Consider the following 57671-nt stretch of genomic DNA (forward strand, 5'->3'; position numbering starts at 1 on the left):
AGTGGCGTGGGTGAAGCCAAGTCTTCAGCCAAAACCTTAGCCAGACTCACCTATTGTCGTCGTAACTCTGCTTTGACAAGGTAATTTAGAGGTCGTGAACGCATCTAAAGCCTTGCTGATTCCAAGATACAGTGGGCAAATTTTCCTGCCAAGCCGAAAAAATACCGATACGATTTTCCCACTGCAATGTCTCCGAAAAATGGCCGCCTCGGTAAATGCCTCGTCCTGAAGTTGCTGAATCGGCCTTATTCAAGATACCCAGTCCTAAATCATCAAGGTCTGTTGCGCCGTAGGTTGCTAAATGAAGTGGTAAAAATCCATTTTCATCTAGCAGGTCCATGGTTGCATAGGTGTCAAGGGAGTTTTGTTCGTTGAGTTGATAATACTGGGCCCAAGGGGCACCACAACAATTGGAACTTATGAGGCCACCAGCACCATCAATGTCAACCCATGAATTCATGTTACCGGCAAGGTCCCAAATGATTTCACCATTCGACAGGGTATGGGTGCGCTTTTGCCAATAGTCGTTATCTAATGGGTTTAAGCAGTTTGGATTGTTTGTTCCGAAACAGGCGTCGTTATCATCTGTTGAGGCGGCTAAAAAATCTTGGCCGGCATTGGCCCAACCATCACTATGGCCAGTATTTAAGTGGCCGTTTCCAATGGCGCCGCCAGACCAGTTGCTTGGCACCGACTCAATGTTTCGAGCGACCGTCATCCATTCGGCATTGGTTACTAAATGGTATTCGCTGCCGAGGCTTGCGCACTCAGAAATTGACGTGGCTAAATTCATGGCGCCCCAGGGTAAATCTTGCGCCCGGGATTGGGGCGTGTGGGTGCTTGCTGCAGCTACGCCCAAGGCTTTGCCATCTACGGGCGAACTGTCGGCATCCAAAACGGCTTTCATTTCATACTTAGAGAGGCAAAAATCAGAAGATCGGGAGCCTAAAGCAGCGTCTCCAGGCACCAACACGTAACCCGGGTTGCAATCGCTGGCCGGGGCGCCCCCTCCACCTTCGTTACCGCCATTGTTGTCGGGCCCACCGCCGCCGGCGCTATTGTCAGAAACGGTGCCATTTAATGAACTACCAAGTTTACAACCAATACTTGTCAAAAATACTGATGCGACTATTAAAATCCTCAATAAAAACACACTCGACTCCTTTCGGTCACGGTCTGGCGTTAACTTAATTTTACCACTGGCCGAGCCAACAAAAAATAAATTGTTGAACGGTGTCTTATAATGAGATGTAAGTACGGGTTCTTTTTTGAGATCGTCAGTTAGATAGAATAGTTCACGATCAAAATTCGGCTAGCGAACTTTTATAAACTTCAAAGCCCCCAAGCGATCTTTTCAAGCGCTTCGGTCTCTTCCGCCCAGTAATTGAAATCTTTAAACTGTGGAAAAAGCTGTGGGAACGTGGGATCTTGCCAGCGGCTGGCAATCCAAGCGGCATAGCGAACAATGCGAAGCCCTCTTAGGGGCTCAAATAAACGTGTTTGACGGAAGTCGAATTCTCTAAGTTCTTCATAGCCTGACAAAATTTCTTCTTGCTCGACCTTTGAATCCTCACCGCCAGTAAACAGCATCCAAAAATCTTGTGCTGGAGGTCCCATGCAAAAATCATCGAAATCCACAAAGAAAAACACAGGCTTTTCCCCGGCGGCATCGCTGTGTAGCAGATTGCCTCTATGGCAGTCGCCGTGGATTCTTATAAACTCATTTTCATCTATTGCGCTTTCAAGATATTCAAATATTTCAGTGGCGGCCTCTTCATACCGTTGCCAGACTTCGGGGCTGACCCAGTCTTCTAAAAAATCAAGAGCCGGCCATCCCGCTGTATCTGTATTGAGATAGGGGCGGTGTTTTGCTGATTGCCGTGCGCCTACGTTGTGAAGCTGGGCTAGAGATCGACCAATAGCGTGGTAGTCTTCAATAAAAAGCTCTTCAGGCATGCGGCCAAAAAACTTCGGAAAAAGGCCAACAAACATTCCATGGTATTCAGAAAGCGTAGAGCCGTTTTTTTGCTGAAGAGGGGCCACCGTGGGCAATCCAGCCTGTTTGAGTTCTAAAAGAAATTGGTGTTCTTCAAGAATAGCCTCTTTTGACCACCGGCCGGGTCGATAAAATTTTGCTATTACGCGGTCTCGTAATTCTTCAGAACTGGTGCCAGGCTCAAGACGTAAATCAAACACCCTGTTCTCAAAGGAGTTCAGCTGCATATATTCACCCGTGGGGGAAAACCCCGCGGCATCAAGGGCCTGCATCACCTCATTGGGATCAAGCTCGTAGAATTTCTTTGGGTTTTTAACAGCCAACTCAAACATGGCCCCAATCTATCGAACAAATCAAATAGACACAAATACTCTATGGGTATTGCCTGAGAGCCCCATCTAGTGGGATTATTACCCTACATGGGTTTATTTTCTCAGGCCAACAGTAACAAGTTTGAGTTTCGAGGGTTTTCAGTGAGTGTGCTGAGGCGGCCCTATCAGCGCACCATCGGCGTTACGGTTAAACCCAGCGGACTGATAGCGGTCACAGCATCAAAGACGACTCCCCATCGACTGATTAACAATTTTCTTAAAAAATGCGAACCGTGGATAGAGAAGGTGCAGTGTGAATACTCAGATCTTCGAAAAAAATATCCCAAAAAACTGGGCCTACAAGGCGAGCCTTATTTATTTAAGGGCGAGGTGAAGCATTTGGACTTTGCGCCTTATTTAAAATCCAAAATGACCTTTCACGTGGGCGCAAATGGACTCAACTGCTATGTGGGGCAAGGCGATTGGTCAAACGCCTATTTGATTGTGCCACAGAGGCAGGTGATAAACCCCATTAGGCGGTTTTACAAAAACCAGGGTCGAAGATTTTTAACTGAATGGGTTGAGAGTTATTCCCAGCAGATGCAGCTTTATCCGAAAAAATTGTCGTTTCGTTCACAAAAAACCCGGTGGGGGAGTTGTTCAAGCTATGGATCCATCAGTTTGAACTGGCGCCTGATAGCGGCACCGGTGGAGGTGGCCCAATACGTGGTGATTCACGAGTTGGCCCACTTAAAATATCAAAATCACTCGCACCAGTTCTGGAATTTAGTGGAACAACACTGCCCACAGTGGCGTGTGCACCGTCGATGGTTGAGTGAAAACCAATATGAGTTTGACTTTCTGGCAGAGTCTTCTGAGTTGCATCCGGAGGACGGCTTTTAAAGTTGGTCCAACGTATTAAAATGATTGCCAATTTGTGAAATCCTAGCGATCCTAAAAGTCGTAGATTTTCGATGAGGTGCACACAGCTATGAATCACAACACATCAGAGATAAACTCACGCCAGATAAAACCCACAGCGCCAGCCTTGGGTGCGTACACGGACTATCGGCGTTTTTTAAAAGACTTCTACGAATTCAAACGCGCCTCAGACCCGCAATCCATCAGGCCTTATTCTTATGCCCATTTCAGTGCGGCGGCCGATATTAAATCACCCAATTATTTAAAGATGATCATCGAGGGCAAAAGAAATCTCTCAAAGTCTATGGTGGCAAAGTTTGCAAAGGCTCTGCAGCTCACTCGGGCTGAGACAGACGAGTTTGAGGTGTTGGTTCTCTACGGACAGGCCGCCGATGCCCTTGAAAAAAACCGTTACCTGAAAAGCCTTTCTGAGCTTCGGGTGAAGAGAAAGATCGAAAACGGTGAGCTTGACGGGCAGGCCTGGAGCAAGGTGCCCTCATGGGTGGCCTTTGCACTTCAAGCCTTAGCTGAGCAAAAGGGTGTGGAGTTCACTGCTCAAAACTTAAGGCAAATTCTTGGCGGTCGAGCCACGGTAGACGAAATCCAACGTACGCTTGATATGATGATCAAAAACGGAGACCTGGTTAGAGATCAAGAATCCGGCGTGATCAGTCGCGGGCTAAAGCCAGCCCAAAACACCGAGGAGCTTCCGCCAGCGGCCGTAAGAAAGCTGCAGGCCGAGCTGATCTACCTTGGTATGGAGTCGTTATTAGAGGGCCGGCCTGAGGAGCGCGAGTTTGGTTCTGTGACCTTGGCGCTCACGGAAGAAGAGTTTAAGCAGCTCAAGTTTGAGCTTCGCCACTTTAGAAAGCGCATCTACAAAGAGACACTGGTCAATAGAGAACAAAAACCAGGCGACCGAGTCTTTCAATTTAATATTCAGTTGTTTCCGATTTCAGAGGGATCTTAGGCCAAAACAAGAGACTTCAGTTCGGCCCTAGCGATGAACAGGAAGGAACTCATCATTCCAACGTTCTTTCTCGAGGGGGGGAGGGGGAAAGAGCCCACCGCTAGAGCCTTATGAAGCTTTCAGCATACGTTCCACTTCAGCCTACATTCAGCAATCTAAAGAAGGAGCAAGGTTTAGGCCAAAAGTTGGGCTGTGTCTAGAGTCATTTAATAAGTCTATACGTGAATTTTGAAAGACCTGAGTCCGCCAAAAGTGTCACTTTGGTGCGGATAATGTCATTGTTACAGGGTTAAGCGAGTGATTGATGGATTTTCTTAATACATTGATCACTGATCACCACAAGCCCAGCGTTTCGGGCTGTTTCTTCGGCGTCTGCATTTGTAACACCCTCTTGCAGCCAAAGCACCTTAGCCTTAAGGCGTATGGACTCGCTGGCCACCTTTGGTACGAACTCCGGTGCTCGAAACACATCCACAATTTCTAAGGGGCCGGGAACATCGGCTAACGTAGGATAGACGGCACAGCCTAAGATTTCGCTGCAGCCCGGGCGTACGCCCACTACCTGAAATCCCTGGTCAATCAGATAACGGGCCACCTTATGGCTATCCCGTTCCGGCTTCGGGCTGAGGCCGATAATGGCAATTTTCTTATAGGTGGCGAACAAATTTTTGTACTCTTCGGGTTTCACTGACAGCGCCTTTCAAAAATACAGTAACCAATGGCTATGTCTTACCAACCGGACAAGGGCAGGGCAATCTTCGAGGTCAAAGCTATAAAAAAAGAGGCAAAGGCTCCTAAAAAATAAACCTCACGGCGCCCCGGCTGGCCGCAGGGCCACCCGCGACATTTCAAGTTCTCGGTACACGTCAATGGGTGAGGTCAGTGTGTAGGCCAATAGTCGTTGCAAGAAAAACTCATAGAGCTCATAGGAGGCATCGTCGGCGAGCGAACGAAAGTAAGCCCGAGCCTCGTTTATCCCCACAGGTTGGGCTTTTAAAACCAAATAGGCATCATGGTAGCGTTTGGCCAAGGTGGCATAAGAAGAGGATCTTTTGTCCCGTCGTTCTACGAAAAACTTAGTGAAATATTGCAGGTCACCCTTTGAAGCCAACGCAGCAATGTAAAATCCGAGAGAATAGTGGCCATTGGGGCCAGTCAGAGACTCTTCGTGCGCCCCAAATGCCGCCAAGAGTTCTGCTATCATCACCTCAATTTCAGGAAAGCTCGTGGATCCATGCTTTTTGACTTTAGCGGCCTCCGAAAAATCCATTTCAAGCTGGCCCCAGTTTTCGAGGTCTTCCCCCAGGGTAGTTGCCGCCATTTTTATCATTTCCGGTACAATGGTGCGTCCAATCCACTGAGCAGATAGGCCAGAAGTCAGCATTTTTCTAAACTGTTCAGGAAAGCTATCTAAAAGGGCCCGAGTGTACCGGCCCTCAAGGCAAAATCGGCTGCACGAATCAAGTGAGCCAATTTCTGAGGAAGTTTTTAATAAGTTAGAAAATAGTACATTGCTGTTTTGAGCAATGAACTTTTGCACCAGATCCTCTTTAGATACCGGAAACTGAATCACAGACCGGCAAGATTGATCAGGCCCCCCCTGAGAGAAGCTGAGCGGCGAAAAAGCCAAAAATCCAAAGAAAAACGAGAAGGCCAAGGTCAATGGGTGACGAAAACTCACAAACGTACTCCTAAATCTGGGGGCAGAGCTCAAACTAACAGCAACTTCTATGCCCAAATGTAGCTGAATCTTGACAGAACTCCCTCAGAGACCCATGTTTAGTACTGAATAAAGTTCTTTGAAATTATGGGGGCGACATGGCTTCGACGTGGGTCGTGAAGCTTAAGGAGCATGCCGGGGCGCTCGTGGACCTCGATAAAAACGAGCATTATGTAGTTGGCACTACTGAAATGCCTCTTGCTGCCTAATTAGTGCAGCTTGCGCCGACTAAGTAAGGGGTGACGTTACTTAGAAGGTGTCATTATAGTCACCTCGATGAGATGTTGTTTTCTCCAGAGCATCTCGTTTAAAAAAGCTGGGGGAAGGTCAATCCGAAGTTTGTTTGTGGACGCCAGATTGATCTAAATAAAACACAAACTAAGCATGTAGCCGCCTTAATGTGAATCACTTGCGGACGCGGGTTCGATTCCCGCCGCCTCCACCAAATTTTTCAACTGGTAAGTCCCCCGAAACGGGGGAAAACCTAAACCCTTTAAACCATGAACTAAAACAGGAGGCCCGCAGACGCGAGTTCACCTGGGGATCGTTAGTCGAAATTAGCGAATGTTAATCGGCTTAGCCCCACATTTGCCCCATTCTTGCCCCACGTTTTTTGAGCGAGTTTTTGTAAAACTACATGCTTAGAAAATTCAAAGTAGGAGCAAGAAAACCAAGTCAGTTTTCAAACAGTTAGAGTTCCATGCCTATGTGAAATGTGCCTACACACATAGAAAGGAACTACTATGTCTAAGAAAAGCGGTCAAAAACACAAAACCAAAGAGAGTCGTACACTCCAATTTCTGCGCCAGCAGGCTGGGCTGAGCACCCGAGGTGCAGCCAAAGCCTCTGGCCTGAAAGATGGGATCATCAACCATCTGGAGCACGGGCGGGTTCGTGTGCATCCTCATCATTTGGAGGCATTGCTCCCAGCATATGGAGCCACACGAAAAACCTATGAGATGTTCGCCTCTGGCAAGGTGCCCTTGCCTCAAGATTTGAGGAAGGAGTGCCTGGAAATCGTCCAAGAGATGTCTCCGGAGCAATTGCAAACAGCTCATCCGGTACTTCAATCACTTTCAAAGAATAACTAGGAGGTCTGCCATGATTACACTATTACTACGATTAATGCTCATCGCTGCTCTTTTGCAGTTTGGAATTTCACTGTCTGAATCCGAGTTCTGCTGGTCGCGTCAATGCGTCCAGCAGATCGAAAAACATTCGAGGGATGTTTTGAAGATCGACTGGAAACCAATTGTTGTGTTTCCAGAGGAGGCGAAGAGGTTTAGGTAGTTGTTGAAATTCTGTATTTTTGTTCCCGATTTTTGAAGGCGGTGGCCCCGCCTTCTAAGATGTCACAGACATCTTCTCTAATGCCAACATTAGATGGATCTACTACTTTGCTGTTTTCAAGAGAGCCAGACATATAGGAGACCTTTTCACCTTCATTCGCGGCCACAATTACTTGCTCTGCATCCGCATTTACCACTAAGTTTGCGTTGTGAGTAACCACAATAACCTGCCGAAAATTCTTAATTGTACGAAACAAAGGAACCAATTCGTGCATGATAAATTTATTGTCAAGGTCATCTTCTGGTTGATCAAAGACAAAAGGCTGACCAAATGTATCGGTTGCCAGCTTCAAGCAAACAAACAAAGTTCCGCGTTGTCCTACAGAAAGCTGACTAGGCTTTTTGTTTTTGTATTTCAATTCGCAAATTACCTTTAGGTACTTATACACTTGGGAGCTTTCGAATAGTGCATTTAAAAGTGTTTTTTCACCGTCTTTTACAAAATACTCTTCATCTAGAATCTCGGAGAGGCTCATTCTCTTTTCGCCTACATCAAATATTTTTTCTCCTTCAAGAAGTCGAAAATAGTCATCCTTGTTGGAAACGCCAATAAAGTTTCGGACACGCTGCTCTAGAGAAATATCTTTAGTGGCTCTAAATTTACTTTTATTTATTGATGGGTCAACTGCCTTATAAAAAGCATCAATATCAAACCAAATTAGTCCATTCACATCTATCCCATCTGTAAGCTTAGCGCTCAAGTCTTGCTGCTTTTGACTCCATCCCTCTTTGCCATTCCGCAAACTTTCCCAACTCGCTCCCAGCTGTGAAATATAGTTGTTAAGACGTGTTTTAATATCAACTGAATAATTTTTTAAAGAATCAAAGAGACCCTTTAACTCTTCTTCTAGCTCTTTGATTCTTTTAATGGACTTTTCTGAAGTTTCAATGTGATCCTGGTATTGATTTACTTTTTCCAAAAGAGTTGTAATATCTCCTTCTATCCCAGCTTTTTGAAACTGGGCAGCAATACCCTTGTTTGTGGAAGTTAATTTCTTTTCATTATTTTCTAAAAGCTCAGTGGCTGCCTTGATTTGCTCGACAATTGAATCATGTTTCAAATCACTAATAGTGGCCGAGCCACCAAGTTTTTCATTGATCGAATTGATGCGCTTATTAAAACTACTTTGAAATTCAATCAGCTCGCAAGACAAAGTTTTTAACTCGCCAAGCAGACTCTTCATTTGTGCGAGCTCACTAACGTTCGTGCGGTATTTTTCAATAAGATCTTTGTTGCTTTCGGTTGTGATCGTTGCAATAAGTTGGCGATATTTGTTTATTTCTTGTTGTTGATAGGAAGGGTGGTTTAATAATTTTCCGTCTTCGGTAGTTTGCTGGAAGAAATTCTTGAGTTCGATTATTCTGCTAATCACCTTGTTAATACCATCAATCTCATATATCGACTTTCCGGGATCAACAATACCCAGCATTCCTTTGATCTGTTTATCCAGAATATCTGGATGTTGAACAATATGTTTTACTTCTCCTTGTGAAACATGAAGGTAATCCAGATTATTATCTTCTTGAATATGGTACTCTTGGTTGGTGTTATCAGTTTTAGTAAATGTAACATGAAAATTTGCAGTAGAAATTTCATCAGATTTATCGTCTGGATTTTGTGAGGATGCTTTAAAAAACGTTCTTCTAATCGCACTTAGTAGAACACTCTTTCCGCTTCCCCTGCCTCCAATGATGCAAACCATGTTTGGATTCAATGATAAATCGTTAGAAGTAAACTGGAGAAGTCCAGAGTCAAAAACAGCGCCAGAATCGATGCGAAGACTAGAAAAATATGGGCGGATAAAAGTGGTTTGTGGATTATGGTTTCCTATATACACTCTATCTTTAGGCTCAAAAATTATCTGACGTAAACCTTCAAAAGTAGAGTCTGCTTTTATCCAAGTAAATCTGTCGTTATCGGGCTTGCAAATTTTTGATGGGCTATGTGCGTCTGACCCGTGAATACAAGGCTTCAGTGACCCATATTTCTGTCTTACAATATCTTCGGCATCAGTCCCTTCCCCGAGGAAATACTTACAAGTAGACGGTGTTGAAGAAAAAATTGCATCTGAAAACCGATAAAGCTCTTCTCTGACCGCCATCAAGCTATTATCTCTTAAACCAGAAGCACCATCTCCTGACCTATCAGCGATAACTACAAATGAATTGTCTCGTAGTAGTTTATCTCCTTCTATCAATTTAATTAACTGATCCTTAGAAACCTTAAATTGTTCCATTCCCTTTCTAAGGGCCTCTTCTTCTGAGATCGAGTCATTATTTGAAAATGTTTTGCCAAGATTAACCAAATCTCGTTTAACGCTAGAGTAATCTTGCCCCCTATATTTAAAGATAAGTCTTGAAAAAAATCTATTTTCCAAGTCACTGATTATCTTTGGGGAAAAAATTAGGTGCAAATTGACGGGGCGATCTTGCTGAGTGCTTAGGTCCAATCTAAGTTCAACGTTGGGCAATATTAAATCAATGTTCCGCAAACGCCCACTTGATTTATCAACTACAAGCCTCTTGTAACCTTCAATCGAGAAGTAGTCGGTTATACCTAAAACAGATACCCCCTCGATTTCTTCCAAAGCATCCAAATATGAGTTCCATTTCTCCTCAAACGTAGTACCAGGATACTCATTAGAAAGAACGCTGTATGGGGAATGAACATGCAAATCCCATTTCCGCCATTCTGATCCCTTTTCAAATTTACCCATTCAATTTCCTCATTTGTCCAATTTTCGACTGTTCTTCAAAAAGTTTTTTTGTTGAAACCCGATCTAAACTTTCATTTCCATCTACAAAAAGAGGCAAACAAATAGTAATATCAGTACCAACGCCGACTTCCGAGCTTATCTTCAATTCTCCGTCCCACATCGCCAGGAACTTCCGAGCGTGTAAAAGTCCAAGTCCTCGGCCTTGCTTGCCTTTAAAGGTTATTTGTTCATTCCCAAGCCTTTTCAAATATTCAGGTGGAATTCCCGCACCTTTATCAGAGATTTTAATTTCACAAATAGATCGGACGTCTTGACAGCTAACAGTTACTGTTCCTTTTTTGCCCCCATAGGATTCATAGGCATTATTTAAAAGATTAGAAACTACTGCCTTGAGATCCAGCGAATCGATTTTAATAAATTCTTTACTGGCATCTCCATTATTGCAGAAAAGAAAAATGACATCTTTCTTTTCTGAATATTCAATATTTTTTTGTGTTACAACCTCTTCTAAAAATACAGGTAAAAATAATAAGTCACCACGATTCTTCTGAGTTTTTAAATCAAAGTTCCCAGTGTCGTTCTTTTTACTTAATTTTTCCGATAAGCCCTTTATTTCTTTAACGGAGTTTTTAAGAACTCTTTTCATTCGCTCTGGCACACCAACCAACGTCGGCAACATCATCTCAATCGCAATGATTGGTGAGCGGATATTATGTGCAACGTCTCTTGCCATTTGCACTTTAGCTTGTACTCGTTCAGCTTCAATGACTTTCTCTCGTGATTTTTCCATTGCACCCAGCAAGTTATCGAACTCACGAGTCAAAAACGCCACTTCATCTTTTCCCTTTAGATCTATGCGGTCACCAAGTTGGCCGTGGTCTTTGATTTGACGAACTTTAGACACCGCCTTTTCAATATTGCGAACAAGACGGCGAGACAGAAAGCGACTGATTACCAAGGCCAAGAGGAGGTTAAAGAATAATAGCGTGATACTTGCCTTTGTAGTGGAGGCAAGCATTGCGTTTAGCTCACTCTTAGACACTTCGGACTCTAAGACATAGTAGTATTCACCATTGATTGAAGTTTCAGACTTATCACACTGCGAACAGCTTGGGTGACTTGATGTTACCTTTGAATAAAACTTAAAACTATCTGACGATTCTACTGTTTTAAAATTTTCAGGGAAGATTGCTGTATCCTTTTCAAACTTAACGTCTTTCGCCGCAAACCTACCAAAGGGGGTGCCTTTGGGGGAGTACAAGGCCATAGACATGACATTTTTATCAGCGCCAATTGCTTCTGCGAGAGTACGAGCAATAAAATCGACTCTAACCCCAACTTCAATAATGCGTGTTCGATCTCTGTTGGCTATAGAAAGGAACTTATATGGCTTAGGCTCTGGATTTGGCTGGATAACTGGTGTTGCATGAAACCTTTTGGTTCCCTGAATCAGTTTTTTGTATTCATCAGAAAATGAAAATAAATTTGGTATTAACGAGGGGTCCTCATTTGTTGAACGGATGAATTTTCCATTACGGTCTGTAACAAAAATATGGGTGACATTGAGCTCCGACCTCATGGCCTTAAGTTCTTCGGTCGAAAGAAGTCCTTTTTCTGCATCACGAGCAGCCACTACATTTGCGGCATTAAGCATGAGCTGTTCAGTGTTGGAATCAAGGCGTGTTAGAGTATCCCCCAATATTTTCGTCAATACGGAATATTGGGAAATGAACTTATCTTTGGTGTTGTTGCTTACGAAGTAGTGTGCTGTCCAAATGATGCCCCCGCCTACAATAAATGTAGCAGCAAAGACTGATATAAATATCTTTTTGGAAAACCTCACTCAATTACCTCTCTTGCCCTGGCTCCCTAGTAAATCTTTGGATGTCGTTTCTCAGGTGAGGGAAAAGTTCAGTCATTTGTTCTCTTGTGCCAATTTCAAAATCCTCAAACTCAAACCCAGGAGCAACTGTTGTTCCCAGTAGAGCCCAGCTTCCACCATCAACAAGGCGAAGTGCTTGCCAAATTCCTTTAGGTACGACGACTTGGGGAGTCTCTCCGGCCAGTATGTCATTGCCTAAAATAAACCTTTGTAGATTTCCTTGGTCATCAAATTGAATCATTTCTACTGGGTCGCCACCATAAAAGTGAAAGACCTCATCGCTTTTGATTCTATGAATTGCAGAAAAACTGTCAGCAGTAACCATATAGTAAATGGCTGTACTGATTGATCTACCGGTGTCTGCATCAATTCCAAAAGTCCTGGCTGGCAATTTTTCGCCTTCGCTTCTATATGTTTCTCGATAGTAGCCACCCTCTTCTGGTAATGGGGTTAAGTCGAGCTTATCTATGATCTCTTGTGCAGTTGGCATTTCATCTCCTCCTTTTGCTATGGGGCTAAAGCTAATTATTGTCAGCACAATGGCGTAGAAAATATTTAACTTCATAGTGCCCCCTGTTTCTCGCGTCCTAAAGGTTGCGATCTATAAAATGGTAAATGTGACTTTGTGGCAGCCATTTTTTTATCTGCTTTAAGTCCTAATTCTTGAATACGTCTAAAAACTGTTGTTCGGCCAACACCAATTTTATTTGCAATTTCACTTATATTTCCATTAGCGGCTTCCAGTGCTGCCCTAAAGTATTCCCGACTAGCGGTTATAAAAAATTCTTTATATTTATCGGGAGTAAGATCAGAAGGTGATTCTGGCAGAGAGCATGTGATTTGCCTTAATCTATAGGCCGAGTTCTTAGGCGCTTGAATGGAAATGTCGTCGTATTCAATTTGCTCAGATGATCTTCGCCGAGCAGAAATACATGCCCGTTCAATGATGTTCCTAAGTTCTCGAATGTTGCCAGGCCAATCATAGTCACCCAGTGCCCTGAGAGCTTTGTCATCTATTTTGTAGTTTGCACCACCTATTTGTAATGTGAAGAGCTTGGCCAGATCGGGTATATCTTCCATTCGTAATCTTAAAGGTGCCGTTTCAATTCGGACTACATTCAGGCGATGATAGAGATCTTCACGAAACTTTCCTTCAGCAATCATTTGCTCTAAATCTTTGTTGGTGGCAGCGATCACTCGGCACTTAACTTTGATAGTTCGGTCATCGCCTACACGGGTAAATTCACCCTCTTGAATCACTCGAAGTAATCGGACCTGAGCAGACAAAGGCATTTCACCAATTTCATCAAGAAAGAGGTCACCATTATGGGCTAATTCAAAGCGGCCAGGTCGGTCTTGCGTAGCTCCCGTGAACGAACCCTTTTTGTGACCGAAAAGTTCACTCTCTAAAAGATTTTCTGGAATGGCCCCACAATTGATTGCAACAAACGGGCGTTTTCCATCGTCTTCAATAGCATTAAGTCTTCGGGCAATAAGTTCTTTGCCAGTTCCGCTTTCACCAGTGATTAAAACGTGTGCCGAAGTTCCTCGTAAATCCAAAATGCTTTCTCTGAGTTGCATTGTTGCGGGGCTTTTCCCGACAATTTCATATCGGAAGGCATCTTTAACCTGTTGTTCAAGAGTTATTAATCTTCGGTTTGAAGCGGCCTTTGAGACAGCAACAGGAATTCGCACCAACAAATCAGGAATAATGTTGTCTGACTTAATCACATAATCATCAGCACCCAGGGCTATACAGCGCTTTACCGTGCTGAAATCTGAATCAGAGGTGAGCATGATAACTACAGCATTGGGGTTGATGTCTTTAATCTCAGAAATGAGGCTGATTCCATCGCCATCAGGAAGCCCCTTATCAAGAATGACAACATCGAAGGCTGCCTTTTGGAGTGCTTGTTTTGCAGACTGGATATCAGAGACACCGTGGACATCATTGTAGACACCGAGAAGCTGTGTGACGGCATCTCGGAAAGACTCCATATCTTCAACCAGCAATATTTTGAAATTTGCTTTCACCCCAAATCCCCTCCAGTAAAGGTTTTGCAGGTGTAGCACAATTTTTAAACAAGTCCCAAATAAAATTATTAGTGTTTCAAATTAGGGATTTTTAGTGTTTCAGAGATGAAATTTTTAAATTTAGGGCCAATTAAATGCATAAACAATATGACTTTATGCAAAAAATGATTTCACGCATTAACCTCTTTAAGAATGGATTTTGACTCTTTAAGTATGAAAAATGCTGACCTTAAAAACAAAAAAGCAATGGCTCCTCCCACTACTAAATCGGGCCACTTTGTTCCAGTGATCGCAACTAAACCTGCTGCTGCAAGCACGGAGACATTGGCGATAATGTCATTGCGAGAACACAACCATACAGAAGTAAAGTTGATATCATCCGATTTATGGCGAGTAAGTAGAGCCAGGCAAACAAGATTGAGCCCCAGAGCTATTACTCCAATGATTCCCATTGCTGTCGGATTAGGGTTAGCTTCAAAAAAGACTCGATAGGCCGCATTGACCCCAAATGCGATGCCTAAAATTACCATCAATATGGCTTTAAACTGTGAGGCTCTTACTTTAGCAGACATTCCTTTTGAAACTACATAAAGACTACTGCCATAAGCCAGGGCATCGCCAAACATATCTAGCGAATCCCCAGTCAAAGCTAGCGACTGGTAATAAATACCAGATGCAAACTCTACAAAAAACATTATCAAATTAATTCCAAGAACAATCCAAAGAACATTTGCTTGCCTTTTTGCAAGTAGCTTTAAATCGTCTCCTTTTTTTTGGCAGCAGGAATCAGCCATAAAAACCTCCAATTTACACCTTAATTACCACTATTCATACACTCAAGGGAAGTTTCAAATTCTAATGTTGAGTGATTAATAGCAAATTTATTTCGCAGCGACTGTCGAATTTCCATTTTAATTTTTTCTAGCGCAGGCAAGTCTTGTTCCTCAACCACAATATGCCCTTCTAGTAACACCTTTTTATCATCAAGCTGCCACACATGAATATGGTGTGCTTCTTTTACTAAATGAACACCTTCAATAGATTTTTTTATCTCGTCTACGTCTAAGTGAGTGGGAGTGCTTTGCATGAGCACCAAAATGCACTGTCGAATCAATGTGAATGCTTGATAGAGTACATAAAGTGAGATCAATACAGTTGCAACTAAGTCGATCACATAAATCTGAAAATTAATGATTAAGATTCCTGAAATGATAACTACAACTGAGGCTGCGGCGTCCGATACATTGTGAATAAATGCAGCCTTAATATTCACACTATCCTTAGACCCGGAATAGGTGAGTAAGGCTGTGAAAATATCTATAACCAAAGCAATCGCGGCAACCCAAACAACAGTCCAACCATCAATAGGATTTTGGTCAAAATATCTATTTACTGCCTCATAAAGTAAGTAAAGTCCTACAATTATTAAAGTAGTACTATTTATGAGTGCTCCAAGAATCTCTGCTCTTTTATATCCATAAGTCATCCGCTGATTGGGCGGGATTTTTGCAATCCTTGCGGCGACAGCGGCTATCGCTAGTGCGCCAGCATCACTGAAATTGTGAAGAGCATCTGCAAGCAGGGAAAGACTCCCAGAAAGGAGCCCTCCCACAATTTGAAACACAGTTAAAATAATATTGATAACTACCGCTAAGTAGAGTTTTTTGGTTGAACCAAACTCATGATGACTGTGATCGTGCCCCAAAATCTACTCCTTAGTGACTCATTCCAGAATCTACGACTTTCATTTTACTTTCGAGTAATCGGTAAACAATAGGAAGAACAATGAGTGTCAAGATTGTTGCCGAGATGATTCCCCCCACAACCACAGAAGCCAAGGGTCTTTGCACTTCGGCGCCACTTCCAGTAGACAACATCATAGGGAGAAACCCAAATGCAGCTGCCGAAGCTGTCATTAGAACTGGTCTCAGCCTCATCTTGGTTCCTTGCCGAATCAACTCATCTCCCGTCAAGCCATCCAGTTTGAGTTTGTTAAAGTAACTGACCAAGACAACGCCATTGAGTACAGCAATTCCCGAAAGAGCAATAAAGCCAATGGCGGCGGAAATGCTAAAATTTAGACCATTGAGCATTAAACCGATAACCCCTCCAACGAGAGCCATAGGAATACATCCAAAAATAATAAACGTCTGAGTTAAGCTCTTAAAAGCCATAAAAATCATTACGAAAACGAGAAGTAAGGCTAAAGGGACAACAATCATCAGTCGATTTCTTGCCTTCTCTAAGTTCTTAAAACTTCCACCCCATTCAATATAAGTTCCTGGGGGGAGCTTAAGTTCTCTATCGACTGCTGCTTTTGCCTCTTCGACAAAACTTGCTGTGTCCCTGCCTCTTACATTGACGAGAACAGCTGCTCGTTTTTTTGAAGATTCTCTTCGGATATCGCTAAAAGTTTCTTCAATTTTGACCTCAGCTAAATCTTTAATGGGAATCGTAAAGTTTTCACCGACACCAACGGGGACCTCTTTAATTGATGCTAAGCTTGAACGGTCTTGCTCGTTTAGGCGCACAACGATTGGAAATCTCATCACCCCCTCATACAAGCTACCTGCCTCTGTTCCTCCAATTGCTGTTTCCACCGTAGAAAGAACATTTTCCTTGGCCAATCCCAAGCGTTGAAGTTCAGAGTTAATAGGGTTTATTCTTAGCACAGGGGATTTTCCTTTAGTTTCCTCTTCAGCCTCACCAACACCCTGAATTCGACCCACAATTTGTGCGGCTTGAGTAGCGACCTCAGTTATTTGATCCATGTCCTCACCAAAAACTTTTAAGGCCACGTCTGCCCTTACTCCTTCTAAAAGCTCGTTAAATCGCAACTGGATTGGCTGAGAAAATATAAGAGTCTGTCCAGGAATAAGTGACTCTAGCTTTTCCTTAATATCGGCAATGAGTCTATTTTTTGTTCTCTTATGACCATCATGCAATAGCCATTTGGCTTTTTCCTTCAATAAAATATAAGTATCAGAGAGATTTGGCCCCATAGGGTCCGTAGCCACCTCTGCTGTTCCTATTCGAGAAAGAACTCGATTCACTTCAGGAAACTCCAGAATCACTTTTTCTGAGAGTTTTTGCATTTCAACCGATTGATCAATGCTAATATTGGTTGGTCTTACAAACTGAACAGCAATGGACCCTTCATCTAGCTGAGGCAAAAAATCTGATCCTAAAAAAGAAAACAAAATGATTCCTGCTGCAATTGCTCCGACACCAACCCCAACGATTGCTAGTTTCATCTTTAAAGCAGCCTGAATAATTGGATTATAAATCTTCTCTACTTGAGTCATGATCCAAGGTTGCTTAGTAGAAACATTTCCTGACAAAAAGTTCGCTGCAAGTGCTGGTATCGTGGTGAAAGAAAAAATGAAAGCCGATCCTAGGGCAAAGCAAAATGCTGCTGCCATTGGGACAAACATTTTTGCCTCAACACCTGTTAGAGCAAAAATTGGAAGAAACACTACGATAATAATCATTTGCCCAAAACCAGCGGCAGAGCGAATTTCTATTGTTGCTTCAAGCACCGCTTTCTTGATTTCTTCACGAGATAAGGGGCGTCCATGCTCTTTGGCTTTCTTCGAAACAAAGCGAACACAGTTATCCATAACGATCACTGCCCCATCAATAATAATTCCGAAATCTAGTGCCCCAAGGCTCATTAAGTTGCCCGACACATTGAAGTAACGCATAAGTATAAACGTGGTTAAAAGTGATAAGGGAATTGTGATCGCCGTAATAATAGCAACTCGAAAATTTCCGATAATAATTAAAAGTATCAGTGCAACTAAGAACGCCCCGAAAAGTAGGTTTTTTTCTACGGTCCCTAAAGTGCTGTTGACTAACTCTGATCGGTTGTAGATTGTTTCGAGCTTCACCCAGTCAGGAATACTTTTTTTGATTTCCTTGATCTTATCTTCGATATCAAGAGCTACGGTTCGACTATTTTCTCCTAAAAGCATTAGAGCCGTACCTATTATACTCTCTTGTCCATTAACAAGTGCAGCGCCTGTTCTCAACTCTCGATCGAGAGACACCGTTGCAATATCACCGACAGTTACGGTCTTAAAATTCGGCAATTTTTTGATAACGATGCCTTCAATGTCTTTAGGGGACCGGACTAACCCTGTAGCTTGAATCAGTAGCTGTTCGGCGGTTTGTTGGATGTAACCACCACCAGTGTTGCGATTATTTCTTTCAATAGCTTCTACGACTTCATGAAGATGGATACCGTATTTTGACAAATCTTTTAGACGAGGTTTAACGAAATACTGCTTTTCATAACCACCAATGGCGTTGACTTCGGCAACTCCTTTTACAGTAAGTAGCCTCGGCTTTATTAGCCACTCGTTGATGGCTCTTAGTTCCATAAGCTGTTCGAGTCGCTCTTGCCCTTGGGCCTCCTTTTTTGCCTCTAAAGCGTAAAAGTAAATTTCTCCTAAACCAGTGGTGATTGGTCCTAGTTTGGGTTGTACCCCTCCGGGCAAGTCATCTTTAATAGACTGAAGTTTTTCAGATACGAGCTGTCGGGCTCTATATATATCAGTTCCTTCTTCAAAGATGATTGTGACTTGAGAGAGTCCAAAGCGGGTGATCGAACGAATTTCATCTACATCAGGAATTCCTCCCATTTCACTCTCAACAGGATAGGTAATGAATTTTTCAATTTCTTCAGGAATCAAGCCCTCTACAGCCGTATTCACCTGAACTTGCACATTTGTAATGTCTGGGACGGCATCAATGGGTAGAGTCTGAAACGACATCCATCCCGCAAAGATTGCCACTAGAGTGAGTGTGAAGGTGAGACCTTTATTATAAATAGCAGTTTTAATTAGTTTATTTAACATAGTTCAACTCCTTAGTGGGCATGGCCTTTGCCGCCTTGACCAGATGCCTGAAGATGAGCCACTCTCAAAAGAGGAACTCCTGAGTTAACAATTTGCACACCTTTACTCAGTTCAGTTGATTCAATAATAAAATAGTTTTCTTTAGGTTGAGCCTTTTCCAGTTTGATAAGAACAAACCAATCATCCTTTTTAATGAACACACCTAAGTGGTTTTGATATCGAACCAGAGATTCATTTGAAATTTTGAACTTGCCACCACCAGCTAGATCAAGCGGTGAGGTCTCAATGCCAAGCAATTTTTCTGATTCACTCGACAGCTTAAATTTTTCCCCTTCATTAAAGACGGCGGTAATAGCTTTTCCCTCGCCAAAGGCCTCTTCGCCATGTCCGTGTCCATGTGCATGAGAGTTCTCTGATTCATGTTCATCGTGATCATTATGTCCCTCATGGCTGTCATGACCTTTCTCATGCCCGTGCTCTCCATCTTCCTCTTCTTCATGCTCGTGTTCGTCATGTTTTTCATTTTTGCCATTTTTTTTCTTCTCATGGTCGTGATCTTTGTCATGGCCTGATTCGTGTCTCTCTGATTTATGGTCATGATCGTGTCCATCTTCAGCTATGGAGTAGCAAGAAAATGTACTCATTGTTAGAATTGCAACTATTGTAATAAAATTTTTCACAGGTTAAATCTCCTCTTTTAGTAATGTGCCCTTGAGAGCGTATAGTCTCCAAAGCGCATCAATGGCCTTGAGTTCGTGCTCGTGCAAGCCTTCATAAAACTCAAACACCTCTCGGTGCATCTCAATAACAAGAGCTGAGTTCACAACTCCTCTATTTAAAAGAGTATGGAGATTTTTATGACGTTTTTGAATATTTGCTCGTTTAACTGACTTTTGGACTATCTTTGAAGACGAAAGATATGAATTTAAAAGAAAGTTTTTGTATTGTTCCTGTCGATTTGAGATTAATTTTCTTTGTAACTCAGCTTTTTGAAGCTCACTGGACGCCTTTGCCCTACCTCCACCATTGAGATTAAGAATAGGAAGAGGCATGCTTAGTGCTACGCCAAATGTAGTCTCGTTTACGTCTCCCGTGGTTTGCTCAATCTTCGGTCCAATTGAAAGGTCAGGCCAGGATTCAGATTTTGCTAATCCATATTTTGCTGACGCCAAATCAACCTCATTTTTGAGATTCAAATGAGTTGAGTTTTTAATTTCATCAACACTGATATTGGGCCAGTCGGATCGTAGGTTCGGCAGCAGTTTTTCGTTTAATGCAAATCCATTTCCAAGTATTGACTGAAACTCACTCAAAATTTGGTTTTTTTCTTGAGATAATGCCTCTTTCTTTAACTCTGTTTCCTGCTCTGCGATTTCAAATACAGAGACCGAAACGGATTGCTCTGGGTTAAGCCTGCCTAACTTCTTATATTGCCGTTGTATGCCTCTAAAGGTTTCGAGATTTTCAGTGGCAAGTTCAAGTTCAGTATTAATTTGCCTAAGTCTGTAAATTTTAACAGCGAATTCTCTAGAAGCTTCTTCCAATTCCGCTAAATGTCTCGTTTCAGAAATTCCTTTTTCAGCCATAGCGACCTGTTCTCTTGAGCCACGTTTTCCTCCCAACTCAAAAGTGTGCTTCAACGTAACTTCGCTGGTCAGCCCACCTGCTTTATTGTCAATAGATTCCAATTCCAGTTCGGGGTTCAACATTTGAGCTGCTTCAGATATGGCGTTGTCATGAACTTTAACGTCAATTTCTTGGAGTCTTACTTCAGGTTTATTTTTTACTAAGCACCAAAATAGTTTGTTTTTATCCCCTGGCTTTTGACAGGAGGAGCTAATTGCTCCCTCCTGTGCAAAAGAAAGGTGTGACAAAAGCAGGGTAATTATCCCTATGAATAGCTTAAGTCTCATGTTTTTCTCCTTATGGACGCTCTTTCACATGATTCGAGTGATCGTGAGAAGATTTGGTTGTTGAGCTTTCACATTGCTTGTCGCTAATTCTAACGCAATTTGGATCACGCTTTGTTTGCGAAGTTGAACATGCGCTCAAGGTGAGTGCTAAAATACAGAACGATAAAATAGACTTCATAAAGTCCTCCCTCAGTTTTAAATATTTAATTGTGTAAATTATTTTTATGCGGATTTACGCAATAAATTTAGGAGGTCTTTTGATTCCAAAAATAGGGCTATTAGGGACACTTTGATGGTATTCACTAAACTGTTCATTGGAAGCCGGTGGAATAGTTAGCATTCGGTCACCAACTAAAAACCCACAATGTCCGAGATGACATGTGTGTTCGGGGCAACTTTCTGGACAATCATTGTGATGATGGGATTCTTGATTTTGTTGAATATCTAAAGCTTGTCTTCCTTCTGCGCTCGCTGTTTGGCTCTGGGTTGCCGTTACTTGGATTTCATTATGAGTTTCTATATCATTAGGCTTACTATCGACCCAAGGGTCCACTAGAATTGAAAACGTGAAATAAACCAATAAAAAGATTCTCATTGGCAAGTAACCTATCAAAAATTGAGCCAATTTCAATATTAATATAAAGCAATCTTGTTATACAAATTCCACCGACTCAGTATTTGCGCAAAGAGTCAGTTGGTATTAATAATTCTAAAATGCCCTTCTTTTTAGTCTCAACGAATTGGCAATCACCGAAATTGAGCTAAAACTCATGGCAGCAGCAGCGATCATAGGGCTTAAAAGTATACCAAAAAATGGATACAAAATGCCAGCAGCTATGGGTACACCTGCTGCATTATAGAAAAAAGCAAAAAACAGGTTTTGTTTGATGTTGTTCATCGTTGCATTGCTTAGTTTTCTGGCCCTAACAATTCCCCTGAGGTCGCCCTTTACTAAAGTGACACCGGCACTTTCCATCGCAACATCAGTTCCTGTGCCCATCGCAATTCCAACATGTGCCTTTGCTAAAGCAGGAGCATCGTTAATCCCATCTCCAGCCATTGCAACGGTTTCTCCAAGAGATTGAAGTTTCGTGATCTCTTCAACTTTTTGTTCTGGAAGGACTTCAGCAATTACTTTGTCAATATTGAGTTTCTTAGCCACAGCTTCCCCCGTGGTTCGGCTATCTCCAGTCAACATTACAACTTTAATTCCTTGGGCATGAAGATCCTTAATTGCTTCAGGCGTACTTTCCTTAATTGGATCGGCCACGCCAATGAGTCCTGCAGGATTATTGTCAATTGCCAAAAACATTACTGTTTGGCCGTCAGCTCTAAATTCTTCGGCTTTTTGATAAGCATCAGCGAAATTAACTTTAAAATCATCCATCATTGCCTTGTTACCGAGAGCTACTGATCTTCCTTCGATATTTCCTTGAACACCCTTTCCTGTAACTGAGTTAAAGTCGGCACTATCTACAAGCTTGACACCTTTTTCCTCAGCTCCTTTAACAATTGCCGCTGCAAGTGGATGTTCACTTCCTTTCTCTAACGTCGCAGCGAATTTGAGCAGTTCATCTTCTGAGTATTCGCGAACTGGCGTGACCATAACAAGCCGTGGCTTTCCCTCCGTGAGTGTTCCTGTTTTATCTACAACTATAGTTGTGACCTTTCTCATTACTTCTATAGATTCAGCATTTTTGAAAAGCACTCCCATTGTTGCCGCTCTTCCTGTCGCAACCATAATTGACATTGGCGTAGCTAACCCTAGAGCACAAGGACAAGCGATAATAAGTACAGCAACTGCGTTTATCATTGCATAGGCCATCGCCGGATCAGGTCCAAATACTGCCCAAACTACAAAAGTAATAATGGCAACCAGAACTACTATTGGTACGAAGTATCCTGAAACAATATCGGCCAACTTTTGAATGGGAGCTTTACTCCTCTGAGCTTCGGCGACCATATGCACGATTCTAGAGAGGAGAGTGTCTGCACCTACCTTTTCAGCTTTCATTACCAGAGAGCCAGTACCATTTATAGTCGCACCAACAACTTTATCATTTTTGTGTTTTTCAACTGGGATAGGCTCACCAGTAATCATTGATTCATCAATAGAACTTGATCCCTCCAAAACTACTCCGTCTACAGGAATTTTTTCTCCTGGCCTAACTCTAATTTTGTCACCGATTTGAACATCTTCTAGAGGAATGTCCTCCTCTTTTCCGTCATCGCTTATTCGTCTCGCTGTTTTAGCTGCAAGACCCAATAGCTTCTTAATAGCAGAGCTTGTCTGATCTCTTGCTTTCAACTCTAAGACTTGACCCAAAAGAATAAGAGTCACTATAACTCCAGCAGCTTCAAAATAGACTGCTACATGACCATCTGCCGTCCGGAAAGATTCAGGAAATATATTGGGGAATAAAGTTGCTATCAAACTATAAATATAAGAAACGCTTACTCCAAGACCTATGAGAGTAAACATATTTAAACTTTTTCTTTTTATTGAATCGATAGCTCTTATGTAAAACGGCCATGCTGACCATAGACACACGGGTGTTGCCAGTGCCAGTTCCAACCACACTCGAATACTGGGAGGAATCAATTTTGATATAGGCTGCCCCGGAATCATATCTCCCATTGCTAACAGAAAGATTGGCAAAGTGAGGGAAGTAGCAAACCAGAACCTCCTAGACATGTCCTTTAACTCTTCATTTTCTGAATCATCAGCAATGAGTGGTTCAAGTGCCATTCCACACTTTGGACAACTTCCGGGCCCTATTTGCCTGATTTCCGGATGCATTGGGCAAGTGTAAACGGCGTTTGGATTTCCATTTTTGACTAATTTTTTTGACGATTCTTTGTGCTCATGATGATGGCAACAAGAATGACTATCATGGGACATTTCTGACATATATTACCTCATAACAATTCAATACAATTTAACTACATTTGTTTTATTAATTTACAACAATCACACCACCCAGCATCTGTTTCATTGCGCATCCAAACTTAATTTCGCCCTTCTTTGAAGGCGTGAATGTCACTGGAACAGCTTTGTTCAGGGGCAGGTCTTTTTCGATTTTCTCAGAAGGTACAGTTACCTTTTTTGCACAGGTTACCTTCACTTTTCTGGTAATATTCAGTGTCACCTCTTCTCCAGCTTTTACCTCAATCCTAGATGGCTCAAATCCTTTTTGCGTCACCTCAACATTGTGAGTTTGGCCCCCATGAGCGATTGATGATAGTCCGATCATTGATAAAAATAATGCTAATATTTTCATCTGTTACCTCCATTATTTAGTTTATTTAAACTTTCGTTAATCCATTGATTTACAATTTTCATTTCTTCACTTGTAAGGCCGGAATCCCAGTGCATTAATTTATACTGCCAAGGGGGCATGGAATCCTCTTTAAGGGTTTCCCTTAGTGCCTCTAGGTCTTCTTTGGGTGTTCCGTGTCCTGCAAACGGAAATCCCTTTGTCATATCCATATGCTCTTTGGCCTCTTCAATGTCATGGTTCATTATTTGTTTCACTCCGGGCAATGAGTGATACCAAGGCATATGGTTGTTGCTTCCGTGGCAATCTAGACATTTAGTTTTTAAAATAGGCTTAATTTTAGAAATGTAACCTTCATTTATTTCTTCCAACAGCTTTTCAGAAGCTACTGAACTATTTTGAGCCTCCTTTGGCTTTGAGTGGTCCTCACCTTTATGAGCATAGGCGCTCAAATGAACGAAGCAGCTCATCGCAAATGCTATGTAAAGATTTTGCTTTGAAATTCTCATGCCGCACTCCTTTCATTATTTTTGAGAGAGCGTTCTTTCCAAAGAGCAAAAATGGCCGGATAAACCAAAAGCTCAAGTAAGAAGGAGGTAAATATTCCTCCGACCATAGGGGCAGCCATCCTCTTCATGACATCAGCACCACTACTGGCGGTACTGGCCATCATGATTGGAAGTAGAGCCATAAAGGTTGTAAGAACCGTCATCATCTTAGGGCGAATACGTTTAACAGCACCATAGTGGATGGCTTCTTTCAGATCTGAAAACGAATTTAATTTTCCATCCTTCTTTCTCTTTTCGTAAGCCAAGTCGAGGTAGAGCAACATATAGATGGCTGTCTCGGCATCAACACCTAGAAGTGCGATAAGTCCTACCCATACTGCAATACTCATGTTGTAGCCTAAAAGATAAAGAAGCCATATGGCTCCAATAGCGGAAAAAGGAATCGCAAGTAAAACGATGGACGTTTTCATTGCCGAGCCTGTATTAAGAAAAATCAGTACAATCACAATGAGAAGGGTAATGGGGAGAACAACTTTGAGCTTTTCTTTAACCCTCTCCATACTTTTATATTGTCCACTCCAGCTCAGTGAGTAGCCGGAAGGTAACTCAAGTTTTTGATTAACGGCCTCTTTAGCCTTTTTTACATATCCGCCAACATCTGAACTTTCTAAATCAACATAGACATATCCTGTCAGCAATCCGTTGTCGTTTCTAATCATCCCTGGGCCATTGAGCATTTGAATGTTTGCTACTTCACTGAGTGGAACTTGATAGCCCTTCGGAGAATCTATCAAAATTCTGCGAATGTGTTCTTTATTTTGCCTAAATGCCCTAGCATAGCGGATATTCACAGAGTAGCGCTCACGCCCTTCAACTGTGGTCGTAACATTACGGCCCCCCAATGCAGTAGCTAAAGAGTTTTGAGCTTGCTGGATGGAAATTCCATGTCTAGCTAAAGCTTCACGGTTAAAATTAAAGTCAAAAAAGAATCCACCTGTAACTCGTTCTGCAAAGACACTGCGTGTACCATCAACTTCACTAATGATCTTTTCAATCTGTAAGCCAATCTGTTCAATTTTCTTAAGATCTCCTCCCGAAATCTTGATACCGATTGGCGTTCTGATTCCCGTTGTTAACATGTCTATTCTTCCCTTGATGGGAAGAGTCCAAGCATTTGTAACACCGGGAAAGTTCATCTTTTTATTCATCCCTCGTATGAGTTCATCCCAACTCATATAGCTTGGAGATATCCACTCAAAGGGCCAATGTAAAAATTCTGGCAAACTAGAATACCAGCGACCCATTTTACGCCACTCTCGTTGATCCTTTAGCACGACGACAGTCTCCATCATTGATAGAGGAGCGGGGTCAGTGGCTGTATTTGCTTTTCCTGCCTTCCCGTGAACACTTAAAACTTCGGGAAAACTCTTTAAGATTTCATCCTGTTTTTGCAGAAGGTTTTGGGCTTCTGTCACCGAGATACCAGGCATTGTGGTGGGCATATATAAAATGGTTCCTTCATTCAGCGGAGGCATAAACTCAGAACCCAGCTTAAAGTAAATGGGAATCGTTGCGAGCATAAGTACCACAGCACCAGCAATGACTTTTCTCCTGCGGTCAACAACCCAGTCCACTGCTGGACCATATATCTTGAACAAAAAACGACTGATTGGGTGTTCGTCTTCGTGTTTCATTTTTGAAGCAAACACAAAATTCATGAACTTTGTCCACCAAGTTGGTCCTCTTTTAAACTCTCTCTTTTTCGTAAAGATAATGAGAAGAGCAGGAACGAGAGTAATTGATAAGAGCGAGGCCACAAGCATAGCCAAAGTTTTGGTGTAAGCCAGCGGCTTAAAAAGTCGGCCTTCTTGAGCCTCCAGCGCAAAAATAGGTAGGAAGGAAACTGCAATGACAAGTAATGAGTAAAAGCTAGCTGGTCCAACTTCTTTGATTGCGGAAATGATAACTTCATCCATAGAGGCTTTTCCGCCGGATTGTTTCCATTCCTCCATTTTCTTGTGGCAATTTTCAACTACCACGATGGCAGCATCTACCATAGCTCCAATGGCAATGGCAATTCCTCCCAATGACATGATGTTGGCTGATACATCCATCAAGTACATCAAAATAAATGAGATCACCACTGCTGTAGGTAAGGTAATAATCGGTACAAGTGCGCTGGGAATATGTAATAGGAAAATAATAATGACCAAAGCGACGACAATCATTTCAAGTGTGAGTTCGTGAGTGAGAGTTTGAATGGACCGCTCAATGAGATCACTGCGGTTGTAAGTCTCAACAATTTCAACTCCAGCAGGAAGTGAAGCTTTGAGGTCTTCCAACTTTTTTTCCACTCTCTCGATGACACGATTTGCATTCTCCCCAAATCGCATGACAACGATTCCACCAACGGTGTCACCCATCCCATTAAGATCGGCAACTCCTCGTCTCATCTCTGGTCCCTTGGTGACTCGGGCTACATTCTTTACATAAATAGGGACCCCACTTTTACTTACGCCAATAACGATATTTTCTATATCCTGTCGGTTTTTTGCATATCCTTTTAAACGAACCATGTACTCGGTACCTGAGTATTCTATAACTCTGGCTCCAGTTTCGGAGTTGCCTTGCCTTATGGCTTCACTGACTTTCGTTAAAGGGATGTTGTAGGCTCGAAGAGATTCTGGATTCACTTGCACTTGATACTGATTTTCAAAACCACCGAAGGAGGCTACTTCAGATACTCCAGGTACGGCCTGTATTTGATAGCGCAAAAACCAATCTTGGAATGATCTTAGATCAGCAAGGGTGTGTTTTCCTGATGTATCTTTAAGAGCATATTGGTAGACCCAGCCTACACCTGTCGCATCAGGCCCAAGTTCCGTTTTTGATCCTTCAGGAAGTTGAGGAACAATTTTAGATAGATATTCCAATACTCTCGACCTAGCCCAATAGATATCAGTTCCATCTTCAAAAATGACATATACATAAGAGGCACCGAATGTTGAGAGCCCTCGAATATCTTTAACCTTCGGAACTCCCAGCAAACTTGTAACTATTGGGTAAGTAACTTGATCTTCTATTATATCGGGACTGACGTTCCAAGTGGAATAGACAATAACCTGGGTGTCTGAGAGGTCAGGTATAGCATCGATTGGAATCTTCTTCATGCTGAACCAGCCAGCAACAAGTGCAACTGCAACAGCTAACAAAGTGATAAATCTATTTTTCGCACAAAACTCAATTGTCTTTAAAATCATGTCAAACCTCTCTTAGTGGTTGTGCCCACCTGAGGGTTCATTCCCCCCTTGGATTACTGCTTTTAATCGAGACTCCGAGTCAATTAAGAAGTTGGCACCAACAACAACTGTATCTCCTGGTTTTACTCCACCTAAAATAGCAGCTTCAGACTCTGTTTCGAGAACGACTTGAATTTTCTTTGGCTCAAATATGCCTTTGTCTTTTTTCAAGAACACATAAGTATCTACGCCTGTGTCCATAATCGACTCTAGAGGAACAGCAGCGTGTTTGCCCAGGGGCGCAAAGATTGTGGCATTGACATAGGATTCTGGCCGAATGGATGGATCGCTCTTAACCAATTTAATTCGTACTTTGGCTGTTCTAGTTTCAGGGTTAATAACCTGATCCACCGAAATCACCTTTCCGGGCAGAGTTCTTCCTTGAAGAAAATTTGCAGAAATTTGTGCAGATTGACCTTCCTTTATATATGGAAGATCAACCTCGAAAACATCGGCGTAAACGATATTATCTTGCCCACCAACAAGCAGTCCTTCCGATTGAAAGCCCTTTTTAGTTAGATTTTGGATTTGGTCATCTGACAGACCCATAACCTTTAGTCGAATTTTTGAGGACTTAATCATTTGCCGAGTGTTTTCTTTAACATCAGCGATGGGGGAGTCTTTAACCCTGTTCCACTGCCTCAAAGCTTCTAGGTATTCGCTTTGCGCCGTATAGAGTTCGGGGTCAAAAGCAATTCGTCCCGGTGCTTTAATGGATTTAAACAAATTTTTCTCTTGAACCTCCTGGACTTTCACTCCAATCATTTGCTGTTTGCTTAGAGATAACTTTACATTCGCTCGTCCTTTGGGGCTCATGTCCATCTGTTTGTGTTCCCCATTAGCAGAATCTTTGTTTACCGCTTCTTGGTGTTCTTCATGGTCATGACCTTCGTGTTCTTCCATATCACTTGCTAAAACCAAATCCATTCCACAAATAGGACAGGTTCCAGGTTTGTCAGAAGTGATTTGCGGGTGCATAGGGCAAATGTACTTTTCAGCCATCGCTTCTTTGCCGTGTTGATGTGCAGAGTGGTCGCTCATGGAATGGTTAAACCACCAAGCTGCTCCTGCTCCTAAAATTAGAACGATTATTGAAATACCTATGATTTTATTTTTCATTTTTAACCTCGCTAACTGCGCTCAAATTTGAGACTTCAAATCCAAGTTGACTTTCTAAATTACTCAAGGTGGCAACGTACTGTTTTAATGACTGGTAGTATCCAGTTTTCACTCGATAGAGAGAGCGTTCACTGTCCAATAAATCTAAAAAAGAAGTCCGGTTGGCTTGGTAAGCAGATCGACTGGAGTTATAAGCTCCTTGTGCCTGAGGGATGAGACTTGTTTGATAAATTTTCAGTGTTTTCGCACCCGTGCTCACTTTTCCCTTTAAATCCTTAATGTGGGCCACAAGCTTCAATCCAGTGTCTTGCAATCTATATTCTTGTGCTAATTTTTTGGCAGAAGCTGCGGAAGCTTCAGAACTTTTCTTCCAAAACCATAGGGGCACAGTGATTCCGACTGAGAAAATACTTGAATCTTGGGGGTCGCCTGAGATTCGTTGTTGGTATTGCAGTTGAAAATCAGGGGCAAATTCCCATTTTGCTAAAGAACTTTTGTATTCAACTTCTTTAAGTTTGTGGACTTCCGTTTTAAGTGTTGGGGAGCTGGCTTGCAACTGGCTTAGCAGTTCGTTTTCTAAGGGTCTAATTTTTTCTCCATAAAACTGTGGAGGAGGCAGGTTTAGGTTACTAATTTCAATATCTTCAAGTGTAGATGAGCTTACAGTTGCCTTGAGTTTATCTTGGAGAGCTTGTTCTTCTTGCTTTAGCCGAATTAAATCTAGTTCTAGTTGTGTTAGTTCAAAGTGAGCCTTCATAGAGTCACCTTGTGACGACTTTCCGGCGGCGTACTTTTTCTCAGCAACTCGGGCAAATTCTTTTACGGACTCCATATTCGCCTGAGTGAGTTGGATAATCTTCTGCGCGGAATAAATAGCAAAATATAAAGTGGTGACCTCTTGCCTGACTTCGAGCTTTTTAGCGTTTAACTGGGAGCGATAACTATCTGCCTTACTTTGCTGGGCATTGGCTTGGTAAATGTACTTTGTCGGGAAACGAATCTTTTGGGATACTGTACCGTATTGGGTTTTGAGCCCTCTGTCGAGTTCAGACACCCCAATCATTGGATCGTCCAAAGTGGCCTGGGAAGTAACTAAAGAATCCTCGGCACTCCACGATTGCTGGTACTCTTTGACTCCAGGATTGTTTTGATAGGCTAGGCGCAAAAGTTCATCTAGTGATTTAGCTTCTTCAGCATAGCCAGGGGTTGATGCAAGCACCCCAAGAATTACTAAAATTTTAGAAAACATAATTAAACTCCTTCAAAAACTCGTTCCAAGAAAAAAGCGGTATTTCCCAGCTCTATTGTTGGACTAAACTATACAACGAATTTTTGAAGGTCTTAGGGCAGTAGAAGTTTTTGATAGATAATATATAGAGGGACTTTGGGCGGATGGTGCCGCACGTCCTTAAACTCAGCGATCTCATTATCTACTGTATGACTGGCGATAAGGTAGCTTGGACTAGCCACTGCAACTGAGTGGTCTAAATCCTTTTTCGCCAAACGATTTTCAAACGTTAAGACAGAGACCTCAAAATTCTCGGACTTAAAACAGTGGCCTAACTCACAATCATGTCCCGCTTCTTCATCTTTAGAAGAACCCATGTCGTCACAACAATCGTGATCAGAACCATGATGAGAGACTTTTGCGTTTTGATGGTGAGAGCAGTCGGCAATACAGGCATGGGCTAGGCCTTGTGAACCTAGAAACATGATTAAAGAAAAGATTGATATGACTATTCTCATTACCTTTTATCCTAATATACCCCTGTGGGGTATGTCAATACCTTATCGGCTACTTGACAGTTTTCTTTAGCAAACCCTGAATTTCCTTGATCATTTTATCAGCTTCTTTGCGATTTTTGCTTTCAATGGCGTGGTGAACACAATGGCTCAAATGATCCTCGATTATACGTGATTCCAAGGATGAAAGGGCTGATTTTACGGCTCTTATTTGGGTTAGAATATCAATGCAATACCTTTGTTCTTCAATCATACTGCCAATTCCTCTAATTTGGCCACCAATTCGATTGAGCCTATTCAGCTGATCAGTATGTTCTACTCCCTTTTTCATACATCTCCTTTTCAAGTTTTAAGATAGATATCTTATCATACCCCCTTAGGGTATCTATATCAACGGGAGACATATGTTTCGGCTTGGAAGCCGCAGCGTTTGTTGAAATTCCAGAATTGAAACATCTCAATTTCCAAATATTTTTCCACTATTGAACCAAATGTTCCTTCACTAAAATTTCATTTTTGAAACACAACCCAACTTTATTCCGTAACTTTAAGGGGTTGCGGTCGGACACCGACTTGGCAAGTTTTGCCAACTTTCTTGCAACTTAAATAAGTGAAAGGCGCTGAATGGATTGGCGCCCAAGAAAGGGGTAGCAAATGTATTTCAATAAATGTCCTCGCTGTGGGGATCAAAGTTACGAACTACTTGAAACGCACGCACATTGCATTTACTGCAATTTTTCACCTGAACAAGACATCGGCTATCTGGCTTGGCGAGATATTGAGTTTAGAGGCTTAAAAAAATCTCGTCAGAACCAAATAGAAAATGAACGAATCATGCGTGGGGATACTCTGGACGACTACTCCTATGGAGTTGTGTCCAGAGGTGTCTTGTGATCCTCGATTGCTACGACTTTTACCTCTGGTCTATCGGCGAACTTATTTTACCAAACTCACTTACGCCAGATTTTATTTATCAACCACAAAGGGAAGGAATTGAAAATGAGTACAAAATTTTTCGACGTTATTGTCGCTAAAGAATATGAGACAAGAGTCAACGGACAAGTAGAAAAGAAAACAGCCTGGAATAGAGTGGGCCGAGCCTGGCCATCTCGATCTGGGGAATCATTGAGCTTTGAGCTCTATCTGCTGCCGAACCAACGTTACGTTATTCAGCTCCAAGATCGAAAACAGGAACAAACTCAAACGTCAGAAACGGCCCCGTTTTAATAAGGAGACTCGAATGAATAAGAAACAATTTATTATTGCAGTTGGACTATTCTTAGTATCACCGATGGCCTTTGGCTCTGTGGAGTCTTCTTTGATGGGGCTTAAAACAGTGCTACTTGGATCAATTTTGCCAATATTCGCTGTGCTAGGGCTAGGCTTTGCAGCCTTTAGCTTCTTCACAGGAAACCCGAATGCCAAGCAGCACCTTATCTATGCAGTAATCGGCTCGGTAATTTTGTTCGGGGCACAAAGCATTGTTGATTTGGTTCAAAGAGTTGTTCGATGAAGAACTGTCCAACAAGTAACATGAACAAATCTACACTGTGGGGATTTGATGTCAGTCAGATAGTTGCGTCCTTTTTCATATTAGCAGGATCGAATGTGTTTCTAAATATACTCGGTCTGCCCCTGATATTTTCGTGGGCATTGGGGCTCAGCTCGTTGATTGCTTTGCGGATAGTTTCACATGGTCAAAAAAATGGTCATCTAGAGCTATTGGCTCGCTTCATCATCGAGCCACACTTGTTTTTAGGACACAAATTCAGAGTGCAACCCCCAAAAGAGGAGATGCTATGAACAAATATGCTCTTGCAAAATCATTGCTTGGCTCTCATTGGCTCAAGGAAGGGGTTATATCAAATGCCGATGGCTCCATCTCAAAAGGATTTGAGGTGGAGCCACTGTCTTGTGGTTTGTTTGAGGAGTCTTTTGAGGGTGCCATATCAGATAACTTTTTTATAAAGCTATCTGACTTGCTCACGAAGCTTCCCAACCTTTCAGAAGGGCAAATTATAATTTGTCGTAGAAAATTGAGAAATAGTGAAATCTCAGGGTTCGCTACAAAACTATACGTTTTTGAAAAGGTCCAAAAGCCAGAGAGCTACTCTCATTTTGGTGCCCTTCTAGAAGAGTTGAGGCTTGACCCTTCACCGATTACTCAAGCTTCTTGGAAAATGCTCTTGTCGGGGGTTTTTGGAAATACCATTTTAGAAAACAAGCTTCCTGATGTCGCCTGGGAAAAAGAAGGAATAAAAATAAAAGAGCAAGTTGTACGGGTATTGTCTTTAACCGAACTCCCACAAGTTACTTGGAAGGGCTGCTTACAAACCATATTCGAAAACCCATGTGAATTCATGGTTTCAATCCGGTTAGCCATCCCAGATCGAGTGAAAATAAAAAAGCAACTAGAAACCAAAAGAAGAGTTAGCCACGCTCTTTCTGTGACCAGCTCTTTGGAGGTTAAAAACATTGAGTCTAACTCTGTCCTTCACTCCTCAGAAGAAACGCTAGAGAGAATATTAGTCGGCAAGGAAACCCTTTTTGAAATTTCAATGGCTGCAATCCTAATAGGTAGTGATGAAGCAACGCTCACAACGGCAAGAGACTTCGAGCGCATGGTTTCTGGAATTGGCAATGCCGGACTATTTTTAGAAAGCATTGGTACGCTTCCAGTATTAAAGAGCCATATTCCTGGGAACAAAACATTAGGGATAAGAAAACTTCCCATATTGACTGAGAACCTGGCTCACCTCCTGCCACTCTTGCACGATTATTCACGATTGAATGACCCTTCTAGCTTGGAATTGCGCTCAAGGAGTGGAGAAGAGTCATATCTAAATCTCTTCTCCAGGGAGAACCTAAATTATAACTCCTTTATCTGTGGAGCTTCGGGATCTGGCAAAAGCTTTTTAATGAATGCGATACTTTCGTCAACATTAAAAGATGATCCTAATTCTAGGTTATGTATTTTTGACGTTGGTGGATCATATAAAAGAATTGTCGAGGCCAACGGAGGTAAGAGCACTACACTTAGCTACAATGAAGCAAGGGCATTGATCTCTTCGTTTTTGCGTATTCAGCCAGTTGGCACTCAAGGTTTTTTTCAAACTTTCATTCAAACTCTTTGTGGCTCCGGTGCACACATAACCCATTCCCATATGGTTGCCATTGATGACCTACTCAAGGAAGTTGAGGGAGAAAAGCTAGAGATCGCCAAACTGATAGAGAATGCTGGAAAGCGAATTGAGAAGTTCTATAAGGATATTGCTCATTGGCTTAAACCCCACGTTGGATTTGATAAGATCAAAGAGCGTCCAGATTTAATTGAGCTGATTAAATCTCCTGTCTCCGCTTTTGATTTTAAAGAACTAGATTCAGACCCTATTTTGCAGAGAACAACAATTCTCCTGCTCACTGAGCTATTGTGGCGTGATTTGGTAGATGGTCGTTATTCAAGAACACAAATTGTGTTTGATGAAGTGTGGAGGTTCTTTGCTCAGAGCAAGGGATTTTTAGAAGAAATGTACCGAACCCTTAGAAAGTACAAGGCTGGAATTGTTTCTATCACTCAGAACCTTGCCGACTATGGGGACGAGGCATTTGCTAAAATGCTGTTTACAAACAGCTTCACAAAAATATTTTTGCAAAACGGAGCCTCTGCTGAATATTTGCGAGAAACATTTGATCTACCTGAATCAGACATTGACCGGGCACTGTCAGTAACCTCGAAGAAGCCATACTACTCTGAGTTTTTCGTTCTCACGCCAGTTTTGAGTCAAATTTTTCGACTGTATCCGACTGAAGAATTTTATGCCCTAGCAAATACAGAAAACATTTCAAATAAAAAGGAGTCGAAATGAAAAGGATCAAGAAAATGATAGTCATATCATTTCTAATGCTCACCCCCTTTTCTGCTCGTGCTGATATGTGGGGTGGAGACATCCCATTACTCATAGAGATTGTCACCAACACACTAAATACTCTCATGGAACTAAGAGATCAGTCTCGAATGATGGAAGATGAAATGGCTGGAATCAAAGATCGAATCAATCGAATTCGCACCATTTCAAATGTTGTTCAACCGTCAAACTGGCATAACTGGAAAGATCCTAAGCGGGCGTTAGAACAGTTGAGGATCATTTACTACACTATGCCTAAGGAATATCGCTCAAAAAAATCCGATGCCATTGAACACGAGATTTCAAAGGCCATGAACATGATCTCTAGAATCAGCGGAGAGGCCCAAACAACTTTTCGTTCAGGAAAAGAATTGGAACGTCGAGGAGCTGATGCCTCCCCTGGCGTTGCACAGAAATTAACTGCTTCTGGAGTGGGCACTCTTGTGGCAATGGAAGCTCAAACACAAGTTATTCAAAGCCACATTACTAGCTTGCTAACCCAAATGTTAGCTGATGGGAATGAACGGGAGTCTCGTCTTGTGGCCTCAAAGGGCAAGAGCTTTGCCTCTGTCTCGCCCAATCTTGGTGATAGCGATAGCCGATTTTCTGCTCATGTGCTGCCGCTTAGGATGTCTAAATGAGTTATTCTTTACCGGCAGTTGAAGAATACGAAAGACTATTGCCTGTAGCTAGGGCTTTGTACGACCACACCAGTCGCCTTAGCTGGGAAATGTTGTTGCCCTTGTTCTTGTTGTCTGTGGCCCTGAGTTACTCCTCTGATCTGGGCTTAACGGGTTCAATTTTGGTTCGATTAAAAAGATTGGTCCTTGTTGCACTATTATTAGTGTCATTTCCGATGATTGCAGAATTTTGCCAAACATTTGGCGTAGAGGTGGCAAAATCTATCGACAACATGACAGGAATCGATGAAGTCCTAGAAGCTGCTGCGAAGAGGGCTGAAGTGTACTCGTTCGACCTTCAAGGGTTACTCAATCTAGGGAGTGATCTGATTATGGGAGCCCTTGTCCTTATAAGTTTTCTTATTTTGGTCGTTGCTCGCTTCTTCTTGTTAGCCTTTCAGCACTTCTATTGGATGCTCTTGGTTGTTCTTGGTCCATTTATGATTTTAGGGCTCTTATTTGAATCCTCAGTCGGGATCACCAAAGGTCTTTTTAAGAATATGCTGCAAATTTCAGCATGGCCAATCATCTGGTCAATTTTGTCTGCTTTTCTAAAAGCTCTGCCATTTGCCTCAGCTTATGCGGTCGAAGGTGGCTTAGTAACCATAATCACGTTGAATCTAATCATCGCCATTGCCCTATTGTTCTCACCTTTTATTGTCTCTCAACTTTGTGAAGGTGTGGATTTAAGTGTGGGTAACACTCTTCGCCGTGGGGTCATGCGGACTGTAGCAATGACAAACCCAAAGGCATTTGCCGTTGCCGCAGCCTCTAAGGCTCGAACAGCTAGTCGAAGGGGCATGCAGTTGGCCCGAAATCATATTGCAAAACAAACCGTAGAAAGGAGAACAAGAAGATGAAATACTTTTTAATATTTTTATTTCCATGCTTCGCCTTTGCTACTGAACTACCCCCGACTCCATTTCCGATATTTTTAAAATCAGGATTTAGCTCTGTGCTCGATTTTGATGACATACCTTCGCAAGTCGTTTTAGGAGATCCTGAAAGTTTTCAGGTCGAAAAATTAAAGCGATCCATAGTGATAAAGCCACTCACGCCCTATGCGACTACAAATATGTTTGTGTACTTCAGTAAAAAGAAGACGAGGCTGTTTATACTGACCGCGTCTGAGGATGCAAACCCAACTTATTATAAGTCCTTTAAAGCTCCACCTGCTCCAAAGCCACCGATTAAAAAAATCAGTCGTAAAACACAATGGACATATAAAAGGGGAACAAAGCTAGTTAGTGCTTGGTTTGATAAAAAGAAGGATTACTTGACTGTGGATATTAAGGTCACAGCAGGCACAAGGGCAGCGATAAATCCCAAGTGGGATTGGGTGAGGTTAACCTACAAAAATGCAGCTATTACACCTGTGAAACTTTGGTCGGAGCGGAAGGCTGTGCAAAAGGATTCTAGTGTTAGGGCAAGATTCATATTTGCCAAACCAAACATACCTAGAGACCTCAAAGGTACAACTTTGATTGTTCCCATTCACGGGTCTATTAAACCTGTTGGTGTTCCACTTCGGCTGGTGAAGCCATGAAAAATCCAAATACTCCAATGAATAAATTAAAGGCAAATTTGCTCGCCAGATGGTCAGCAGAAGACTATCCAGGTGCAGAACCTCGCTTTCAACTTAACCTCTTTGGTAAAGACCTAGGAATATTTGTTCTGTTGCCCATCGTTGCAGTGATAATGTTTAAAGCCTGCGAGAATGCAGCTTCTACATCGAGCAAGCCCAAGAAAAAAAGGGAACGAGTAGAGGCTGACCGCAATGCTCCTACACGATCACAAATTATTAACTTTAGCGGAACATTAACAAAGCCTAAGTATGCTGGTGTCACTAAAAAAGCTCCAGGAACACTAGTAAAGGTTCGTTTGTTGAATGTCGTTGAAACCTACTCAAATGCACCAGTTCACGCACAGATTGTTGATGCAAGCCTTGGTCGGACCTTGATGGGAGGTACACTCATAGGCGATGCAGTTTCTGACTCCAATTATGAGCGAATCAACATTACATTTCGGTTCGTTCGTGACCCGAGGAAAAGTGGATTAGCAATACCCATTTCTGCCAGGGCTCTGGGGCTTGATGGCACTTTGGGTCTTGAAGCTACTAAAAAAGCGGGGTTCGTCACTCGCTCGACCCTTGGCTCGGCAAGTTCTGCGGCTCAAGATTTAAAGGGCGGAGAGGGATCCACTGATTTTAAAGACGTACTAATAAAGGCATTGACCGCAGGACTTATTCAAGAGTTTGGCTCTTCTACAAAGGTAGAACAGAATCGTGCCCAAGTATTAACTTTGCGTCCTCCCTCTGAGTTTTTTGTAGAACTCACGGATTTCTTTCCGGGAGGCTCTCAATGATGTCTGACGAAATGCTATTAGCAATATTGGTGGTAGGACTTGGTGGATTAGCCTTCCACGAGTTTTATAGCTCATTGAGCCCTTTTGATGCTGGCTTGTTAATCATTTGTATCATTGTATTTTTGGCAACTGCATTGATCTTTGCATGGGATAGATTTTCAAAACATGGTCGTGATAGACGGAAAAGATTGGAAACAATTCGAGAGCTACCAAAGGAGTTGCTTGCAAAGTCTGAGAACTCTGTTTACTTGGGCAAAGAGGTAGAGCTTGATATACCACTTTATTTTCCCGACACAATTCGCTCTCGGCATATGCACATTTTAGGGGCTACGGGATCAGGAAAAACAGAAAGCATTGTTTTAAATTTTCTCAAGCAAGATGTGGAGAGGGGAAAAGGTGCGATTGTTTTGGATGCAAAAGGGGACGCTTCATTTTCCTGGGCCTTGAAGTCGTGGGTTCCAGACGAAAAACTGCGGGTTTTTGATTTAGGCTCAGAGGAAAGTTTAACCTATGATCCATTGGCGATTGGTACTCCACATGAAGCAGCACAGAGATTGTTCTCTTCGTTTACCTGGAGCGAAGAATACTACAAGTCTAAAGCGTTTTCAGCATTGCAGAAATTGTTTGAAAGTCATTTTGAAAAGAACGAAAGAAACCCAAAACTCACTGACCTATTGGAGTATCTAGAAGATTCGGAGTTATATATTTCATGCACCACGGGGAAGAGTTACCCCAAAAAGTTAGCTGAGCGAGACTTTGGCGAACTCTCAGGTTTAAGGGATCAACTTCGCTCGCTCTGCACTGGGTACCTATCAAAAATTCTTTCACCTGAAAGCAATTCAGAGATGAACTTGGAGGAAGCTCAGAATGGCAATGTGCTTTACTTTAGATTACAAAGCTTAATGTCACCACAGATTGTCGCTACACTCGGAAAACTCTTAATCAATCACCTAAATTTTTTGGCTGGAACAGCCCACCGGAACGAGCAAAATGCAAAAGAAGTTAAACTCATCCCAACCTATTTAGATGAGTTTGCGTCTTTTGCATGTCCCGAATTTGCCGACCTAATTTCAAAAGCTCGCTCAGCTGGCCTTGCCCTACATTTTTCACATCAAAGCATTGGGGATTTAACGGAAGTGTCTCAGGGATTCCTAAATCGAATCACAGACAATTCTGCGACTAAGATTATAATGCGGATTAATGACCCGGATTCAGCCGATTTCTTTGCAAGATCATTCGGCACAAAACTTTATCAAAAGGTCACCCAACGGGTCACAAATAGCGAGGACATAGAATCTGCTGAAGCTATTGGCGAAGGCTCCCAGCGTGAGGCCCATCAGTTTAGGGCTTCTCCTGATCTGTTTAAGACTCTGCCTACCGGAATGGGATCGGTACTGATTGCGCATGGCCAGGACACACCACACGGGGCATCAAGTGTATTTAAGGTCAGATTCCCTAGGATTAGTGGTTCAGAAGGAGAGGACCAGTGATTCAATATTGACATAGATTGAATAGATTAATAGCTTGATTGTGGTTTTAAGAAATTTCCTGCCGCTCGCGGCCATTTTGGCTAAGGTGAAAATTTCTAAGTATCTTTAAAAGTCATAACAACTTTTTTAGGACTTCTTAATGCGAGCAAAGAAAATAAGTCCATGAAAGGTTGCAAAGATGTCTAATAGTTTACCTACACCCGAAAATTTTAAAGAGAAGGCAAAATTAATCCGCACATTTATGAAAAATAAATGTGATGCGAGTATTTCTCATAGCCACAGTCTTGAGCTGATTTCACAGTTGTTCGGATTTAAGGACTGGAACACGGCTACAGCAGTTTCAAAATCCAGAGGAAGATTGCCGACTAATATAAAAACCGTGGGTCAAATGAAGAGGGTTCTAGAAAAATTTGATGATTCTGCCGAGTTGGTAATGTGGAACCTTCATGCCGTGGCAGGACTCATTGACGTAATCAAGGAACTCAATCTCACAGATGAAACATTTCAAGATGAGTATTCCTTAGTATTCGACGGAGTTGCTGCTGATAAAGCGAGCTTTCAATTGAAACTCGAAGATGAAAAACTAATTTCTGCGGATGGGAAGGAAATAGATCCGTTCCGAAATCCGGCTATTTGCGATCTGTAAAAGGGAGAAGTGTTCGCATGCCTCGTAAAGATATAGGAATTTAGATCATGAATATTTTTACATCAAAGTCCCCGATATGGTCTCTTGGATTCCGACCTTTTTTTGTGTTGGTCCCACTGGTTGCTGTAGTCACATCCTCTATTTGGGTGGTTTACATCACTGGATTGGGGTCATTTGATTTTTCACCCCTTTCACCTAATCAGTGGCATGCGAATGAAATGATCTTTGGATTTATTGGGGCAGCAATTCTTGGTTTTTTATTGACCGCTTCTGCAAATTGGACTGGGACCCGTGGGATTCATGGAATTTATCTAGCAGCTCTAATCATCGTTTTTTTAGCAGCTCGCATTGTTTTTTGGGTGACACCAGCTAGCCAGATTTGGGTTTATCAATTGGTTGGTGTTGCGTCGCCGCTGTGGCTTGCCGTTCATTTAGCGATACTTTTCTTTAAAACAAAAAACAATAGAAACCTAATACTGATTGCACCCCTTTCTGTTTTTATTGCCGGTCAGATTTATATTCTTAGTTCAGATTATATGTTGGGTTACGAACTTGCTCTTTATGCTGTTCGTTTTTTAGTTGTCGTCATTGCTGGCCGAGTGATCCCATTTTTTACAAAGAGTGTACTGAAACTAGAGCCTAGGTGGAACAATTCAGTATTAGAGAAATTAAATATATTTTCAGTTTTCGTGTTAATTTTTGAGCCCTTCTATAGAAGTACCTCTTGGATAGGTACTCAAATTTGGATCGGGTTGACCCTAATTGCTCTTTTTCTAAATATTTATCGACTATTGAATTGGAGATTTATTCCATCCTATAGAGTTAAGATTCTCTTCGTTTTGTACTTTGCTTATCTTTGGCTCCCATTGCACTTTGCCCTTGGCCTAGCAAACCATTTTGAATGGCTTGCTGGTATTGGTCGACCTTCTCTTCATTCACTCGCCTATGGTTTTATGGGCATAATGATTTTAGGGATTATTAATCGGGTGACCCTGGGGCATACGGGACGAAAAATACATGCTAATTCATTGGCGATTTCTTCCTATGTTGTGCTCAGCGTGGGTGCTCTGGCTAGAGTATTTGGTCCTTTGGCGGCCCCTGAGCATTATATCCTCTGGATTCGAGCATCAGGAGTCCTATGGGTACTTGCTTTTTTGGCTATCGGTATTGAATTGATTCCTAAGTTACTTTCTCCTAGGGTCGATGGGAAAGAGTATTAAGAGTATTAAGAGTTTGAGAGGATGTAGTGACTAAGAATGTTGTAATTATTGGCGGTGGGTTTGGTGGTTTACAAGCTGCCAAAGCTTTAGGCAATACCCACGAGTTTCACATCACTTTGCTTGATCGTCGAAACTATCATTTGTTTCAACCCCTTCTTTATCAAGTTGCTATGGCTGGCCTTAGTGCAACTGACATTGCAATGCCAATACGCGGCCTTTTATCAAAATATCGAAATATTAATGTACTCTTAGAAAATGTTGAACGTATCGATTTAGATAATCAAATAGTGATAAGTGATGCTGCTGAACATTCATACGATTATCTAATCTGTGCTTGCGGTGCCAAACACAGTTATTTTGGACATGAACACTGGGAGGAACGAGCTCCTGGCCTTAAAACATTGGAACAAGCTATTGAGATTCGAAGAAGAATTCTTACTGCCTTTGAATTAGCTGAACGTGAAAAAGATAGGGTCAAATTTAAACAGCATCTGACATTTGTTGTGATCGGTGGAGGCCCTACGGGTGTAGAGTTGGCTGGAGCTATTGGAGAAATAAGTCGATTCACCCTTTCAAAGGATTTTCGAAATATTAATCCAAGTAATGCTCGAATCATTTTAATTGAAGCTGGTGATCGTATTCTTTCCGGATTTGATCCTGACCTATCTAAAAAAGCGGTAAGGTGCCTTGAGAAGTTAGGAGTACAGGTGTGGGTAAATTCTCGGGTTACGGGAGTCACTGAAGTGGGAGTTCAGGTTGGTGAAGAGTTCCTTGAATCTGAAACGGTTTTGTGGGCAGCTGGAGTTCAGCCGTCTTCAATAAATAAAGAAATTAATACAACTAAGGACGTACAAGGGCGCATTAAGGTAGAGAAGGATTTGTCTCTTGCTGGTCATCCAAATGTCTTTTTTATTGGAGACCAAACCAGTGTTTTAGACAATAATGGAAATCCCTTGCCGGGCATTGCTCCAGTAGCAATACAACAAGGTCATTTTGTTGGTAATTTGTTAAAGCGGGAGCTTAAGGGAAAGCCTCGAATGGATTTTGAGTATACGGACAAAGGACAAATGGCAACTATTGGTCGAAAAATGGCCGTCTTGCAAATTGGAAGGATAAAACTTTGGGGATTTCTTGCGTGGCTGGCGTGGCTTTTTGTACATATCTATTATTTGATAGGTTTTAAGAATCGGGTATTTGTTTTTATCCAGTGGACTTGGCATTACTTGAACTATGGGCGAGGTGCCAGGTTAATAATGGATCGAGAGTGGCGAAGCTACCGTAGAAATTAAAATTTTAGCTAATCTTTTTTACTTCAGAATATCTACTCATACATATCAAAAATTTAAAAGGAGGTACGATATGCGTATTGCATATACATTGTTACTCTCCACTTCACTACTCTTTACATCTGCATGTTCAACTATGAACAAATCATTACAGCTTGGCGCAACTATGGGTGCTGCTACAGGTGCGGCAGCAACCTATCCTGGTCAACATTCTGCTGGCAAACACAAAGGACAAGATGTGGCTTTAGGAGCAGCAATTGGACTTGGCGTCGGCCTAATCACATCCTTTTTCACTCATAAGGAGGTTGAGGAAGACAGGGAGCTTTACCGCAGTAGTCAAATAGAAATGCACTTTGGTGATCTCCCACCCAGCCCCTTTTTGGTTCCCAAGTACAAAAAGAAAGGCGGCAGATAATGAAACTAAGGAAGCAAGTTGTCCTTACCAATGAAGCCTGGAGTGTTGTTGAGGGATTAACAAAAAATGCCAATTCTGATTTTAAGCTGGGGCATATTACTTATTCTGACACAATCAATGCAATGATAATGAACTCTAAAGTTAGTGTTGAAGGACTTCGCTCCAGGCACACAGATGTTCGACGGACATTGAAGACTTGGGCCTCAAAAAAAGAGGTAGACATCGACTCTCTAATTAAAGACCTCAACGAAATCAAAAGCAAGGCGACAAAGAGACGAAGCATCTCATCAAAAAAAGAAGGTATGTAATGGCTGAAGTGATTAAAAAGTACATGCGTGGAAAGCAGATCATACAGCTCTTAAAATTACATGGTCCGCTTTCTTACAGGGCTTTAAAACGCATGATTGAACCGGCAATGACAAAAGGTAAACTGCTTAGGGCATTACAACGACTTCAGAAAAAGAACTATGTTGAGCGGCGATTTGAGCGAGTCTTTGCTGGCAAAGGTGTATTCTATAACTTGTGCCAGCAAGAGGACGTTCTGAAAGAAATAGCAGAGTTTACGGGCCTGGGTGTTGATGAATTAAAACAACCACACTTTCGCCACAGAGAATTGTTACATTCCGAGTGCTGCGCTCTCTGGGTGCATGTTTTAATGAAGATGTTTCCGGAAGCTGAAATTGTACGCGACTTTGATTTTCAAAACAGTAAAGGCGCAGAAAAAATAATGCTAGCCTCTGCTCAAGAATTATATTTGTACCCTGACCTTTTACTCATCTTCCCAGAATCAAAAACACAAAAGGAAGTGGCAATAGCTGTGGAAATTGAGCGCACACCGAAAACTGTTAGGCGACTTAGACAGAAGCTAAAAAAATATGCCAACGGCACTCACGTCGATGGAGTCATCTATCTTTGTGATACTCAACACATAACCAATTCCATTTTTAAAGTCTACAGCGAAAAACCATTACAAGACTCAAAGAGAGTCGGTCACTATTCGGAAAACTTTCTATTGTTTGGAGATTCTTTGTCCATACACACAGATCGTTTTTATGAGCTGTTCAACTCTCGATTTAAAACTGTATTTTTGCCCGACTGGATTACATACCTGCGCGACACAAGACTCAACTCACGTCGTGACTCTAATTTTAAAATGGGGGTACTCCGGTCCCCCCATGAAAAACAGTTGAAGAGAATTTAGTATTTTAAAAACCGTAGTGATTTTGGATCACTACTAAATCCGCCCGCCTAAACTCACTCCTCTAAAGCTTCCTGACCACTCCCCACCTACATCTAAAGATGTTGTATTACATACATCGGTTGGAAGTGGTCAGGGAGACGGGGTAAGGCGGCGGGCGGAGGGGGAGTATGAGATAGTGAATAGGAATAGAAGGATTAAGAGAAGAGAGAGAATATATAGGGATTTAGGAGAAGAAAGAGAAGAAGAAAACAAAGAAAAATACAGTGGAAAATGTGAGGAAAAAGCAGGCAAATTTGATGGTCAAGTCTACGCATATAGTGTAAATTCAGAGGATAGAACTGAAACGCATGTCGAACATAGGCAGCGGAATTCAGGACAGCTCTTTGAAAACTTGACTTGGTTAACCTCCAATGAAGCAGCCGAATATTTGCGGTTGCCATCAGTTGGAGCGTTGAGGGTGCTGGTCTTTAAGCGGCAGGTTCCGTTTCATAAATTGGGACGCAATCTACGTTTTAAGAAGTGTGAGCTTGACCGTTTGTTGGATGCCTCCAGAACTGGAGGAATCTAATATGGCGATACAAAAGTATTCAAAAAACGGTAAGACTCTTTATAGGGTTCGAGTTCAAACAAGAAGCAGCCAATATCCAGATATCAGACTCTCTGAGCAACTGTCTGGAGTTCGATCTGAATCTGAAGCCATCAAATATGAGGCGAAGATTCAAAGAGAGCTAGACAGAAAAGTCTTAGAGATGGAAACCCAAAGGTCCATTAAAGGACAAACTTGGGGAGCCGTTCTTAGACACTGGTATCAATCCCAAGGAGAAGTCCGAGTGAAGTTCGGCAGTATGAGCCGAAGCACTTTGGATGACTACTACAGTGGGATGAAAAGATGGATGGTTGTGTTTGAACATAAACCCTGTGCCGACATCACCCCACTTGATCTGATGCAACTCTTTAATGAGATGTCAGACAAAGGCGTAAGCCTTGGACATCGAAGAAAGCTGCGCACCAGAATCAAGGCGGTCTTTGAGCATGGAATCCAAGCGGGACTCATTAATATAATGAAAAACCCTGCTCACGATTTGGTGCTCAAAAAATCTGAGGAAAAAAAGCCTGAGATACTCACCGCAGGGGAATGTAAAAAGTTGATTGAACTTGCTTATGTTCATCAGCATGAATGGCGGCACGTTTGGGCACTAGCACTACTAACGGGAATGAGGAATGGTGAGCTTTACGCTCTTCAATGGTCAGACATTGATTGGGAACAAAAGCTTATCACTGTGGCCCGAGCCTACAACGGTAGAACGAAGCAGATTTCTACGACAAAAGCTGGCTATTGGAGAGATGTTCCAATGAGCCAAGATTGCATCAGGCTTTTAAAAGAGCTTAGATGTGAACGAGGAAATCAAGAATACGTTTTACCAAGGCTACCCAGGTGGGGAAACGGAATCCAAGCAGCAGTTCTTAGAACTTTCTGCATGGAGCACGGGTTACCATCTGTACGGTTCCACACTCTTCGTGCTTGCTTTGGAACTCAACTTTTACGCCAGGGAGTCTCTTCAGCCATCGTAATGAAAATTGCAGGTTGGAAAGACCTAAAGACGATGCAAAGATATATTCGTCTTGCTGGAGTAGAAGTCACAGGAGCCACTGACAAGCTATCGGTTTTGCCACCGGAGGAGATCGCAGCGAATGTCGTGTCTCTCAATTCACGGAAGCAAAAGTGATGAAGAATTACTCAGCGTTAGTGGATATTAGTTGGCTTTGCCCCACTTTTGCCCCACGATCAGTTAACCAGTTGAGATTTTTGAGGGAATTCGGACACGGGTTCGATTCCACCATTTCGTCCGAAGATGACTCTATGACTTTACCACTCACAGTCGTTCCGAGATGTAAGCCCCTTCGGGAGTCGAACATCGGCGCAGCCGATTTGTCGAAGATCGTTCGCTGTGGCAAGTGGTGTCGGAAGGGCCCAGACCCGCCGACTAAAACCTCCTGCAGCTTTCGGTTGGGGTGACCCACGGGAGTTAAGTAGCAGGCGAAAAGCGGCACGAGGTACTGTGCGCAAGTAACATTCATCAGCCTCAACACAAGTGAACAGCTAAAAAGGCGGCTTCGATGAGCCTCGCTCCTTCGAAGCTCTCATCTCGCTGGGAAGACGATGCTAGGCCCAAGCGGTTGGCGACGTAGAAGGCAAGACTGTGCGGGAGAACTCTGGGTTTGCCCTCACGGCAGCATCCTTGTCACTGGCTGGGGGCGGGTGAATGAGAGTCATAGAAGTTAACCGGAGAGATCTTTTAAGACAGTGGAGGAGGTTGAAGCCTTCACAACCAAAGGAGTGAAGTCAATAAGCTCCAATCAGGTGTCGTAAAAGAAGTCAGAGACACCCATAGTACTCACGAAGACAAGGAAACCTGTCGAGACTCAACGGACGAAGTCAGAGGAAGGGGTTGTCAGGTCCAGAAGGAACTTGGATTTGCAATTGTGTATGTAATGAGGATCTTGAGATGAACCAACATCCAACCGGGGCTAGGAAGTACATGTCCCTTAGCCCACAAACAAGACACATTCGGATCCGGGTGGCCGAGCATGCAAAGAAAGGTCGTAAGCAGTGGGATCTATATCGCTATCTTACAGACCCATACCTCCTGGCTGATGCGCTAGAGTTGGTGATTAAGAACCGCGGTAGCGCGGGTCTTGACCAAGTTACCGTAGTGTCGGTTAAGGGCAAGGAATGGGATTTCGTGAAAGATCTGAGTGAGCGACTCAGAGTGAGGACTTATCAACCGGGTCCGGTCAAACGCACTTACATCCCCAAAAGCAATGGGGAGCAAAGGCCTTTGGGTATTCCTAACCTGGAGGACCGCGTGGTCCAACGGGTGCTCGTACTGCTATTGGAGGTGGTTTACGAGCAAAGGTTTCATGATTGTTCCTATGGGTTTCGGCCGCATAGGAAAGCGGTAGATTGTGTAGCCAAAGTGGCTCAACAAGTCTACCGCCATCGACACATCTTGGAGGCTGACATCGAGAAGTTCTTCGATCAAGTCAGTCACAATAAACTCTTAAAAATGCTGACAAGAGAGATCTGTGATCCCCGAATTCTCCGGTTGATCAGCCAGATGCTTAAGTCAGGTTTTCAGGAGCCCGGTAAGCCTTGGCAGCCCAGTGGTAAAGGGACCCCGCAAGGGGGGCCGCTGTCGCCATTGCTAGCCAACGTTTACCTCCACCATGTGCTTGATGAAAGATTTATGGAAGTCTATGGGCAAAGCTCTAGGGTGAAGCTATTCCGTTATGCTGATGATTTTGTGATTACAGCAAAAACGCAGGCTGAACTCAAGACGGCTCGAAGATTTTTATACATATGGATGCGCGAGGGAGAACTTAGTCTCAAAGAGAGTAAGACTCGAGAGGTGGATATGACCAATGAACGGCGTAGCCATCAATCGAAGTTTGATTTTCTGGGGTTTAAGATTCACCTTCGGGCCTTCACTGATAACCCTGAGCGATTTTGGATTGCTAGGCAACCATCAGAAAAGGCCCGTCGCAGTTTGAAGGCCAGTCTCAAGGAGAAGCTCCACGTTCATCTTACAATGAATGAGGCGCGGGATGTGGTGCAATCGGTATGGCGAGGCTGGTGCAATTACTTTCGGTATTCGAACGGCAACAGCATCATTTACCGAGAACTCCATTCCGTACGCCGCCAAATCTACCAGTACCTCAAGCGGAAGTACCGGAGAGGCGGTCGCCCGGTGCCGTGGCGCAAACTGACGAAGGTAGCCAAGACCATATGGAGACCTATAAAGCCTATAGGTGTGATACCCAATCATCTCGACCACAAGCAAGGTAGCTTGCTTTAATCTGGGAGAGCCGTATACGTGAACGCGTACGTACGGTTCGGTGAGGGCTGAGGGGCTGGTGGTAATGCCAGCTGCCTCGGCTACTCGGTAATTACCCGGGCTTTTATCCGGGTGTTTTGGCAACTAACTAAAATCACTAATAACTACTTTCAATGGGTTATCAGGGGCGGGACTTAATTTAGAAGTGGCACCGCTTCGGGGCTCAGGTCAGTAGCCTTCAAGGAGTTTTTTTCTCCAGGTCGTGAATCAAGCCCATTACTGTTTTGAAGGCTTCTTTAAAACTTATGGCATTGGGAATAGAGTCCACAGCACTGGCCCAACCCCGTTCAAGCCAACCCGTATTGATATTTTTGATTTCTTGATAGAAAGACTTTGGTAATTCTGTTGAGCGAAATTCAAAAGATCGTTTGAGGGCTTTTTTGAGTGTAGGGCCGTCAGCCTTTGGCAAAAACACCACAAGATCATGAACATCTTTGGAGCGAGAGTTTTGATCTCCGTGAGAAATCAAAGCATGAAGTTTTTCAGCACAAATCGTTTCAATAGGATAGACAGACCAACTGATTTCTTCATTGTCAGCAAGTAGCGACGGGGTTTGCTTCTTTTGAGGCCCTGGAGTTATAGGGTCGCCAATCCCCAAATCAAAATGGACAATTTGAGCTTTTTTAAGATTTTTAAAAACTTCACCAATGCCTGCTCGATATGTGTGGCGAATTCCTCCGTACTCTCCTTGGGTGGCCAGATCAATCTGACTTTCAAAACGGAACCATACACCATCATTCAAATCAGTTTCGGCCTGCTTTTTCACTTGCTCCAGAGTCTCATCAACATTGGCTTTCACAAGCAATGCATCGAGGTCAACCGTGTAGCGAGGGGAATCGTAGACCTTGAGCCCGACAAACCCACCTTTAAAAACAAGATTGCTCGCCAGCTTTTTATCAGCGATGAGACGAGCCACTAATCGTTCAATCAAAAAAGTGGTCTCAAGGTCTCTTGGGTCAATATTTAGTTTTTTTCCAAGATCGATAATCTTTTGTCTTACAGATGTGCCCTTTGCTTTTGTGGTCATTGTATTGCTCCAATGATTGCCTCGGAGTATCTATTGAAATAGGAATCAAGGCCAAGTTCCTTTGCGGTCATTCCAATTTTTTTAAGTGTTGTTTGTCGTTGTTGAATAGCTTTTCGACAAGCTTTAATAGCTGTTCTCTCTCCCATTTTTGAAGCAAGTTTAAAAGCCTCTGCAATGGCACGCTCAATAGAAACAATTTTATAACCCCTTCCTTCGACAATACCTTTATCAAGAGGGGTTTTTGTTCTTATGAGACGATATGAGCGATTGCTGGTTATTTTATGAGGGGGAACAAGTACCCACGTTTGCTTTGGAACCTGTTCGGCAAGGTTATAATAAAAAAGGGCGGATAGACCACCAATTACAGCTTCAGGCCCAAGCTTTGCGTAAGCAATTTGGAAATCATATTCACGGTCTAGACTTGCTTCTGGGTGAAGGAATATTCCACGATCCACCCTTTTAATTTTTTCTTGCTTAACAAGTTTGGAAAGACTTTGTTGGCTAATCCCTATTTCTTTGGCTTGAGCCAGTGTAAAGATTCCGAACTTTTTAAGCTTTTTTTCTTGAGCCTTTGTCATGTATATAGCATTGCGTGAAATTTAACATTTTTCAATAAAAATGTTATTTTTCACCCCGACACCATTGCGTGAAATTTAACATTTCTTAGGAAAAATGTCATATTTCACCGTATACCGTTTTAGGAATTAATATTTATATGAGGCCCAATGAAGCCCACGGCCTTCTAACTTATTGACTTTACAGAGGTTTATTTTATTAAATATACCTCCACCATTTCGTCCGAAGATGACTCTATGACTTTACCACTCACAGTCGTTCAGAGATGTAAGCTCCTTCGGGAATCGAACATCGGCGTAGCCGATTTGTCGAAGATCGTTCGCTGTGGCAAATGGTGTCGGAAGGGCCCAGACCCGCCGACTAAAACCTCCTGCGGCTTTCGGTTGGGGTGACCCACGGGAGTTAAGTAGCAGGCGAAAAGTGGTACGAGGTACTGTGCGCAAGTAACATTCATCAGCCTCAACACAAGTAAACAGCTAAAAAGGCGGCTTCGATGAGCCTCGCTTCTTCGAAGCTCTCATCTCGCTGGGAAGACGATGCTAGACCCAAGCGGTTGGCGACGTAGAAGGCAAGACTGTGTGGGAGAACTCTGGGTTTGAAATTGTGTATGTAATGAGGATCTTGAGATGAACCAACATCCAACCGGGGCTAGGAAGTACATGTCCCTTAGCCCACAAACAAGACACATTCGGATCCGGGTGGCCGAGCATGCAAAGAAAGGTCGTAAGCAGTGGGGTTTACGAGCAAAGGTTTCATGATTGTTCCTATGGGTTTCGGCCACATTGGAAAGCGGTGGATTGTGTGGCCAAAGTGGCTCAACAAGCCTATCGCCATCGACACATCTTGGAAGCTGACATCGAGAAGTTCTTCGATCAAGTCAGCCACAATTAACTTATGAAAATGCTGACAAGAGAGATCTGTGATCCCCGGATTTTCCGGTTGATCAGCCAGATGCTCAAGTCAGGTTTTCAGGAGCCCGGTAAGCCTTGGCAGCCCAGTGGTAAAGGGACCCCACAATGGGGTCCACTATACTGTTTACCGAGAACTCCATTCCGTGCGCCGCCAAATCTACCAGTACCTCAAGCGGAAGTACCGGAGAGGCGGTCGTCCCGTGCCGTGGCGCAAACTGACGAGGGTAGCCAAGACCAGATGGAGATCCATAAAGCCCATAGGTGTGATGCCCAATCATCCCGACCACAGGCCAGGTAGCTTGCTTTGATCTGGGAGAGCCGTATACGTGAACGCGTACGTACGTACGGTTCGGTGAGGGCTGAGGGGCTGGTGGTATTGCCAGCGGCCTCGGCGACTCTGATTATCAAATCGATTTGATAGTGAGTAACTTCTTTGTTTTAATAAAAAGCATTGAGAGCGAGACTTTGATGGGAGAGCCAAAATGGCGGTAGAGGTATTTGAATCCATAAAAGTGCCGACTTCAACGGTATGGAAGACTGTCACAGATATAGAAAACTGCGATCAGATTCTTACAGCCATACTCAGAATAGAGATTTTAGTAAAACCAAAAAATGGTATTGTCGGCTTAAAGTGGAGAGAGACACGAAAAATGCTCGGTAAAGAGGCTGCTGAAACAATGTGGATAACAAGAGCTGAAGAGGGTCATTGGTACGAAACTCAGGCGCTGAACTCAGGCTGTGAGTATAATACGCGGGTTTCTGTCATAGAAACAGCCGAAGGAACTAAACTCTTCATGAGGTTTGATGCCACACCAAAGACTTTCTTGGCTAGGCTGCTTTCTCCTTTAGGCTTCTTGTTTTCAGGTATGATTAAGAAGGCTTTACGACAAGACTTAATGGATATTAAAAACAACCTAGAGAGCCGGTAAAGAAGTTTTTATCTAATTGGTTTTCTTAACACTTTTTTTGGAGGGGAAAATGAAAGACAACAAAGGGATGATGAAGGGGATGATTTTAGGAGGCATAACCGCTTTCGTATTTGTATTTTTGTTTGAGTTCTTAGTTCACGGCTTTTTACTGAAAGGTCCTTACGAAGCCACAATGAGTGTCTGGCGGCCACAGGAACAATCGAATATGGCGGTAATGTTATTAAGCCAGTTTCTTTTTGCTATGTCAGTGGCATTCTTTTACCCAATTGTTGGTCCCGACAAGGCAGGCAAGAAGGCCGTTCCGTTTGGAATTGGGCTTGGTCTCGTTATGGCTATGCCACAGATAGCGACGTACAGCTACTTACCTATTCCAATTTCTATAAGTCTCTATTGGGCTATAGCCTCATTTGGTAAGGCTTTTGGTTGCTCCTTTATTGTTTCGAAGATCTTTAACAAATTTGCTAACAAAATGTAAACAGGGGTATTTGGTTAAATCAAAAAACTGTGACTGCTGCATGATGCCTTTAGCGAAAGACACCCTTCCCGATAGTTGGACCCATAAAGTTTCTGGTGGCGGGCTTGATGACGGGGTGACCTTTCACTGCTATTGGCTTCCATTGGAGGGGGCAGAGGCAAAGCTGAGTGGTAGTATGGGAGTCTCGGCGTGGAAGGTATTATAATTAAAAAATAAAATCCTGATCAGTTCGAACAAAATAGGGGAAAATTAGAGGGATCTGAGTGAGTACCGTTTTCACAAAAATCATAAAGGGTGAATAGCCAGGGTCATTTGTATATCAAGATGACCTTTGTTCTGTTTTTATGGATATTCATCCGATCGGTGACGGCCACTTGCTTGTAGTACCATCAGAAGAAAGGGCCCGATTGGTAGATTTGCCGCCTGAAACTGTCGGTCAATTGTTTCGGGTTGCACAAAAAATTATTCGAGCCCTAGATGCCTCAAGTCTTTCGCCAGATGGCTATAATCTATTTTTATCAGATGGAGAAGTTGCTGGCCAAGAAGTGCCACATAGTCACTTGCATATCCTTCCGCGGAAAACAGATGATAAAATCGCTGTTTCTTTCGGATCGGAGAAGCTCTGTCACCACTTCGAGACGAAGGCGTGTTTATAATTGGAAGTGGGAATTCTTACCATAATGTTGGCAACATGTTTAACCCGACAAGAAAAGCCATTAGTGGTTCAGCAAAGTTTGACGAGTCGCTAAAATCAACTTTGAGTTTAGATGTTGATCGACGAAGACCTGAGCTCCTACGATGGGCGAGCGCGCCTGCGGCTAGAAATGACCCGGCAATGGTGACCTGGAGTGGTACTATAAATGGCACTGTTAATACTGCATTTCATTTTCAAGAAAGTGGTCGCTAGGCTCGCCAAATCGGCATTTTGGTGGTAATCCACGAGCATGATACACTTTTCAAATGTTTCAAAACACTACGGCAACAAAGTTCTCTACAGTAATGCCAGCTTTCAGTTGAATGCGGGCGAAAAAGTGGGGCTTGTTGGTCCTAACGGGGCCGGCAAAACCACGATTTTTCGTATGATCGTGGGTGAAGAGCGGCCCGATGAGGGGCAGGTGGTGTGTCCAGATAAGGTGACCATCGGTTATTTTTCTCAGAATATCGCTGAGATGGGTGGTAAAAGCGTAATAGACGAAGTTAAGTCGGCAGCCGGCAACTTATCCGACATTGAAACTCGGCTTCCGTTACTCGAGGCCAAAATGTGTGAGCCCCTGGATGATGATGAAATTGCCAGGGTGTTAGAAGAATATGGGCATCTGCAGAGTGAATTTGAAAGTAAGGGTGGCTACGAGCTAACGGCTAGAGCTGAAGAGATTATCACGGGCTTGGGGTTTCCTCCAGATTCACATCATCGCCCTGTTGACGGGTTTAGTGGTGGCTGGAAAATGAGAATTGCATTAGCCAAGATTCTATTGATCAAGCCCGATGTGCTTTTGATGGACGAGCCTACAAACCATTTAGATTTGGAGTCGATCATTTGGCTTGAGTCATGGATCAAGCAATTTGAGGGTGCGGTTTTAATGACGAGCCACGACCGAGAGTTTATGAATCGCTTAGTCACTAAAATATTCGAAGTGGCTCATCAAACGGTGACCACCTATGGTGGCAACTACGATTTTTATGAACGAGAGCGAGATGTGCGCCGGGCCCAACTTGTTGCAGCTGCCAAGCGGCAAGAAGACATGCTTGCAAAAGAAGAACAATTTATTTCGAGATTTGCAGCCCGAGCGTCTCATGCCGCGCAAGTGCAGTCGCGAGTAAAAAAAGTGGAGAAGATCGAACGTATAGAGGTGCCTCAAGAAGAAAAAGCTATCCAGTTTGTGTGGCCTGAGCCACCTAGGAGCGGCGAAGAGGTTTTTAAGTTTGAAGGCTTAAAGAAAAGCTATCCACTGGAAGACGGCAAAGACTTGAGGGTTTTTGAAAACCTTAACGGGCTTGTAAAAAGACTAGATCGCATTGCGGTCTCTGGAGTGAACGGTGCCGGTAAGTCAACATTGCTAAAAATTGTGACGGGTCAAATAGAGCCTTCTGGTGGTGAATGCAAGCTGGGGGCCGGAGTGCTCATCGGGTACTTTAGTCAAAACTCTCTAGACATACTTGATAAAAACAAGACAATTATTGAAGAGCTACACGACCGGTTTCCAACTCAAAACCTGGGTTACTTAAGAAATCTGCTGGGGGCATTTAAGTTTTCAGGTGACGAAGTAGAAAAGAAGATTTCGGTATTGTCGGGTGGTGAAAAAAGCAGAGTGGTACTGGCTACTATTTTGGCGCAGCCGGTTAATTTTTTGGTTTTGGATGAGCCCACAAACCATCTTGATATTCAATCGCGAGAAGTGCTTTTAGATGCCGTTAAGAAGTTTCCTGGAACTGTCATGGTGGTCAGTCACGACCGGCATTTTCTAAGGCAAATCACCAATAGAGTTTTTCATCTCGACCACCATGAGCTTCATGTTTATGATGGTACTTGGGATGAATACCAAGAGCGGGTGAGTGGATTACCATTGAGCTAGCTCTAGATGTGGATTAACCAAAAATATTTGTGTGGTAAATTGCGAAATTATTTTGAAAATTCGGTAGATCGGACAGTGGGGGACAGTAAATGAAAGTGTTTTTAACGTTGGGAATGCTTTTGGTCTCGAACGTTTTCATGACATTTGCTTGGTATGGTCATTTGAAAACACTCAACTCAAAGCCACTAATTATAGCTATTCTTGTAAGTTGGGGGGTTGCTTTTTTTGAGTATTGTTTTCAAGTCCCTGCCAACAGAATTGGTTTTACGTATTTTTCGCTGCCGCAATTAAAAATAATTCAAGAAGTAATCACACTTGCCGTTTTTGTGGGATTTTCTTTTTTTTTCATGGGCATTAAACCAACAATAAACTTTGTCTGGGCCGGAATGTGCCTTGTTGGAGCCGTGTATTTTATTTTTAGAGATGCAATGGCGTGAGTTTTAGGTGGTAAACAGAAAATGCAAACATTTGTAGTTTTATTGGTGGCTGGTTTTCACGTTTGTTTTATGATTTTAGAGGTATTTTTTTGGACCAAGCCCATTGGTTTGAAGATTTTTGGGCAATCGCTTGAGAAAGCGAAGCTTTCAGCAGTATTGGCTGCCAATCAAGGGTTGTATAATGGATTTTTGGCGGCGGGCTTGGCTTGGGGTGCATTTGCGGAAGATCCTCAGATGGCTTCGCAAATTCAAATCTTTTTTCTATCCTGCGTGGCCTTAGCGGGGATTTACGGCGCGTGGACGGTGAGTCGAAAGATTCTATTTGTACAAGCCCTCCCGGCAATCTTAGGGCTTGGGCTCATATTCTTTAGCTGAGTGTCTTGTGATGATTGAGCCAAACCATGTTCTCTCGATAAAAAAACAAAAATCAAACTTAAGAAAGTGCGATTCGGTATGAAGGCATTTGAAGTGGGGTCTAAAGTATTTTGGAAGTGGATGGGGCGACCGATTTCTGGTGAAGTGAAAGAAGTATTTTTTAAGCCAGTAGAAAAAGTGATCAAAGGTAAGAAGATTAAAAGAAATGGATCTTCAGAAAAGCCGGCCTACTTGGTGTTGTCCAGCGCAGGCAACTTGGCGTTGAAGCTGCATTCAGAGCTGTTTGTTAGCCAGCCTGAGAAAAAGAAACGAAGTGGTCCCACGCCAAAGTTATTTAGTGACGATTGATGAGCCCTGGGCTAGAGATTTTTTAGAACCACCATGGGCTGTGCCATTTAAGGGGCGTCGTGAAAGAAAAGATCCTTTTTTTATGTACCGGAAATTCTTGTCGCTCTCAGATGGCAGAGGGTTGGGGGCGTCATTTCAAGTCTGATCGTTTTGATTTCTTTTCTGCCGGCACTAAGAAGCATGGGCTGAATCCTATGGCGGTTAGGGTGATGAACGAGGCGGGTGTGGATATTTCATCCCATGTTTCGAAAACAACAGAAGACCTCGACGGCCATGAATTTACTTATGTGGTCACCGTATGCTCGGATGCTCATGAGACGTGTCCTTACTTTTCTGGGCAGGGAAAGATAGTTCACCACGGATTTGATGATCCGCCCCGATTGACAAAAAATATGACGGACGAGGGCCAGATTCTTGAGGTTTACCGACGAGTGAGAGATGAAATCCGAGACTTCGTTTTGAAAATAGAACAGGAGCTCGAGAAACAATGACTTTTGTGGTTTTTGAAGGGAAATCATTAATGTCTTGATCTTGGCGGTTTTCCTAATTCAGACTGATCTCTGGAGAATTTATGCGCATTAGACGGAAGCGATAGCTGAAACGGGGTACACGACTAGATGTGGAAAAGTAGTTGGATTTTGGTATTTTCAATCTTCGCAGGGAAAGTGACAATGGCCGAGCTAAATCTAAAAGAATGCCCCAGTAGCCCGAATTGTGTGTCTACTCAAACGAGTCAGCCTGATAAGCTCATGTCGCCCATTCCATTTTCGGTAAAACCTGAAGTGGTTCGTTCAATCATTGAAAAGGTCATGTTGGGTTGGCTAAGGGTAGAGGTCTTGACTAAAGAAAACAATTACTTTCATTTTAGCTTGAAAAGCGCAGTTTTTCGGTTTGTTGATGACATAGAATTTATAGTTGATGAGAAAAGTCAGCATATACACTTTCGATCGGCCTCAAGGGTGGGTTACTCCGATTTGGGCGTGAATCGAAAACGGATGTCAGAAATTACTAAGAAAATCTAAGAGGAGTTAAGACTTTCAAGTAAACCATCAATCTAAGAATTGGCTTCTCTCTTCGGGCGTTGGGAGTCGGCAGCTGTCTTTCTTGCCGAATAGCCTATATCTATGGGAGGCGATGAAATCATAAGCGGCATCCCTCATTGGCGCTGGAAAAATGCGAAAGATCGACAGCACCCACCAAATTGACCCGAGATCACGAAAGATTCGCAACACGGCAGTGGACTTTGTCATCTCAAGACCGTCTTGAACAAGCACTAAACTATCAAGGTTATCAATGTGCGACCTATCAATCGTAGTTTTTGCGACATCCCCTTGTAGAGGTGAAACCTTGTATATTTTGGATCGGTCTTCTTTTAACAAAAAGTCGATAAATCCGTTACAGAGGCCACATACGCCGTCAAAAAACAAAATAGGCGAAGTTGATGGTTCGCGCTTTGGCTGCTTGATCCACCGAGAATCAAAAGTAAACAAGTGTACAATGAGCACACCGCTAGTGAGATCGGCAAAGTCAATGGTTGTGATAATACCCAGATGCATGCCCACGATCCCTAACCAAGCAAAAGGACGTGTTTTCGAAATCAAGGCTAACGGCAAAAAAAGTATTTCAAGAGCCAATGAACTCCAGGTAAGAAAGCGATTGATACCGTCATGATCTAGCAAGAGCCCCCTCAAGAAAGTGTCACGCGCCAGCGGGTTTTCTAAAACATTTTGAATCGCCGTACCGTCTACCCAGCTCGGGCTGCCCAGCTTGTGAAGTCCACTGGCCGTGTAGCCAAGGGCTAAGAGCAGCCATGCGCCCCAGTAAATTTCTTTTGGGAACTCCCATTGAGGATCTTCTTCTGATCGAGAAAGGGGTTCGCCTGGGGGTATCAACGTTAAAGCTAAAAGTATCCAACCAATAAATGGGAGGCCCGGATTTCCTGTAAATATATTTCTGTTAAACAAACAGGCCCACCCGTACCACAATAACAAAGCGACCAAGCGTCGTTTGTAGCCTGCAAGTAATAACAGCGAAAGCAAACAAAGGCCCACCAAAAAGATCTGCACAAAAAAGGGAGTATCTAAAGCGTACAGCATATTTGGGAAAATGGAACTTGTCGGGTTCATTTTGCCATCAGGCAAAAGGCCGGCATTGCTGAACATTTCACTTCCCCAGGGTATGAGCGCAGAAAAATGTACAAATAAATAAGACGAAAACACGATTCTAAAAAAAGAAAACTGATAGGGCGTAACCGGGCTCATGGGCACATCACCTTAATCTCATGGGGCTTTGGCGGC

The 57671-nt window shown here is 42.9% G+C and carries 58 protein-coding genes and 1 other RNA gene (1 of these 59 only partly in view); 32 read left to right on the forward strand and 27 right to left on the reverse strand.

The annotated features are described in order from the left end of the window. Positions 1–85: 85 nt before the first annotated feature. Positions 86–1153, reverse strand: coding sequence for a hypothetical protein (locus H6626_12695; GenBank protein USN47034.1), 1068 nt, complete (start codon positions 1151–1153; stop codon positions 86–88). A 179-nt stretch (positions 1154–1332) separates the two neighbouring features. Further along, on the reverse strand, positions 1333–2328 hold the full coding sequence (locus tag H6626_12700) for a serine/threonine protein kinase (protein USN47035.1): 996 nt from the start codon (positions 2326–2328) through the stop codon (positions 1333–1335). Between the two features lie 87 nt (positions 2329–2415). Between H6626_12700 and H6626_12705 the strand changes: the two genes are divergently transcribed. Continuing rightward, positions 2416–3210, forward strand: a complete 795-nt coding sequence (locus H6626_12705; protein ID USN47036.1) for a M48 family metallopeptidase — start codon at positions 2416–2418, stop codon at positions 3208–3210. Positions 3211–3298: 88 nt separating this feature from the next. Next, positions 3299–4198 carry a TIGR02147 family protein gene (locus tag H6626_12710; GenBank protein USN47037.1) on the forward strand — a complete coding sequence of 300 codons (900 nt, stop codon included), beginning with the start codon at positions 3299–3301 and terminating at the stop codon, positions 4196–4198. Positions 4199–4487: 289 nt separating this feature from the next. Here H6626_12710 and H6626_12715 read toward each other — a convergent pair whose 3' ends face one another. Both H6626_12715 and H6626_12720 read right to left on the reverse strand, forming a co-directional pair. Further along, a complete protein-coding gene (locus H6626_12715) occupies positions 4488–4892 on the reverse strand; it encodes a CoA-binding protein (protein USN49037.1) in 405 nt (134 codons plus the stop codon). 114 nt (positions 4893–5006) lie between these two features. Continuing rightward, a complete protein-coding gene (locus H6626_12720; protein ID USN47038.1) occupies positions 5007–5879 on the reverse strand; it encodes a hypothetical protein in 873 nt (290 codons plus the stop codon). 128 nt (positions 5880–6007) lie between these two features. Between H6626_12720 and ssrA the strand changes: the two genes are divergently transcribed. Both ssrA and H6626_12730 read left to right on the forward strand, forming a co-directional pair. Next, positions 6008–6363: a transfer-messenger RNA gene (gene ssrA / locus H6626_12725) on the forward strand. A 298-nt stretch (positions 6364–6661) separates the two neighbouring features. Continuing rightward, positions 6662–7009: a helix-turn-helix domain-containing protein gene (locus H6626_12730; protein ID USN47039.1), complete on the forward strand. Its 348-nt coding sequence runs from the start codon at positions 6662–6664 to the stop codon at positions 7007–7009. 191 nt (positions 7010–7200) lie between these two features. Here the strand turns inward: H6626_12730 and H6626_12735 are convergent, their stop codons facing one another. The 18 genes from H6626_12735 to H6626_12820 form a co-directional block, all read right to left on the reverse strand. Then, positions 7201–9984 carry an AAA family ATPase gene (locus H6626_12735; protein USN47040.1) on the reverse strand — a complete coding sequence of 928 codons (2784 nt, stop codon included), beginning with the start codon at positions 9982–9984 and terminating at the stop codon, positions 7201–7203. After that, complete coding sequence (locus H6626_12740; GenBank protein USN47041.1) at positions 9977–11827, reverse strand: hypothetical protein; 1851 nt, start codon at positions 11825–11827, stop codon at positions 9977–9979. The genes H6626_12735 and H6626_12740 overlap by 8 nt, the downstream gene beginning before the upstream one ends. Positions 11828–11831: 4 nt before the next feature. Next, positions 11832–12356 (reverse strand): cupin domain-containing protein, encoded by a 525-nt coding sequence (locus tag H6626_12745; GenBank protein ID USN49038.1) that lies wholly within the window; start codon positions 12354–12356, stop codon positions 11832–11834. A gap of 71 nt (positions 12357–12427) precedes the next feature. Further along, positions 12428–13900, reverse strand: a complete 1473-nt coding sequence (locus tag H6626_12750) for a sigma-54-dependent Fis family transcriptional regulator (protein ID USN47042.1) — start codon at positions 13898–13900, stop codon at positions 12428–12430. Positions 13901–14070: 170 nt separating this feature from the next. Further along, a complete protein-coding gene (locus H6626_12755) occupies positions 14071–14694 on the reverse strand; it encodes a cation transporter (protein USN47043.1) in 624 nt (207 codons plus the stop codon). 20 nt (positions 14695–14714) lie between these two features. After that, positions 14715–15605, reverse strand: a complete 891-nt coding sequence (locus tag H6626_12760; protein USN47044.1) for a cation transporter — start codon at positions 15603–15605, stop codon at positions 14715–14717. A 10-nt stretch (positions 15606–15615) separates the two neighbouring features. Next, positions 15616–18759: an efflux RND transporter permease subunit gene (locus H6626_12765; protein USN47045.1), complete on the reverse strand. Its 3144-nt coding sequence runs from the start codon at positions 18757–18759 to the stop codon at positions 15616–15618. 11 nt (positions 18760–18770) lie between these two features. Next, positions 18771–19439: a hypothetical protein gene (locus tag H6626_12770; GenBank protein USN47046.1), complete on the reverse strand. Its 669-nt coding sequence runs from the start codon at positions 19437–19439 to the stop codon at positions 18771–18773. A 3-nt stretch (positions 19440–19442) separates the two neighbouring features. Beyond that, positions 19443–20672, reverse strand: coding sequence for a TolC family protein (locus H6626_12775; GenBank protein ID USN47047.1), 1230 nt, complete (start codon positions 20670–20672; stop codon positions 19443–19445). Between the two features lie 232 nt (positions 20673–20904). Then, on the reverse strand, positions 20905–21267 hold the full coding sequence (locus tag H6626_12780) for a hypothetical protein (GenBank protein USN47048.1): 363 nt from the start codon (positions 21265–21267) through the stop codon (positions 20905–20907). A 114-nt stretch (positions 21268–21381) separates the two neighbouring features. Beyond that, on the reverse strand, positions 21382–23583 hold the full coding sequence (gene cadA / locus H6626_12785) for a cadmium-translocating P-type ATPase (GenBank protein ID USN47049.1): 2202 nt from the start codon (positions 23581–23583) through the stop codon (positions 21382–21384). A gap of 46 nt (positions 23584–23629) precedes the next feature. Further along, on the reverse strand, positions 23630–23953 hold the full coding sequence (locus H6626_12790; protein ID USN47050.1) for a cupredoxin domain-containing protein: 324 nt from the start codon (positions 23951–23953) through the stop codon (positions 23630–23632). Continuing rightward, positions 23950–24459 (reverse strand): heme-binding domain-containing protein, encoded by a 510-nt coding sequence (locus tag H6626_12795; GenBank protein ID USN47051.1) that lies wholly within the window; start codon positions 24457–24459, stop codon positions 23950–23952. The genes H6626_12790 and H6626_12795 overlap by 4 nt, the downstream gene beginning before the upstream one ends. Continuing rightward, positions 24456–27719 carry an efflux RND transporter permease subunit gene (locus H6626_12800; protein USN47052.1) on the reverse strand — a complete coding sequence of 1088 codons (3264 nt, stop codon included), beginning with the start codon at positions 27717–27719 and terminating at the stop codon, positions 24456–24458. The genes H6626_12795 and H6626_12800 overlap by 4 nt, the downstream gene beginning before the upstream one ends. A 12-nt stretch (positions 27720–27731) precedes the next feature. Next, entirely contained in the window at positions 27732–28877 is a 1146-nt protein-coding gene (locus tag H6626_12805) for an efflux RND transporter periplasmic adaptor subunit (protein USN47053.1), read from the reverse strand. After that, on the reverse strand, positions 28867–30126 hold the full coding sequence (locus H6626_12810) for a TolC family protein (GenBank protein USN47054.1): 1260 nt from the start codon (positions 30124–30126) through the stop codon (positions 28867–28869). Before H6626_12810 ends, H6626_12805 begins: the two co-directional genes overlap by 11 nt. A 92-nt stretch (positions 30127–30218) precedes the next feature. Beyond that, a complete protein-coding gene (locus tag H6626_12815) occupies positions 30219–30623 on the reverse strand; it encodes a hypothetical protein (protein ID USN47055.1) in 405 nt (134 codons plus the stop codon). Between the two features lie 49 nt (positions 30624–30672). After that, the gene (locus H6626_12820; GenBank protein USN47056.1) at positions 30673–30951 is read right to left on the reverse strand and encodes a metal-sensitive transcriptional regulator; all 279 of its coding nucleotides are present in this window, start codon (positions 30949–30951) and stop codon (positions 30673–30675) included. Positions 30952–31274: 323 nt separating this feature from the next. Here H6626_12820 and H6626_12825 point away from each other — a divergent pair, with 323 nt between their 5' ends. The 18 genes from H6626_12825 (at position 31275) to ltrA (ending at position 47684) form a co-directional block, all read left to right on the forward strand. Continuing rightward, on the forward strand, positions 31275–31514 hold the full coding sequence (locus tag H6626_12825) for a hypothetical protein (GenBank protein USN47057.1): 240 nt from the start codon (positions 31275–31277) through the stop codon (positions 31512–31514). Between the two features lie 105 nt (positions 31515–31619). Further along, positions 31620–31847 (forward strand): hypothetical protein, encoded by a 228-nt coding sequence (locus H6626_12830; GenBank protein USN47058.1) that lies wholly within the window; start codon positions 31620–31622, stop codon positions 31845–31847. Positions 31848–31860: 13 nt separating this feature from the next. After that, positions 31861–32133: a TrbC/VirB2 family protein gene (locus H6626_12835; protein USN47059.1), complete on the forward strand. Its 273-nt coding sequence runs from the start codon at positions 31861–31863 to the stop codon at positions 32131–32133. 286 nt (positions 32134–32419) lie between these two features. Continuing rightward, complete coding sequence (locus H6626_12840; protein USN47060.1) at positions 32420–34486, forward strand: DUF87 domain-containing protein; 2067 nt, start codon at positions 32420–32422, stop codon at positions 34484–34486. Beyond that, positions 34483–35166 (forward strand): hypothetical protein, encoded by a 684-nt coding sequence (locus H6626_12845; protein ID USN47061.1) that lies wholly within the window; start codon positions 34483–34485, stop codon positions 35164–35166. Before H6626_12840 ends, H6626_12845 begins: the two co-directional genes overlap by 4 nt. Continuing rightward, positions 35163–36065, forward strand: coding sequence for a hypothetical protein (locus H6626_12850; GenBank protein ID USN47062.1), 903 nt, complete (start codon positions 35163–35165; stop codon positions 36063–36065). Before H6626_12845 ends, H6626_12850 begins: the two co-directional genes overlap by 4 nt. Next, a complete protein-coding gene (locus H6626_12855; protein USN47063.1) occupies positions 36062–36751 on the forward strand; it encodes a hypothetical protein in 690 nt (229 codons plus the stop codon). The genes H6626_12850 and H6626_12855 overlap by 4 nt, the downstream gene beginning before the upstream one ends. Then, positions 36748–37569, forward strand: a complete 822-nt coding sequence (locus H6626_12860) for a hypothetical protein (GenBank protein USN47064.1) — start codon at positions 36748–36750, stop codon at positions 37567–37569. The genes H6626_12855 and H6626_12860 overlap by 4 nt, the downstream gene beginning before the upstream one ends. Next, positions 37566–39059 (forward strand): type IV secretion system DNA-binding domain-containing protein, encoded by a 1494-nt coding sequence (locus tag H6626_12865; GenBank protein ID USN47065.1) that lies wholly within the window; start codon positions 37566–37568, stop codon positions 39057–39059. The genes H6626_12860 and H6626_12865 overlap by 4 nt, the downstream gene beginning before the upstream one ends. A gap of 178 nt (positions 39060–39237) precedes the next feature. Then, entirely contained in the window at positions 39238–39705 is a 468-nt protein-coding gene (locus tag H6626_12870; GenBank protein ID USN47066.1) for a hypothetical protein, read from the forward strand. Between the two features lie 47 nt (positions 39706–39752). After that, positions 39753–40925, forward strand: a complete 1173-nt coding sequence (locus H6626_12875; protein USN47067.1) for an NnrS family protein — start codon at positions 39753–39755, stop codon at positions 40923–40925. A gap of 26 nt (positions 40926–40951) precedes the next feature. After that, a complete protein-coding gene (locus tag H6626_12880) occupies positions 40952–42214 on the forward strand; it encodes an NAD(P)/FAD-dependent oxidoreductase (protein USN47068.1) in 1263 nt (420 codons plus the stop codon). 70 nt (positions 42215–42284) lie between these two features. Next, a complete protein-coding gene (locus tag H6626_12885) occupies positions 42285–42626 on the forward strand; it encodes a hypothetical protein (GenBank protein ID USN47069.1) in 342 nt (113 codons plus the stop codon). After that, entirely contained in the window at positions 42626–42934 is a 309-nt protein-coding gene (locus H6626_12890; protein USN47070.1) for a hypothetical protein, read from the forward strand. Before H6626_12885 ends, H6626_12890 begins: the two co-directional genes overlap by 1 nt. After that, entirely contained in the window at positions 42934–43827 is an 894-nt protein-coding gene (locus tag H6626_12895) for a replication-relaxation family protein (GenBank protein ID USN47071.1), read from the forward strand. The genes H6626_12890 and H6626_12895 overlap by 1 nt, the downstream gene beginning before the upstream one ends. A 175-nt stretch (positions 43828–44002) precedes the next feature. Then, positions 44003–44395 (forward strand): helix-turn-helix domain-containing protein, encoded by a 393-nt coding sequence (locus tag H6626_12900; GenBank protein USN47072.1) that lies wholly within the window; start codon positions 44003–44005, stop codon positions 44393–44395. A gap of 1 nt (position 44396) precedes the next feature. After that, positions 44397–45554, forward strand: coding sequence for a tyrosine-type recombinase/integrase (locus H6626_12905; protein USN47073.1), 1158 nt, complete (start codon positions 44397–44399; stop codon positions 45552–45554). Positions 45555–46334: 780 nt separating this feature from the next. Next, positions 46335–47684 carry a group II intron reverse transcriptase/maturase gene (gene ltrA / locus H6626_12910; GenBank protein ID USN47074.1) on the forward strand — a complete coding sequence of 450 codons (1350 nt, stop codon included), beginning with the start codon at positions 46335–46337 and terminating at the stop codon, positions 47682–47684. Positions 47685–47901: 217 nt separating this feature from the next. Here ltrA and H6626_12915 read toward each other — a convergent pair whose 3' ends face one another. Next, positions 47902–48750 carry a nucleotidyl transferase AbiEii/AbiGii toxin family protein gene (locus tag H6626_12915; protein USN47075.1) on the reverse strand — a complete coding sequence of 283 codons (849 nt, stop codon included), beginning with the start codon at positions 48748–48750 and terminating at the stop codon, positions 47902–47904. Then, positions 48747–49328: a type IV toxin-antitoxin system AbiEi family antitoxin domain-containing protein gene (locus tag H6626_12920; protein USN47076.1), complete on the reverse strand. Its 582-nt coding sequence runs from the start codon at positions 49326–49328 to the stop codon at positions 48747–48749. The genes H6626_12915 and H6626_12920 overlap by 4 nt, the downstream gene beginning before the upstream one ends. Before the next feature lie 706 nt (positions 49329–50034). Here H6626_12920 and H6626_12925 point away from each other — a divergent pair. Then, positions 50035–50217: a hypothetical protein gene (locus H6626_12925; protein ID USN47077.1), complete on the forward strand. Its 183-nt coding sequence runs from the start codon at positions 50035–50037 to the stop codon at positions 50215–50217. A 64-nt stretch (positions 50218–50281) separates the two neighbouring features. Here H6626_12925 and H6626_12930 read toward each other — a convergent pair whose 3' ends face one another. Continuing rightward, the gene (locus H6626_12930) at positions 50282–50515 is read right to left on the reverse strand and encodes a hypothetical protein (protein USN47078.1); all 234 of its coding nucleotides are present in this window, start codon (positions 50513–50515) and stop codon (positions 50282–50284) included. A 204-nt stretch (positions 50516–50719) separates the two neighbouring features. On the opposite strand from H6626_12930, the gene H6626_12935 reads away from it, so the two are divergent. The 9 genes from H6626_12935 (at position 50720) to H6626_12975 (ending at position 56396) form a co-directional block, all read left to right on the forward strand. Continuing rightward, complete coding sequence (locus tag H6626_12935; protein USN47079.1) at positions 50720–51166, forward strand: SRPBCC family protein; 447 nt, start codon at positions 50720–50722, stop codon at positions 51164–51166. 49 nt (positions 51167–51215) lie between these two features. Continuing rightward, positions 51216–51641, forward strand: coding sequence for a hypothetical protein (locus tag H6626_12940; GenBank protein USN47080.1), 426 nt, complete (start codon positions 51216–51218; stop codon positions 51639–51641). 344 nt (positions 51642–51985) lie between these two features. Further along, positions 51986–52297, forward strand: a complete 312-nt coding sequence (locus H6626_12945) for an HIT domain-containing protein (GenBank protein USN47081.1) — start codon at positions 51986–51988, stop codon at positions 52295–52297. 288 nt (positions 52298–52585) lie between these two features. Further along, positions 52586–54214 carry an ABC-F family ATP-binding cassette domain-containing protein gene (locus tag H6626_12950; GenBank protein ID USN47082.1) on the forward strand — a complete coding sequence of 543 codons (1629 nt, stop codon included), beginning with the start codon at positions 52586–52588 and terminating at the stop codon, positions 54212–54214. A gap of 89 nt (positions 54215–54303) precedes the next feature. Then, a complete protein-coding gene (locus tag H6626_12955; protein ID USN47083.1) occupies positions 54304–54651 on the forward strand; it encodes a DMT family protein in 348 nt (115 codons plus the stop codon). 21 nt (positions 54652–54672) lie between these two features. Further along, positions 54673–55026, forward strand: a complete 354-nt coding sequence (locus tag H6626_12960) for a DUF1304 domain-containing protein (GenBank protein USN47084.1) — start codon at positions 54673–54675, stop codon at positions 55024–55026. Between the two features lie 78 nt (positions 55027–55104). Continuing rightward, the gene (locus tag H6626_12965) at positions 55105–55374 is read left to right on the forward strand and encodes a DUF2945 domain-containing protein (protein USN47085.1); all 270 of its coding nucleotides are present in this window, start codon (positions 55105–55107) and stop codon (positions 55372–55374) included. Positions 55375–55433: 59 nt separating this feature from the next. Further along, positions 55434–55865 carry an arsenate reductase ArsC gene (locus tag H6626_12970; protein USN47086.1) on the forward strand — a complete coding sequence of 144 codons (432 nt, stop codon included), beginning with the start codon at positions 55434–55436 and terminating at the stop codon, positions 55863–55865. Positions 55866–56045: 180 nt separating this feature from the next. Continuing rightward, complete coding sequence (locus H6626_12975; protein ID USN47087.1) at positions 56046–56396, forward strand: DUF1499 domain-containing protein; 351 nt, start codon at positions 56046–56048, stop codon at positions 56394–56396. 27 nt (positions 56397–56423) lie between these two features. Here the strand turns inward: H6626_12975 and H6626_12980 are convergent, their stop codons facing one another. Both H6626_12980 and H6626_12985 read right to left on the reverse strand, forming a co-directional pair. Continuing rightward, positions 56424–57635, reverse strand: a complete 1212-nt coding sequence (locus H6626_12980) for a DUF393 domain-containing protein (protein USN47088.1) — start codon at positions 57633–57635, stop codon at positions 56424–56426. Further along, positions 57632–57671 carry the final stretch of a hypothetical protein gene (locus tag H6626_12985; protein ID USN47089.1) on the reverse strand. 443 nt of this gene lie beyond the right edge of the window, so the window shows 40 of its 483 coding nt (coding positions 444–483); its start codon lies off the right edge, out of view; it ends in the stop codon at positions 57632–57634. The genes H6626_12980 and H6626_12985 overlap by 4 nt, the downstream gene beginning before the upstream one ends.

The sequence above is a fragment of the Pseudobdellovibrionaceae bacterium genome (genome assembly GCA_023898385.1).
Lineage (GTDB): Bacteria > Bdellovibrionota > Bdellovibrionia > Bdellovibrionales > UBA1609.

Bases quoted from the DNA above. Each gene is read 5' to 3' on its own strand.
- H6626_12960 (USN47084.1), top strand. From the start codon at position 54,673: ATGCAAACATTTGTAGTTTTATTGGTGGCTGGTTTTCACGTTTGTTTT.
- H6626_12755 (USN47043.1), bottom strand. From the start codon at position 14,694: ATGGCTGATTCCTGCTGCCAAAAAAAAGGAGACGATTTAAAGCTACTT.
- H6626_12935 (USN47079.1), top strand. From the start codon at position 50,720: ATGGCGGTAGAGGTATTTGAATCCATAAAAGTGCCGACTTCAACGGTA.
- H6626_12890 (USN47070.1), top strand. From the start codon at position 42,626: ATGAAACTAAGGAAGCAAGTTGTCCTTACCAATGAAGCCTGGAGTGTT.
- H6626_12885 (USN47069.1), top strand. From the start codon at position 42,285: ATGCGTATTGCATATACATTGTTACTCTCCACTTCACTACTCTTTACA.
- H6626_12705 (USN47036.1), top strand. From the start codon at position 2,416: ATGGGTTTATTTTCTCAGGCCAACAGTAACAAGTTTGAGTTTCGAGGG.
- H6626_12735 (USN47040.1), bottom strand. From the start codon at position 9,984: ATGGGTAAATTTGAAAAGGGATCAGAATGGCGGAAATGGGATTTGCAT.
- H6626_12765 (USN47045.1), bottom strand. From the start codon at position 18,759: ATGTTAAATAAACTAATTAAAACTGCTATTTATAATAAAGGTCTCACC.
- H6626_12820 (USN47056.1), bottom strand. From the start codon at position 30,951: ATGAAAAAGGGAGTAGAACATACTGATCAGCTGAATAGGCTCAATCGA.
- H6626_12930 (USN47078.1), bottom strand. From the start codon at position 50,515: ATGATTGGGCATCACACCTATGGGCTTTATGGATCTCCATCTGGTCTT.
- H6626_12875 (USN47067.1), top strand. From the start codon at position 39,753: ATGAATATTTTTACATCAAAGTCCCCGATATGGTCTCTTGGATTCCGA.
- H6626_12870 (USN47066.1), top strand. From the start codon at position 39,238: ATGTCTAATAGTTTACCTACACCCGAAAATTTTAAAGAGAAGGCAAAA.
- H6626_12845 (USN47061.1), top strand. From the start codon at position 34,483: ATGAAAAGGATCAAGAAAATGATAGTCATATCATTTCTAATGCTCACC.
- H6626_12860 (USN47064.1), top strand. From the start codon at position 36,748: ATGAAAAATCCAAATACTCCAATGAATAAATTAAAGGCAAATTTGCTC.
- H6626_12815 (USN47055.1), bottom strand. From the start codon at position 30,623: ATGAGAATAGTCATATCAATCTTTTCTTTAATCATGTTTCTAGGTTCA.
- H6626_12710 (USN47037.1), top strand. From the start codon at position 3,299: ATGAATCACAACACATCAGAGATAAACTCACGCCAGATAAAACCCACA.
- H6626_12775 (USN47047.1), bottom strand. From the start codon at position 20,672: ATGAGACTTAAGCTATTCATAGGGATAATTACCCTGCTTTTGTCACAC.
- H6626_12800 (USN47052.1), bottom strand. From the start codon at position 27,719: ATGATTTTAAAGACAATTGAGTTTTGTGCGAAAAATAGATTTATCACT.
- ltrA (USN47074.1), top strand. From the start codon at position 46,335: ATGAACCAACATCCAACCGGGGCTAGGAAGTACATGTCCCTTAGCCCA.
- H6626_12855 (USN47063.1), top strand. From the start codon at position 36,062: ATGAAATACTTTTTAATATTTTTATTTCCATGCTTCGCCTTTGCTACT.
- H6626_12915 (USN47075.1), bottom strand. From the start codon at position 48,750: ATGACCACAAAAGCAAAGGGCACATCTGTAAGACAAAAGATTATCGAT.
- H6626_12865 (USN47065.1), top strand. From the start codon at position 37,566: ATGATGTCTGACGAAATGCTATTAGCAATATTGGTGGTAGGACTTGGT.
- H6626_12700 (USN47035.1), bottom strand. From the start codon at position 2,328: ATGTTTGAGTTGGCTGTTAAAAACCCAAAGAAATTCTACGAGCTTGAT.
- H6626_12895 (USN47071.1), top strand. From the start codon at position 42,934: ATGGCTGAAGTGATTAAAAAGTACATGCGTGGAAAGCAGATCATACAG.
- H6626_12790 (USN47050.1), bottom strand. From the start codon at position 23,953: ATGAAAATATTAGCATTATTTTTATCAATGATCGGACTATCATCAATC.
- H6626_12810 (USN47054.1), bottom strand. From the start codon at position 30,126: ATGTTTTCTAAAATTTTAGTAATTCTTGGGGTGCTTGCATCAACCCCT.
- H6626_12730 (USN47039.1), top strand. From the start codon at position 6,662: ATGTCTAAGAAAAGCGGTCAAAAACACAAAACCAAAGAGAGTCGTACA.
- H6626_12850 (USN47062.1), top strand. From the start codon at position 35,163: ATGAGTTATTCTTTACCGGCAGTTGAAGAATACGAAAGACTATTGCCT.
- H6626_12920 (USN47076.1), bottom strand. From the start codon at position 49,328: ATGACAAAGGCTCAAGAAAAAAAGCTTAAAAAGTTCGGAATCTTTACA.
- H6626_12945 (USN47081.1), top strand. From the start codon at position 51,986: ATGGATATTCATCCGATCGGTGACGGCCACTTGCTTGTAGTACCATCA.
- H6626_12980 (USN47088.1), bottom strand. From the start codon at position 57,635: ATGAGCCCGGTTACGCCCTATCAGTTTTCTTTTTTTAGAATCGTGTTT.
- H6626_12975 (USN47087.1), top strand. From the start codon at position 56,046: ATGGCCGAGCTAAATCTAAAAGAATGCCCCAGTAGCCCGAATTGTGTG.
- H6626_12840 (USN47060.1), top strand. From the start codon at position 32,420: ATGAACAAATATGCTCTTGCAAAATCATTGCTTGGCTCTCATTGGCTC.
- H6626_12925 (USN47077.1), top strand. From the start codon at position 50,035: ATGCAAAGAAAGGTCGTAAGCAGTGGGGTTTACGAGCAAAGGTTTCAT.
- H6626_12940 (USN47080.1), top strand. From the start codon at position 51,216: ATGAAAGACAACAAAGGGATGATGAAGGGGATGATTTTAGGAGGCATA.
- H6626_12905 (USN47073.1), top strand. From the start codon at position 44,397: ATGGCGATACAAAAGTATTCAAAAAACGGTAAGACTCTTTATAGGGTT.
- H6626_12825 (USN47057.1), top strand. From the start codon at position 31,275: ATGTATTTCAATAAATGTCCTCGCTGTGGGGATCAAAGTTACGAACTA.
- H6626_12780 (USN47048.1), bottom strand. From the start codon at position 21,267: ATGAGAATCTTTTTATTGGTTTATTTCACGTTTTCAATTCTAGTGGAC.
- H6626_12795 (USN47051.1), bottom strand. From the start codon at position 24,459: ATGAGAATTTCAAAGCAAAATCTTTACATAGCATTTGCGATGAGCTGC.
- H6626_12745 (USN49038.1), bottom strand. From the start codon at position 12,356: ATGCCAACTGCACAAGAGATCATAGATAAGCTCGACTTAACCCCATTA.
- H6626_12955 (USN47083.1), top strand. From the start codon at position 54,304: ATGAAAGTGTTTTTAACGTTGGGAATGCTTTTGGTCTCGAACGTTTTC.
- H6626_12950 (USN47082.1), top strand. From the start codon at position 52,586: ATGATACACTTTTCAAATGTTTCAAAACACTACGGCAACAAAGTTCTC.
- cadA (USN47049.1), bottom strand. From the start codon at position 23,583: ATGTCAGAAATGTCCCATGATAGTCATTCTTGTTGCCATCATCATGAG.
- H6626_12830 (USN47058.1), top strand. From the start codon at position 31,620: ATGAGTACAAAATTTTTCGACGTTATTGTCGCTAAAGAATATGAGACA.
- H6626_12965 (USN47085.1), top strand. From the start codon at position 55,105: ATGAAGGCATTTGAAGTGGGGTCTAAAGTATTTTGGAAGTGGATGGGG.
- H6626_12805 (USN47053.1), bottom strand. From the start codon at position 28,877: ATGAAAAATAAAATCATAGGTATTTCAATAATCGTTCTAATTTTAGGA.
- H6626_12835 (USN47059.1), top strand. From the start codon at position 31,861: ATGAATAAGAAACAATTTATTATTGCAGTTGGACTATTCTTAGTATCA.